Source organism: Bradyrhizobium sacchari (assembly GCF_002068095.1).
In the GTDB taxonomy this organism is placed as follows: Bacteria; Pseudomonadota; Alphaproteobacteria; order Rhizobiales; family Xanthobacteraceae; genus Bradyrhizobium; species Bradyrhizobium sacchari.
This window is the reverse complement of sequence record NZ_LWIG01000013.1, coordinates 109,089-166,759: the sequence shown is the minus strand read 5'-3', so window position 1 is coordinate 166,759 and position 57,671 is coordinate 109,089. Positions and strand designations below refer to the sequence as shown.

47 protein-coding genes (2 of these 47 cut by a window edge) are annotated in these 57,671 nt (G+C 64.9%); 20 read left to right on the top strand and 27 right to left on the bottom strand.

The genetic code is table 11. The annotated features are described in order from the left end of the window. From hpaE to A5906_RS17880, 4 genes are all read left to right on the top strand, one after another. Positions 1-807 carry the 3' portion of a 5-carboxymethyl-2-hydroxymuconate semialdehyde dehydrogenase gene (hpaE, locus tag A5906_RS17895; RefSeq protein ID WP_080136705.1) on the top strand. 732 nt of this gene lie to the left of the window's left edge, so the window shows 807 of its 1,539 coding nt (coding positions 733-1,539); its start codon lies beyond the left edge, outside the window; its stop codon occupies positions 805-807. Between the two features lie 100 nt (positions 808-907). Next, positions 908-1,891: a 3,4-dihydroxyphenylacetate 2,3-dioxygenase gene (gene hpaD / locus A5906_RS17890; protein WP_080136704.1), complete on the top strand. Its 984-nt coding sequence runs from the start codon at positions 908-910 to the stop codon at positions 1,889-1,891. 177 nt (positions 1,892-2,068) lie between these two features. Beyond that, complete coding sequence (locus tag A5906_RS17885) at positions 2,069-2,938, top strand: fumarylacetoacetate hydrolase family protein (RefSeq protein WP_080136703.1); 870 nt, start codon at positions 2,069-2,071, stop codon at positions 2,936-2,938. A gap of 25 nt (positions 2,939-2,963) precedes the next feature. After that, a complete protein-coding gene (locus A5906_RS17880; RefSeq protein WP_080136702.1) occupies positions 2,964-4,589 on the top strand; it encodes a thiamine pyrophosphate-dependent enzyme in 1,626 nt (541 codons plus the stop codon). A gap of 90 nt (positions 4,590-4,679) precedes the next feature. Here the strand turns inward: A5906_RS17880 and alkB are convergent, their stop codons facing one another. The 4 genes from alkB to A5906_RS17860 all read right to left on the bottom strand — a co-directional run bounded on the left by alkB (position 4,680) and on the right by A5906_RS17860 (position 8,314). Continuing rightward, positions 4,680-5,333 carry a DNA oxidative demethylase AlkB gene (alkB, locus tag A5906_RS17875; protein WP_080136701.1) on the bottom strand — a complete coding sequence of 218 codons (654 nt, stop codon included), beginning with the start codon at positions 5,331-5,333 and terminating at the stop codon, positions 4,680-4,682. Between the two features lie 9 nt (positions 5,334-5,342). After that, on the bottom strand, positions 5,343-6,089 hold the full coding sequence (locus A5906_RS17870) for a 2OG-Fe(II) oxygenase (RefSeq protein WP_080136700.1): 747 nt from the start codon (positions 6,087-6,089) through the stop codon (positions 5,343-5,345). A 196-nt stretch (positions 6,090-6,285) separates the two neighbouring features. Further along, positions 6,286-6,972 (bottom strand): DUF2848 domain-containing protein, encoded by a 687-nt coding sequence (locus A5906_RS17865; RefSeq protein ID WP_080136699.1) that lies wholly within the window; start codon positions 6,970-6,972, stop codon positions 6,286-6,288. Continuing rightward, positions 6,965-8,314: an amidase gene (locus A5906_RS17860; RefSeq protein WP_080136698.1), complete on the bottom strand. Its 1,350-nt coding sequence runs from the start codon at positions 8,312-8,314 to the stop codon at positions 6,965-6,967. The genes A5906_RS17865 and A5906_RS17860 overlap by 8 nt, the downstream gene beginning before the upstream one ends. A 177-nt stretch (positions 8,315-8,491) precedes the next feature. Here A5906_RS17860 and A5906_RS17855 point away from each other — a divergent pair, with 177 nt between their 5' ends. From A5906_RS17855 to A5906_RS17840, 4 genes are all read left to right on the top strand, one after another. Next, the gene (locus tag A5906_RS17855) at positions 8,492-8,905 is read left to right on the top strand and encodes a Zn-ribbon domain-containing OB-fold protein (RefSeq protein ID WP_080136697.1); all 414 of its coding nucleotides are present in this window, start codon (positions 8,492-8,494) and stop codon (positions 8,903-8,905) included. A gap of 3 nt (positions 8,906-8,908) precedes the next feature. After that, positions 8,909-10,048 (top strand): thiolase C-terminal domain-containing protein, encoded by a 1,140-nt coding sequence (locus A5906_RS17850; protein ID WP_080136696.1) that lies wholly within the window; start codon positions 8,909-8,911, stop codon positions 10,046-10,048. A gap of 140 nt (positions 10,049-10,188) precedes the next feature. Then, positions 10,189-11,103: an SDR family NAD(P)-dependent oxidoreductase gene (locus A5906_RS17845; protein ID WP_080136873.1), complete on the top strand. Its 915-nt coding sequence runs from the start codon at positions 10,189-10,191 to the stop codon at positions 11,101-11,103. Between the two features lie 115 nt (positions 11,104-11,218). Beyond that, complete coding sequence (locus tag A5906_RS17840) at positions 11,219-12,331, top strand: SMP-30/gluconolactonase/LRE family protein (protein ID WP_080136695.1); 1,113 nt, start codon at positions 11,219-11,221, stop codon at positions 12,329-12,331. A 131-nt stretch (positions 12,332-12,462) separates the two neighbouring features. Here the strand turns inward: A5906_RS17840 and ppc are convergent, their stop codons facing one another. Further along, positions 12,463-15,261, bottom strand: a complete 2,799-nt coding sequence (gene ppc, locus A5906_RS17835; RefSeq protein ID WP_080136694.1) for a phosphoenolpyruvate carboxylase — start codon at positions 15,259-15,261, stop codon at positions 12,463-12,465. Positions 15,262-16,338: 1,077 nt separating this feature from the next. Between ppc and A5906_RS17830 the strand changes: the two genes are divergently transcribed. Then, positions 16,339-16,797 carry a hypothetical protein gene (locus A5906_RS17830; protein WP_080136693.1) on the top strand — a complete coding sequence of 153 codons (459 nt, stop codon included), beginning with the start codon at positions 16,339-16,341 and terminating at the stop codon, positions 16,795-16,797. A 33-nt stretch (positions 16,798-16,830) separates the two neighbouring features. On the opposite strand, the gene A5906_RS17825 is transcribed toward A5906_RS17830, so the two are convergent. Further along, positions 16,831-17,235, bottom strand: coding sequence for a YccF domain-containing protein (locus A5906_RS17825; protein WP_080136692.1), 405 nt, complete (start codon positions 17,233-17,235; stop codon positions 16,831-16,833). A 203-nt stretch (positions 17,236-17,438) separates the two neighbouring features. Between A5906_RS17825 and glgX the strand changes: the two genes are divergently transcribed. Then, positions 17,439-19,556, top strand: a complete 2,118-nt coding sequence (gene glgX / locus A5906_RS17820; protein WP_080136691.1) for a glycogen debranching protein GlgX — start codon at positions 17,439-17,441, stop codon at positions 19,554-19,556. A 110-nt stretch (positions 19,557-19,666) separates the two neighbouring features. Here the strand turns inward: glgX and A5906_RS17815 are convergent, their stop codons facing one another. Both A5906_RS17815 and A5906_RS17810 read right to left on the bottom strand, forming a co-directional pair. After that, entirely contained in the window at positions 19,667-21,211 is a 1,545-nt protein-coding gene (locus A5906_RS17815; protein ID WP_080136690.1) for an acyl-CoA synthetase, read from the bottom strand. 110 nt (positions 21,212-21,321) lie between these two features. Next, a complete protein-coding gene (locus tag A5906_RS17810) occupies positions 21,322-22,131 on the bottom strand; it encodes a crotonase/enoyl-CoA hydratase family protein (RefSeq protein WP_080136689.1) in 810 nt (269 codons plus the stop codon). A gap of 105 nt (positions 22,132-22,236) precedes the next feature. Between A5906_RS17810 and A5906_RS17805 the strand changes: the two genes are divergently transcribed. Beyond that, complete coding sequence (locus A5906_RS17805; RefSeq protein ID WP_080136688.1) at positions 22,237-23,109, top strand: SDR family oxidoreductase; 873 nt, start codon at positions 22,237-22,239, stop codon at positions 23,107-23,109. A 281-nt stretch (positions 23,110-23,390) separates the two neighbouring features. Continuing rightward, a complete protein-coding gene (locus A5906_RS17800; protein WP_080136687.1) occupies positions 23,391-24,971 on the top strand; it encodes a fatty acid--CoA ligase in 1,581 nt (526 codons plus the stop codon). A gap of 177 nt (positions 24,972-25,148) precedes the next feature. Here A5906_RS17800 and A5906_RS17795 read toward each other — a convergent pair whose 3' ends face one another. Then, on the bottom strand, positions 25,149-26,423 hold the full coding sequence (locus A5906_RS17795; protein ID WP_080136686.1) for an acyl-CoA dehydrogenase family protein: 1,275 nt from the start codon (positions 26,421-26,423) through the stop codon (positions 25,149-25,151). Between the two features lie 213 nt (positions 26,424-26,636). Here A5906_RS17795 and A5906_RS17790 point away from each other — a divergent pair, with 213 nt between their 5' ends. After that, on the top strand, positions 26,637-27,416 hold the full coding sequence (locus tag A5906_RS17790) for an enoyl-CoA hydratase-related protein (protein WP_080136872.1): 780 nt from the start codon (positions 26,637-26,639) through the stop codon (positions 27,414-27,416). 173 nt (positions 27,417-27,589) lie between these two features. On the opposite strand, the gene A5906_RS17785 is transcribed toward A5906_RS17790, so the two are convergent. The 3 genes from A5906_RS17785 to A5906_RS17775 are packed head-to-tail and all read right to left on the bottom strand — an operon-like array spanning position 27,590 to position 29,742. Next, positions 27,590-27,967, bottom strand: a complete 378-nt coding sequence (locus A5906_RS17785; RefSeq protein WP_080136685.1) for a DUF6285 domain-containing protein — start codon at positions 27,965-27,967, stop codon at positions 27,590-27,592. A gap of 3 nt (positions 27,968-27,970) precedes the next feature. Continuing rightward, positions 27,971-28,957, bottom strand: coding sequence for a phosphotransferase family protein (locus A5906_RS17780; RefSeq protein WP_080136684.1), 987 nt, complete (start codon positions 28,955-28,957; stop codon positions 27,971-27,973). After that, entirely contained in the window at positions 28,954-29,742 is a 789-nt protein-coding gene (locus A5906_RS17775; protein ID WP_080136871.1) for an enoyl-CoA hydratase/isomerase, read from the bottom strand. Before A5906_RS17775 ends, A5906_RS17780 begins: the two co-directional genes overlap by 4 nt. A gap of 166 nt (positions 29,743-29,908) precedes the next feature. Between A5906_RS17775 and A5906_RS17770 the strand changes: the two genes are divergently transcribed. The 3 genes from A5906_RS17770 to A5906_RS17760 all read left to right on the top strand — a co-directional run bounded on the left by A5906_RS17770 (position 29,909) and on the right by A5906_RS17760 (position 32,771). Beyond that, positions 29,909-30,688, top strand: a complete 780-nt coding sequence (locus tag A5906_RS17770; RefSeq protein ID WP_080136683.1) for an SDR family NAD(P)-dependent oxidoreductase — start codon at positions 29,909-29,911, stop codon at positions 30,686-30,688. Between the two features lie 108 nt (positions 30,689-30,796). Further along, the gene (locus tag A5906_RS17765) at positions 30,797-31,177 is read left to right on the top strand and encodes a VOC family protein (protein ID WP_080136682.1); all 381 of its coding nucleotides are present in this window, start codon (positions 30,797-30,799) and stop codon (positions 31,175-31,177) included. A gap of 316 nt (positions 31,178-31,493) precedes the next feature. Continuing rightward, positions 31,494-32,771 (top strand): acyl-CoA dehydrogenase family protein, encoded by a 1,278-nt coding sequence (locus tag A5906_RS17760; RefSeq protein ID WP_035709193.1) that lies wholly within the window; start codon positions 31,494-31,496, stop codon positions 32,769-32,771. Positions 32,772-32,940: 169 nt separating this feature from the next. Here A5906_RS17760 and yghU read toward each other — a convergent pair whose 3' ends face one another. Continuing rightward, on the bottom strand, positions 32,941-33,816 hold the full coding sequence (gene yghU, locus A5906_RS17755; RefSeq protein ID WP_080136681.1) for a glutathione-dependent disulfide-bond oxidoreductase: 876 nt from the start codon (positions 33,814-33,816) through the stop codon (positions 32,941-32,943). Between the two features lie 232 nt (positions 33,817-34,048). Beyond that, positions 34,049-35,704 carry a flavin-containing monooxygenase gene (locus A5906_RS17750; protein ID WP_080136680.1) on the bottom strand — a complete coding sequence of 552 codons (1,656 nt, stop codon included), beginning with the start codon at positions 35,702-35,704 and terminating at the stop codon, positions 34,049-34,051. 255 nt (positions 35,705-35,959) lie between these two features. Here A5906_RS17750 and A5906_RS17745 point away from each other — a divergent pair, with 255 nt between their 5' ends. After that, on the top strand, positions 35,960-37,093 hold the full coding sequence (locus tag A5906_RS17745; RefSeq protein ID WP_080136679.1) for a nitronate monooxygenase: 1,134 nt from the start codon (positions 35,960-35,962) through the stop codon (positions 37,091-37,093). Between the two features lie 115 nt (positions 37,094-37,208). Continuing rightward, positions 37,209-38,720 carry an acetyl-CoA acetyltransferase gene (locus tag A5906_RS17740; RefSeq protein ID WP_080136678.1) on the top strand — a complete coding sequence of 504 codons (1,512 nt, stop codon included), beginning with the start codon at positions 37,209-37,211 and terminating at the stop codon, positions 38,718-38,720. A 147-nt stretch (positions 38,721-38,867) separates the two neighbouring features. Here A5906_RS17740 and A5906_RS17735 read toward each other — a convergent pair whose 3' ends face one another. The 7 genes from A5906_RS17735 to ltnD all read right to left on the bottom strand — a co-directional run bounded on the left by A5906_RS17735 (position 38,868) and on the right by ltnD (position 50,263). After that, positions 38,868-40,070, bottom strand: coding sequence for an efflux RND transporter periplasmic adaptor subunit (locus A5906_RS17735; protein ID WP_080136677.1), 1,203 nt, complete (start codon positions 40,068-40,070; stop codon positions 38,868-38,870). Beyond that, positions 40,057-43,236 (bottom strand): efflux RND transporter permease subunit, encoded by a 3,180-nt coding sequence (locus A5906_RS17730; protein ID WP_080136676.1) that lies wholly within the window; start codon positions 43,234-43,236, stop codon positions 40,057-40,059. Before A5906_RS17730 ends, A5906_RS17735 begins: the two co-directional genes overlap by 14 nt. 236 nt (positions 43,237-43,472) lie before the next feature. Continuing rightward, positions 43,473-45,167 (bottom strand): methyl-accepting chemotaxis protein, encoded by a 1,695-nt coding sequence (locus A5906_RS17725; protein WP_080136675.1) that lies wholly within the window; start codon positions 45,165-45,167, stop codon positions 43,473-43,475. 232 nt (positions 45,168-45,399) lie between these two features. Further along, a complete protein-coding gene (locus A5906_RS17720; RefSeq protein ID WP_080136674.1) occupies positions 45,400-47,091 on the bottom strand; it encodes a methyl-accepting chemotaxis protein in 1,692 nt (563 codons plus the stop codon). 167 nt (positions 47,092-47,258) lie between these two features. After that, complete coding sequence (otnK, locus tag A5906_RS17715) at positions 47,259-48,545, bottom strand: 3-oxo-tetronate kinase (protein ID WP_080136673.1); 1,287 nt, start codon at positions 48,543-48,545, stop codon at positions 47,259-47,261. Continuing rightward, positions 48,542-49,324, bottom strand: a complete 783-nt coding sequence (gene otnI, locus A5906_RS17710) for a 2-oxo-tetronate isomerase (RefSeq protein WP_080136672.1) — start codon at positions 49,322-49,324, stop codon at positions 48,542-48,544. Before otnI ends, otnK begins: the two co-directional genes overlap by 4 nt. 15 nt (positions 49,325-49,339) lie before the next feature. Beyond that, positions 49,340-50,263, bottom strand: a complete 924-nt coding sequence (gene ltnD / locus A5906_RS17705) for an L-threonate dehydrogenase (RefSeq protein ID WP_430642395.1) — start codon at positions 50,261-50,263, stop codon at positions 49,340-49,342. Positions 50,264-50,363: 100 nt separating this feature from the next. Here ltnD and otnC point away from each other — a divergent pair, with 100 nt between their 5' ends. Continuing rightward, the gene (gene otnC / locus A5906_RS17700; RefSeq protein WP_080136671.1) at positions 50,364-51,050 is read left to right on the top strand and encodes a 3-oxo-tetronate 4-phosphate decarboxylase; all 687 of its coding nucleotides are present in this window, start codon (positions 50,364-50,366) and stop codon (positions 51,048-51,050) included. A gap of 198 nt (positions 51,051-51,248) precedes the next feature. On the opposite strand, the gene A5906_RS17695 is transcribed toward otnC, so the two are convergent. From A5906_RS17695 to A5906_RS17670, 6 genes are all read right to left on the bottom strand, one after another. Next, positions 51,249-51,953 carry an ABC transporter ATP-binding protein gene (locus A5906_RS17695; RefSeq protein ID WP_080136670.1) on the bottom strand — a complete coding sequence of 235 codons (705 nt, stop codon included), beginning with the start codon at positions 51,951-51,953 and terminating at the stop codon, positions 51,249-51,251. Continuing rightward, a complete protein-coding gene (locus tag A5906_RS17690) occupies positions 51,937-52,668 on the bottom strand; it encodes an ABC transporter ATP-binding protein (RefSeq protein WP_080136669.1) in 732 nt (243 codons plus the stop codon). Before A5906_RS17690 ends, A5906_RS17695 begins: the two co-directional genes overlap by 17 nt. Beyond that, entirely contained in the window at positions 52,665-53,648 is a 984-nt protein-coding gene (locus A5906_RS17685) for a branched-chain amino acid ABC transporter permease (protein ID WP_080136668.1), read from the bottom strand. Before A5906_RS17685 ends, A5906_RS17690 begins: the two co-directional genes overlap by 4 nt. Then, a complete protein-coding gene (locus A5906_RS17680) occupies positions 53,648-54,526 on the bottom strand; it encodes a branched-chain amino acid ABC transporter permease (protein WP_080136869.1) in 879 nt (292 codons plus the stop codon). The genes A5906_RS17685 and A5906_RS17680 overlap by 1 nt, the downstream gene beginning before the upstream one ends. A gap of 148 nt (positions 54,527-54,674) precedes the next feature. Then, entirely contained in the window at positions 54,675-55,919 is a 1,245-nt protein-coding gene (locus A5906_RS17675) for an ABC transporter substrate-binding protein (RefSeq protein ID WP_080136667.1), read from the bottom strand. 92 nt (positions 55,920-56,011) lie between these two features. Next, complete coding sequence (locus tag A5906_RS17670; protein WP_080136666.1) at positions 56,012-56,827, bottom strand: putative hydro-lyase; 816 nt, start codon at positions 56,825-56,827, stop codon at positions 56,012-56,014. 119 nt (positions 56,828-56,946) lie between these two features. Between A5906_RS17670 and A5906_RS17665 the strand changes: the two genes are divergently transcribed. Beyond that, on the top strand, positions 56,947-57,671 hold the 5' portion of the coding sequence (locus A5906_RS17665) for a LysR family transcriptional regulator (RefSeq protein ID WP_080136665.1). Its footprint extends 193 nt past the window's final position; 725 of the gene's 918 nt are visible here — the first part of the coding sequence; its start codon is at positions 56,947-56,949; its stop codon lies off the right edge, out of view.

Genomic DNA, 57,671 nt, shown 5'->3' with positions numbered 1-57,671 from the left:
AAGGCGATCGGCTTCGTCGGCGAGAGCGCGACGGGATCGGCGATCATGGTTCAGGGCGCGCCGACGCTGAAGCGCGTGCATTTCGAACTCGGCGGCAAGAACCCGGTGATCGTGTTCGACGACGCCGATCTCGACCGCGCGCTCGACGCCGTCGTGTTCATGATCTACTCGCTCAACGGCGAGCGCTGCACGTCGTCGAGCCGCCTGCTGATCCAGCAGAGCATCGCAGAAAAATTCGTCGAGAAGCTGACCGCTCGCGTGAAGGCGCTGAAGGTTGGCCATCCCCTCGATCCCGCCACCGAGATCGGGCCGCTGATCCACGAGCGGCACCTGGCGAAGGTCTGCTCCTATTTCGACGTCGCGCGCGAGGACGGCGCTGTGATCGCGGTCGGCGGCAAAGCCTATGACGGGCCGGGCGGGGGACATTATGTCGAGCCGACGCTGGTCACCGGCGCACACGGCAAGATGCGCGTGGCGCAGGAGGAGGTATTCGGCCCCTTCCTCACCGTGCTGCCCTTCAAGGACGAGAAGGACGCGATCGCGATCGCCAACGACATCCGCTATGGCCTCACTGGCTACGTCTGGACCAACGACGTCGGCCGCGCCTTGCGCGTCGCCGATGCGCTGGAGGCCGGGATGATCTGGCTGAACTCGGAGAACGTCCGCCATCTGCCGACCCCGTTCGGCGGCATGAAGGCCTCAGGGATAGGCCGCGACGGCGGCGACTACTCGTTCGACTTCTACATGGAAACCAAGCACGTCTCGCTGGCGCGGGGCACGCACAAGATTCAGAAGCTGGGAATTTAGAACCGCCGTCGTTCCGGGACGATGCGAAGCATCGGACCCGGAACCTCGAGATTCCGGGCCCGGTCCCCGGAATGACGGGGCCTAACGAGGGGAAACGCCAATGCCCGTACCGCAACACGTCTTCGAGCCGCCGTTCAACATCATCCGCTCCAGCCATGTCGTGCTCGACGTGACTGATTTGAAGCTGAGCCGCGAGTTCTACGAGACCATTGTCGGCCTGCATGTCGAGGATGCCGACGACAAGATCGTGTACCTGCGCGCCGCCGAGGAGCACCAGCATCATTCGCTGGTGCTGCGGAAAGCCGCCGTGCCCGCCTGCAACAGGCTCGGCTTCAAGGTCGGCAACGACAAAGACCTCGACAATGCCGCCGCGTTCGTCTCCGAGAACGGCCTCGCCTACGCCTTCGTCGATCAGCCGTTCCAGGGCCGCACGCTTCAGTTCACCGATCCATTCGGCTTCCAGATCGAGCTCTATGCGTCGATGGACAAACGTCCGCATCTGCTCCGCCGCTACGATCTCTATCGGGGCTGCCACCCGCAGCGGCTCGACCATTTCAACGTCTTCGCCGCCGAGGTGCAGGACACCGTCGATTTCTACGCACGGCTCGGCTTCCGCCTCACCGAATACGCCGAGGAGGACGGGCCGAACGGGCGTATCGCCGCCGCCTGGATGCATCGCAAGGGCAACGTCCACGATTTCGCGATCACCAACGGCAAGGGTCCGCGGCTGCACCATTTCGCCTACTGGACGCCGACGGCGATGAACATCATCCATCTCTGCGACGTCATGGCCTCGCAAGGCCTTGTGAAGAACATCGAGCGCGGTCCCGGACGCCACGGCATCTCGAATGCGTTCTTCCTCTATGTGCGCGATCCTGACGGCCACCGCCTTGAACTCTACACCAGCGACTACTTCACCGGCGATCATGACCACGAGCCGCTGCGCTGGTCGCTGCGCGATCCGCGCCGCCAGACGCTGTGGGGCGCTCCCGCACCGCGCTCCTGGTTCGAGCAGGGCTCGCCGTTCACGGGCCAGGCCGTGCGTGAGCCGAAATTCGTTGCCGATGTGCTGGTGGCGGATTGATGCGGATGAGTTTCAAGACCTGTCTCCACCCGTCGTCCCGGCGCACGCCGGGACCCCTAACCACAGGGAGGAGTTTGACGAAGACACGTTGCTCGAGATTGTCATCGCGCCCTCACGATAGATTCCGCGGTATGGGTCCCGGCCTTCGCCGGGACGACGCATAACAATGGGCAGCCCATGAAACTCCCTCGCCTCGCCACCTATTCCTTCAAGGGCGACGCCCGCTATGGTGCCGTCGTGGACGGCGGCATCGTTGATCTCTCCGCGCGCTACGCCAGGGACTATCCAACGCTGCGCGAAGTCATCGCGGCCGGAAAGCTCGTGAGCTTCGCGGAAGAAGCCGCCGGGCGCGCGCCGGACCATGGGCTCGCCGAGATCACCTGGCTGCCGCCGGTGCCCGCGCCGGAGAAGATCATCTGCATCGGCGTCAACTATCCCGACCGCAATGCCGAGTACAAGGATGGCCAGGACGCGCCGAAATATCCGAGCATGTTCATGCGCAATCCACGCTCCTTCGTCGGCCACGAGACGCCGCTGGTGCGCCCGCGCGCTTCACATCAGCTCGACTATGAAGGCGAGATCGTGCTGGTGATCGGCAAGCAAGGCCGGCACATTTCCGAGAGCGCCGCGCTCGATCACATCGCCGCGCTGACGCTGTGCAATGAAGGCTCGGTGCGCGACTGGCTGCGCCATGCCAAGTTCAACGTCACCCAGGGCAAGAACTTCGATTCCAGCGGCAGCCTCGGTCCGTGGCTGGTGCCCTACACACAGGAATCGCAGGTCGCCGACATCAGGCTCACCACGCATGTCAACGGCGAGCTCAGGCAGGACGACCGTACCAGCCGGTTGATGTTTACGCTCCGCTATCTCATCGGCTATATCTCGACCTTCGCAACGCTGGTCCCCGGTGACGTCATTGTGACGGGCACGCCGACCGGTGCCGGTGCGCGGTTTGATCCGCCGCGCTATCTGAAGCCTGGCGATGTCATCGAGGTCGCAGCCGAAGGCATCGGCACGCTGCGAAACGGCGTGGTCGACGAAGCCTGAACAACAATCGAAATGGAATAGTGCAATGACCACCCTCACCGGCGGCGAAGCGATCGTAAGCGGGCTTGTTGCTCACGGGGTCGACACCGTGTTCGGCCTGCCCGGCGCGCAAATCTACGGGCTGTTCGACGCCTTCCACCAGGCGCGGCTCAAGGTGATCGGCGCGCGGCACGAGCAGGCCTGCGGCTACATGGCGTTCGGCTATGCGCGCGCCAGCGGCAAGCCCGGCGTGTTCAGCGTGGTGCCCGGCCCCGGCGTGCTCAACGCCAGCGCGGCGCTGCTCACGGCCTATGGCTGCAACGAGCCGGTGCTGTGCGTCACCGGCCAGGTGCCGACGCAATTCCTCGGCAAGGGCCGCGGCCATCTGCACGAGATGCCGGACCAGCTCGCGACCTTGCGCACTTATGTGAAATGGGCCGACCGGATCGAAGCGCCCGGCAATGCGCCCACCACCGTGGCACGCGCCTTCCAGGAGATGACCTCGGGGCGGCGCGGACCCGCCTCGGTCGAGATGCCCTGGGACATCTTTACCCAACGGGCGGATACCTGTCCCGCCAAGGTGCTGGAGCCCCTGCCCGCGCCCCTGCCCGACCCTGATCTGATCAAGCAGGCCGCTGCGCTCATCAAGTCCAGCAAGGCGCCGATGATCTTCGTCGGCAGCGGCGCGATCGAGGCGCGCGATGAGATCCTCGAGCTCGCCGAAATGATCGATGCGCCCGTGGTCGCCTTCCGCAGCGGCCGCGGCATCGTCTCCAACGCGCATGAGCTCGGCCTCACCATGGCCGCCGCCTACAAGCTGTGGCCGAACACCGATCTGATGATCGGCATCGGCACACGGCTGGAGCTGCCGACCATGTCGCGCTGGCCGTTCCGTCCCGATGGATTGAAGAGCATCCGGATTGACATCGATCCGGTCGAGATGCGGCGCTTCATCTCTGACACTGCCATCGTCGCCGATGCCAAGACGGCGACTGCCGATCTCGCCGCCGCCGTCAGCAGGGCCGGCTACAGCAAGACCGCCGGCCGCCGCGCCGCGATCCGCGAGGCCAGCGCGACGGCACAGCGGGAGATCCAGCGCATCCAGCCGCAGATGGCGTATCTGAACATCTTGCGCGAGGTGCTGCCGGCGAACGCGATTGTCACCGACGAGCTGTCGCAGTTCGGCTTCGCCTCCTGGTACGGCTTCCCGATCTACGAGCCGCGCACCTTCATCACCTCGGGCTATCAGGGTACGCTCGGCTCCGGATTCCCGACCGCGCTCGGCGCCAAGGTCGCCAATCCCGACAAGCCGGTGGTGGCGATCACCGGCGACGGCGGCTTCATGTTCGGCGTGCAGGAGCTCGCCACCGCCGTGCAGTTCGACATCGGCGTGGTGACGCTGGTGTTCAACAACAACGCCTATGGCAATGTCCGCCGCGACCAGCGCGAGCGCTTCGACGGCCGCGTGGTGGCATCGGATCTCGTCAATCCGGATTTCGTCAAGCTCGCGGAATCCTTTGGCGTTGCATCCGCGCGCGTCACCGCGCCGGACCAGTTCAAGGCGGCGATGGAGAAGGCGCTTAGCCATGGCGGGCCGTATCTGATCTCGATCGAGGTGACCCGGGATTCGGAGGTGAGCCCGTGGGCGGTTATTCATCCGCCGAAGCCGTAGTTTTTGTCATTCCGGGGCGCGCGAAAGCGCGAACCCGGAATCTCGAGGTTCCGGGATCGATGCTTCGCATCGCTCCGGAACGACGCTCTTTCACCGCGTCCTTCTAAACGTCAAATTGATCCGCTTCCGTCCCAGCAGCGCGTGCTCGCCATCGGCGAGCGGCGCGACGCCGTGATAGGCGAGCCGGCTCGGCCCGCCCCAGACCACGACGTCGCCATGGACGAGCCGGAAGCGGCGCGGCTTGTCGCTGCGCGTGAGGCCGCCGAACAGGAAGGTCGCGGGCAGGCCGAGCGAGACCGACACGATTGGCGCCGAGAAATCCAGCTCGTCCTTGTCCTGATGCAGCGACAGCCGCGTGCCGGGCTCGTAGCGATTGACGAGACAGGCGTCGGGCGAAAAGCCGGCAAAGCCGCCCTGCTCGGCTGCGCGGCGGGCGAGATCGCAAAACACCGGCGGCATCGCCGGCCATGGCGCACCGGTTCGGGGATCGATCGGATCGTAGCGATAGCCGGTGTGATCGGTGATCCAGCCGCGCTCGCCGCAGTTGGTCATGGCCACCGACATCTGGTAGCCGCCGGGCGTGGTCATCCGCCGGAACGGCGACTGTGCCACGATGGCGCGCACGGCGTCGATCAGTTCGTTCTCGACCGGCTTGACGAAGCCGCGCAGCAGCACGGCGCCGTCCGCGATCTCCTCGCGCGACGGTTGCGCCTCGGCGACATTGTCGAACAGATCACCCGTCAATCGCAGTGCTCATTTGGCATCATGGAAGATCACACCCAGCGTATGGCGCTGGCCCGAGCGAATCCGGCTGACGCCGTGGCGGAGATTAACGCGATAGGTTCCGCGTGTCCCCTGCACCGGACGGTGATGCACGGCAAAGGCGACCGCGTCGCCCTGCATCAGCGGAACCACCTCGGCACGCGACTGCATGCGCGGGCGCTGCTCGGTCAGCACGAACTCGCCACCGGTGAAATCGCGTCCGGGCTCGGAGAGCAGGATCGCGACCTGGAGCGGGAACACGTGCTCACCATAGAGATCCTGGTGCAGGCAATTGTAGTCGCCGGCCTCGTACTGCAGCAGCAGCGGCGTCGGGCGCGCCTGCCCCGCCTCGTGGCAGCGCTTCAGGAAGGCCGCATGCGCCGTGGGATAGCGGATCTCGATCCCCATCGCCTCGTTCCAGCGATTGGCGACGGCTTGCAGGTGCCCATAGAGCGCCGGGCGGAGCTGCGCGATCAGGTCGGGCAGCGGATAGGAGAAGTACTTGTACTCGCCGCGGCCAAAGCCGTGGCGGCCCATGACGATCCGGCTGCGGAAGTGCGCATCGTCCGGGTAGAGCGCGGCGACGGCGCGGCATTGCTCCGGCGTCAGCAGGTTCTTCAGGACGGCGCAGCCCTGGGAATCGAGCTCGGCGGTGATCTGCGGCCAGTCGAGGGCGTCGACATGGGCGGCAAGGTCAGCGAATGGCTTTTGGAGCGATTTTCGTGCGGTCATTGTCATAGCAATTACCTTCGCTGCCCGACGTTCACCCCGCCACCCGATTTCCGATGGCTATCTCCCCGTCATTGCGAGCCAACGGGTCCGCGCGAAGCGCGGCCCGATGACAGGCTCCGCGAAGCAATCCGGAGTCCCACCGCGGAACCGGCCTGGATTGCTTCGTCGCAAGGGCTCCTCGCAATGACGGTGGGGATCGACTTCAGCCCCGCACCGGCAGCGTCGCCACGTCATAGCCGTGCCTGATCGTCCGCTTCAGCACGGGATCCTCGAGCTCGAAGTCGAAACGCTCTGCGGGGCGGATGCCGCCCTTGGCCGCAAACGTGCCGCCGAACATGGCGCAGCCGTCGGGGAACTTTCCACCCTCAAAGCCGCGCGCGATCAGGTCGCTGACGGGGAGCATCGCATCCAGCGTGCCCTCCTGATAAAGCACGCGCTCCCCCTTGATGGTGGCGTAGGAGCGCAGGATCATCTTGTCCCAGTGCCCGATGACGTCTTCGAGCTCCCACAGCGTGGAGGCGATCGGCTTGTCGCACATCTGCTTGGACACCGTGACGTTGTAGGCCTCGACCTTGCGGTCGGTGTGGTCGGAGCCGCAGCCGACGAAGATGCGGCCCTGCCAGCCGATCAGCACGAACTCGACTTCACCGGAGGAATCATCGCCGGTGCATTCGATGCTGTCTTCCTGGGTCAGCCGCCGCGCGGAAGCGCGATAGTAGATCGGGGTCGAGGCCGGCGGGGCGATGCCCATCTCCTGCAGCTCGGCGATGTGCTTGTCGCGCGCGACGGGATCGCGGCCGGTCCAGCCGGCGATGACCATCTGGTCGATCGCGAGCGTCAGCGGCGTGGTGGTGTCCTGGGCATCGACGGTGAAAGTGAGGTCAAACACGAATGACGGTCTCCATGCCGGCAGCAAGTTCAAAGATACGATGATCCGAGCCGCCCGCGCCCGCCAGCATCAGGCCGACCGGGACGTCGCCCGCGCGGTGCGCGGGCAGCGAGATGGCGCAGCCATCGATCATGTTGATGAGGGTGCAGTTGCGCAGCGCGCGCAGGTTTTGCGTGGTGAACGCCTTGTCATCGGCGAGATCGGCGATCTTCGGCGGCGTGTTGGCGGTGGTCGGCAACACCAGGGCGTCATAGGGCGCCATGCGCGCATTGACGCGGGCGATCAGCGAGCGGCGCTCGTTGATGAGATCGATGTAGTCGGCCGCACTCTGCGCCTCGCCGCGCATGATGCGCACGGCGACCCTGGGATCGTAGACGTCGCCCTTGGACGTGATGAGATAGCGGTGCCAGGCGTAGCTCTCGGACGCCGCAAAGCCGCCCTTGGCATTCATCGGGCCGATGTCGTGGAATTCGGTCATCTCGATCCGCTCGATGATGGCGCCATGGTCAGCCAACGTCTTCAGCGCGCGCTCGAAAGTCTCGGCGACCGCAGCGTCGAGATCGTCGAGCGCGATCGTGGTCGGCACCGCGAGCCGCATGCCTTTCACAGGCCGCGGCTTCAGCACGGTGATCGGCTCGTTCGCCAGCACCGCGTCGAGTATGGCACAGCAGCTGACCGATCGCGCCAGCGGCCCGATGCTGTCGAGCGAGAAGGACAGCGGTACCGAGCCGTCCAGCGGCACGCGGCGCTGCGTCGGCTTGTAGCCGACGATGCCGTTGAAGGCCGCCGGGATGCGGCAGGAGCCGCCGGTGTCGGTGCCCAGCGCGCCATGCGCCATGCCGTCGAGCACGGACACCGCGGCGCCCGAGGAGGAGCCGCCGGGCACATGGCCCACAGCGCGGTTCCAGGCGCCTTTCGGCGTGCCGTAATGCGGATTGATGCCGATGCCGGAATAGGCGAACTCGGTCATGTTGGTGCGCCCGATCAACACGAAGCCGGCCCTGCGCAGCCGCGCGACCGCGGCCGCATCGTGCTCCGCAGGATCGGAATCGTCGAGCGCACGGGAGCCGGCGCGTGTCGTCTGTCCCCTGATGTCGAACAGATCCTTGATCGAGATGGGAATCCCGGCGTAGGGCGACGGCGCCGCCTTGACCTTGCGCAGGGCATCCATGGCGTCGGCGGTCGTCAGCGCCGCGTCCTTGTCGACATGGATGAAGGTGCGCTGCCCCTCGCCGGCGGGATCGGCAATCCTGGCGATGCACGCCTCGACCAGCTTGCGGGAGGTGGTGCGGCCGCTTTCGAGGTCGTCGGCGAGCTTCGCCAGTGTCGGAAAATCGGGCATGTCTGTCTCACGGAATATTGGCGCGCGCAATCTATAGCGCTGACTCAGTCCGACACAAGCATTGTACGCATGATGGCATGCATGCGCATTGCTGGACCGTTGACGCGCGATAGCTGATTGTCGCATCAAGATCGAAACAGGCAGGCGTGAAGCCTGCCCTTGGGAGGGTGTTCCGACATGGCCGAACCGCAGCGGGCGCGACCGAAACCGACGCCGGAGACCCAGCATTTCTGGGACGGCACCAAAGCCGGCGAATTGCGCCTGCAACGCTGCGACGCCTGCGCGCATGTCTATTTCCCGCCGCGCCCGTTCTGCCCGTCCTGCGCCTCGCGCAAGGTCAGCATCTTCAAGGCGAGCGGCAAGGGTTTTCTCTACAGCTACGTGATCAACCACCGTCCCGCCGCGCCCGGCTTCACGCCGCCTTACGCGATCGCGGTGGTCGAGCTCGCCGAAGGGCCGCGGATGATGAGCAACATCATCGACTGCCCGCAGACGCCGGAAGCGCTCGAGCTCGACATGAAGCTCGAGGTCGCCTTCGAGGTGCTGGACGACAAGATCACCCTCCCCGTGTTTCGTCCGGCGAAGGGGTAGAGCATGCGCAGGAACCAGGTTGCCGTCGTCGGCGCGGCCGAGACCACCGAGCTCGGCGTCATCCCCAACGCCTCGCAGCTCCAGCTTCACGCGGATGCGGCGCTCAACGCCATTGCCGATGCCGGGCTGAAGCTGTCCGACATCGACGGCTTTGCTACCGCGGTCGAAACGCCGCAGCAGGTCTGCCACTATCTCGGCATCAAGCCGACCTGGGTGGACGGCACCTCGGTCGGCGGCTGCTCCTTCATGCTGCACGTCCGCCATGCCGCCGCCGCGATCGAGGCCGGCCTGTGCAAGACCGTGCTGATCACCCATGCCGAGAGCGGCAAGTCGATGATCGGCAAGCTGCCGCGCTCCACGCCGGCGGACAGCCTCAACGGCCAGTTCGAGGCGCCCTACGGCGTCTACGGCCCGCCCAGCATGTTCCCGATCCCCGTGCTGCGCTTCATGAAGACCTACGGCATCACGCATGAGCAGCTGGCTTCGGTCGCCGTCGTTCAGCGGGAATGGGCGGCGAAGAATCCCCGGGCGATGATGAAGGACCCGATCACCGTCGCCGACGTCCTCAACTCGCGCATGATCGCCTATCCGTTCCGGCTGCTGCAGTGCTGCCTCGTCACCGATGGCGGTGGCGCGCTGATCCTGACCTCGGCGGACAGGGCCAAGGATTTTCCGCGAAAACCCGTCTACATCATGGGCACGGGCGAGAGCGTGGAGACGCCGATGGTCAGCCAGATGGAGACTTTCAATTCCTCGCGCGCGTTCAAGACCGCCGGCCCCCTCGCCTTCAGGGAGGCCGGCATCGCCCACAAGGATGTCGATCATCTCATGATCTACGATGCCTTTGCGCATTTGCCGCTGTTCGGCCTCGGCGACCTCGGCTTCATGCCCTATGAGGAGACTGGCCCGTTCATCGCCGACGGCAACACGCGGCCTGGAGGGAAACTTCCGCTCAACACCAATGGCGGCGGATTGAGCTACATGCATTCGGGCATGTACGGCATGTACGCGCTGCAGGAAAGCGTGCGCCAGATGCGCGGCATCGCACCGGCGCAAGTGCCGAATGCGAGGATTTCAGTGTGTCACGGCGTCGGCGGCATGTTCGCGGCAAGCGGCACGATCGTGTTTACGAACGAGAGGTGACGCGGCGCGGATGACACATGCTCGTCATTGCTGGGCTTCACCCGGCAATCCATCCTCTTCTGGAGATGGATGCGCGGGTCAAGCCCGCGCATGACGAGCTGGGTCAGCTGCGGCCGCGAAGGCAACATGGAGAGGCTAGCATGACAAAATCACTGCAAGACAAGGTCATCATCGTCACCGGCGCAGGCCGCGGCATCGGGCGCGAGATCGCGCTGCTCTGTGCGGCGGAAGGCGCCAAGGTCGTCGTCAACGATCCCGGCGGGGCCTCCGACGGCGCCGGCTCGAACGCGGCGCCGGCGGAAGAAGTCGTCGAGGAAATCAAGAAGCGCGGCGGCACCGCGGTCGCCAATTTCGAAAGCGTCGCCGAAGCGATCCCCGCCAGCAAGATCGTGAAGACCGCGACCGATCATTTCGGCCGGCTCGACGGTGTCGTCAACAATGCCGGCATTTTGCGCGACATGATCTTCCACAAGATGAGCGTGGAGGCGTTCGAGGCGGTCATCAAGGTCCACCTGATGGGCTCGTTCTACGTCAGCCACGCGGCGGCGCGGATCTTCCGCGAGCAGGAGAGCGGCTCCTTCGTGCACTTCACCTCGACCTCGGGCCTGATCGGCAACTTTGGCCAAGCCAATTACGCCGCCGCCAAGCTCGGCATCGTCGGGCTCTCCAAATCCATCGCGCTCGACATGGGCCGCTTCAACGTCCGCTCCAACTGCGTCTCGCCGTTCGCCTGGACCCGCATGATCGGCACCATTCCCACCGAGACCGACGCGGAGAAGGCGCGCGTCGAGAAGATCAAGCAGATGGGACCGGAGAAGATCGCACCGCTCTGCGGCTACCTGCTCGGCGATTCCGCCAAGGACGTCACCGGCCAGATCTTTGGCGTGCGCATGAACGAGATCTTCCTGTTCAGCCAGAACCGGCCGATCCGCTCGGTGCAGCGGAGCGAAGGCTGGACGCCGCAATCAATCGCGGAACACGGCATGCCGGCACTAAAAGGTTCGTTCTACGAGCTCGATCGTTCGGCGGACATCTTCACCTGGGATCCCGTCTAGCCGTATTTCCGGCATCCCTGCCCTGCGGTCTCTGGTTGACTTAGCCAGAGATCGCCCCGGTTTACGCCTGAATGCAGGCGAATGGTGTCCTCCCAACAAATTTTGGGAGGAAACCATGACAAGAATACTGACCAACTCCGACGACACGACTGCAGGCGGCGGTCTCGGCCGCCGCGATGTCCTCAAAGGCGCAGCGGTCCTCGCCGCCTCGACTGTCCTTGCCTCTCAAGCCGATGCCCGCGACTTCGGCGCCAATGCCGAGCCGCAGCGCTATCCGGACCCCGACATCGTCGTCATCGATCCCAAGCGCTTCAAGGCCAAGGTCGGCAACACCGCGATCAAGCGGCTTTACACCGGCTGCTTGTGGGCGGAAGGGCCGGCGTGGAATGCGCAGGGACAATATCTCGTCTGGAGCGACATCCCCGCGAACCGGCAGCTGCGCTATCTCGACGACGACGGCCACATCTCCGAGCAGTTCCACAAGCCGTCCAACGAGGCCAACGGCAACTCCTTCGACACCGAGGGACGCCAGATCAGCGCCGAGCGCACCCGCCTCGTCCGCTACGAGCACGACGGTTCGGTGACGACGCTGGTCGAGCAGGCGGGCGGCAAGCCGCTCAACGGCCCCAACGACATGGTGGTGCATCCCAACGACAAGGCGATCTGGTTCACCGATCCCGGCTATGGCGCGATCAGCATCTACGAAGGCAAGCTCGCCAATACCGGCTCGCTGCAGCCGCACCAGAAGGAGGCCGTCTATCGTCTCGACACCCAGACCGGACAGGTGGCGAAGGTCGCCGATGAGCCGTTCAAGCCGAACGGCATCGCCTTCTCCCACGACTACAAGAAACTCTATGTCTGCGACACCGGCATCACGCATTATCCGCAGGCGGAGAACGTGGTGTGGTCCTACGACATCGACGGGGCGAAACTGTCGAACCCGAAGCGGCTCATCGACATGAAGCTCGAGGGCAAGTCGGGCTTCCCGGATGGATTGCGCGTCGACACCGAGGGCAATATCTGGGTCGGCGCCGGCTGGGTCGGTCCGGGCTATGACGGCGTGCAGGTGTTCGCACCGAACGACGGCGCGCGCATCGGCCAGATCCTGCTGCCGGAGACCTGCGCCAATGTCTGCTTCGGCGGCAAGAAGCGCAACCGCCTGTTCATGACCGCGAGCCAGTCGCTCTATGCGGTCTATGTGGAGACGCAGGGCGCGCATTTCTGTTGAGAGCCCCGCTCTCACCACCGCGTCATGGCCGGGCTTGACCCGGCCATCCACGCGCAGTCGCGAGCGAGGAACGACGTGGATGCCCGGGTCAAGCCCGGGCATGACGACTATGGGACGGCACGGCTCTTGAGTTACCCCGTATTCCTCAACCCCGCCGAGATGCCGTTGATCGTCAGCTGTATCCCGCGCAGCACCTGCTCGTCGGGGTTCTGCGCGCGGTGCTCCTTCAGGAGCTCGACCTGCACGTGGTTGAGGGGGTCGAGATAGGGGAAGCGGTGGCGCACGGAGCGCTCCAGCAGCGGATTGCCTTGCAGCAGGCGATCCTGCCCCATGATGTCGAGCAGCGTCTCGATGCAGGAATGCCATTCGCGGCGGATGCGGCCGAAGATCTTTTCACGCAGCGCCTCGTCCGGCACCAGCTCGGCGTAGCGCGAGGCGATCGCGATCGAGCTTTTCGCCAGCACCATGTCCATGTTGGACAGGAGCATGCGGAAGAACGGCCACTCCTTGTAGAGTTCCTTCAGGAACGGCATGCCTTTGTCGGGGTGCTCCGCGATCCACTGCTCGACCGCGCTGCCAAAACCGTACCAGCCCGGCAGCATCAGGCGGCATTGCGCCCAGGAGAACACCCAGGGAATCGCGCGCAGATCCTCGATCGCGCGGGTCTTCTTGCGCGAGGCCGGGCGGCTGCCGATGTTCAGCGTCGCGATCTCGTTGATGACCGTGGACGCCCAGAAGTAATCGACGAAGCCCTCGGTCTCGTAGACGAGGCCGCGATAGGCCTTGAAGGCGAGGTTCGAAAGCTCGTCCATCGCCGTCAGATATTCGCGGCGCGGCGCGCTCTGGCGCGGATGCAACAAGCTTGCTTCGAGCGTCGCGGCGGCGAGGATCTCCAGATTGTTGCGGCCGACCTCGGCGTTGGAATATTTCGACGAGATGATCTCACCCTGCTCGGTGATGCGGATCTGGCCGTTCACCGCGCCGCCGGGCTGCGCGATGATGGCGTCGTAGCTCGGCCCGCCGCCGCGGCCGACCGAGCCGCCACGGCCGTGGAACAGGCGCAGGCGCACGTGATGGCGTTCGAACACCTCGACGAGGCCGATCTCGGCCTTGTAGAGTTCCCAGCCCGAGGTGACGAAGCCGCCGTCCTTGTTGCTGTCGGAATAACCGAGCATGACCTCCTGCACGCTGCCCCGGCTGTCGACGAGGCGGCGGTAATCGTGCAGCGACAGCATGCGGTCCATGATGCCGCTTGACGCCTGCAGATCCTCGATGGTCTCGAACAGCGGCACGATGTTGATGGCGCTGCGCCCGGAGGGATGGACGAGGCCGACTTCCTTGAGCAGCACCGCGACCTCGAGCATGTCCGACATGCCCTTGCACATCGAGATGATGCATTGGGGAATGGCGTCCGAGCCGAACTTCGCATGCGCTTCGGCGGCGGCATGGAAGACGTTGAGCTCGCCCATGGTCTCGTCGCTGTACTTGACGAAGGGCGACACCAGCGCGCGCGTCGAGCGCAGCTCGTTGGTGAGCAGCGAGATGCGCGCCTCCTCGCCGAGCGCGAGATAGGACATGCCGGGGTTGGCGGCGTCGATCAGCTCGGCAATGGTGCGCTCGTGCACCGCCGAGTTCTGGCGGATGTCGAGCCGCGCCAGATGGAAGCCGAAGCAGTCCACCGCGCGGCGCAAGAGCCGCAGCCGGCCGCGGGCGATGACGCGGGCGTTGTTGGAGATCAGCGAGCGGTGCAGCACGTCGAGATCGGCCTGCAACTCCTTGACACTCTCGTAAGGCCGCCCCTTGCCGACCGGCCGGCGCGTGATCTCGACCTCGAGTGCTTCCGCCGTCGCGGTGAGGCGCGCATAGATGCCGGAGACCGCGAGGCGATAGGGCTCGCCGCTCCGGTGCGGCGAGGTGTCCGGCGAGCGCTCCGCCAAATTGCGCAGCTCCTCGGAGACGTCGGCGAGATGGGCCGCGATCGACAGTTCCGAGCCGAGCACGTGCAGCTCGTTCAGATAGAACTGCATCACCCGGCTCGACTGCAGCCGCAGCGTGCCGCGCATGACGTCGGCGGTGACGAAGGGATTGCCGTCGCGGTCGCCGCCGATCCAGCTGCCCATGCGCAGGAACGAGGCGAGCTCGTGTGCCGCCTGCCCGTCGCCCTCCTCGAGCCGGTCCTCGAGCACGTTGACCAGCCGCGGCACCTCACGCAGGAAGGTGTAATCGTAGAACGACAGGCCGTTGGCGACCTCGTCGAGCACGGTGAGCTTGGTCCGGCGGAGCAGGTTGGTCTGCCACAGCGTCAGCACCTCGCGACGGAGCTGCTCGTCGCTGGCGGCCGCCTCGTCCGCGGTCAACGCGACGCGCTCGCGGCGGTCGAGCAGGCTTGCGACCTCCATCTCACGGTCCATGGTGCTCTTGCGGCGGACCTCGGTGGGGTGCGCGGTGAGGACCGGACTGACCAGCGCGGTCTTGAAGAAGCTGCGGAGCTGGTCGGGACCGATGCCCGCCGCCTTGGCGTGCGCCAGCGTTTCCGCCAGCACGCCGGAACCACCGTTTTTGGCACCGCTTCGCGCGCGCATCTGGCGGATGTTGTTCTGGTCCTCGGCGATGTTGGCGAGGTGCGAGAAATAGCTGAAGGCGCGGACGATCCGCACCGTCTCCGAGGTCGACATGCTGTCGAGGATCTGCTCGAGCTCGCGCCGGGCGAGCCGGTCCTCGTCGCGGTGGAACCGGATCGAGGTTTGCCTGATACGCTCGACCAGGTCGAACACATCGGCCCCCTCCTGGTCGCGCACCGTGTCGCCCAGGATCCGCCCGAGCAGGCGAATGTCGTCCCGCAGCCGCGCTTCCGCTTCCGTGACCTGAACGTCCTCGGGACGGTTCGGGCGATGCTCGGTGGCGTCGGATGGTACGGTCTGGAGGGACATCGGCTCGCTCCCCTGCTCGCGCCCTTGGCGGCCCGGTTCAGCCGAGTGTGCGATATTTTTCTGCCGCAGTGCAAGATGAACTTGGTGGCGGCGCGGCAGGATGACTGACCGCGGCAGGATGGGTAGAAAAGCGCGCACACGTCCTCGTTCTCGCGGCGGACGCGCCCGAAATTTTGCTCTCCGTTTCGCCCTCGTCGAGAACAGAGGGCGCAGGGAAGGCCGGGCGCCAGCTGGCACCCAGGGTCCGCACGCGAGAGACGCACGCGGGGTGACCACAGGTGATGCCGGACATCCCGGCCTTCCCTGCGCAATGGTGTTACGGCTTATGGCGCGCTCTCCCCGGGGAGCGATGCACTATTGCCCCCGTCGCCTTGCGGATCACCGATGCGCGCGCCCGGTCGGGCCGCTTCACCGCCGCAAGCCTTGACGCACAGACCCCGGGCGTCAGGACCACACGCTTTTGCCGTCCGCGGACGTCCCTCCCCGGGCCATTCGAAAGCTCGCGCGTGCTCGCCCCCGAAGCCGAAAAGAAACGCTGTGACCGCGCCGTGTCGTGCCGCGGATCGTGATGGCTCACAGGCGCAGCCCGCCCTGCCACCCCGTCACGCGCCGGCGCTGCCGCGTCCATCGCATCCCTGCCGACGTATCGTGACGATCGCGAAACGTCCCTTTGACGGGCCGGGATGGAATGCGGTTTACCCGAATACGCAAATTCGGTCAATCAGAATAATGCACTCCGGAGCGCTTGACCTTCATGTGGCGTGTTTCGCGCGTCGGTGACGCCACGAATTGGGCGCGCAACAGCGGCTCGGTACTGACGCGCCGAAGACTGCTTCCCGCTAAACGGGCGACTTCCGAACTTTCCCGACTTCGCGAAAAGTCGTTGCACTGATGCCCACTGACACGATGGGCCATCAACGCGGTTCGGCTAGGGGCCCAGAAGCGGTCATCATCGCACATCAAAGGCGAGGGCTCGCAGTGTCAGGCAGCCAAAGATGAACGTGCTTTCTTCCCGAATTGGATATCCTGAGCTATGCCTGAGAAATTGGCCAATTGCCATCTCTCGGGAGACCACGAATGAAGTGGATAGTCACTGCCACCATTGCGCTTGCTGCTCCGGTCATGTTCGCATCCGCGCAGCCGGCAAAAGAGCCCTACCAACCCGGCCTTGGCGAATTCATGGCAGCTACGCAGCTTCGCCACGCGAAGCTATGGTTTGCTGGCAAACAAAATAACTGGGACCTCGCCGCTTATGAGATCGACGAGATCAAGGAAAGCTTAGAGGACGCCGCACGGCTTTTTCCAACACATGACGGCGTCCCTGTCGCTGAGATGATCAAAACCATCATCGATCCACGGATAGAGGAGCTTGAAAAGGCGGTGAGAGCAAAGAGCCGTACCAAATTTACGGCCGCCTTCGACGAGCTTACCAGCGGCTGCAATAGCTGCCACGCGGGAGCCAGCAAGCCGTTCATACGCATTCAGCGCCCAACCGCGTCTCCACTGACCAACCAGAATTTTGCGCCAGAAAAATAACGGGAGGTGCGCGCGACGTACACGGCACCCGCCTCACGCCGGCACGATCACCTTGCCGATCGGCCAGAGCGCAATGCCTGCGAGCTTCAGATGGGCCCAGGCGAAGGGAATGCCGATGATGGTGACGGCGAGGACCAGCGCGGTCACGAGGTGGCCGAGCGCCAGCCACCAGCCGGCCAGCACGAACCAGATGATGTTGCCGATCACGCCGAGCGGGCCGGTGCCGATATCCTCGACACCGGTGACCTCATAGCGGCTGACCGCCTTTGAGCCGAAGGGCAGCAGCGTGTAGACGGCGATGTTGAACGCCGCCCGCGCCCAGGGCAGCCCGATGATGGTGACAGCCATGATGACCGCGGCCACCAGCCAGCCGAACGCCATCCAGGCGCCGCCGATGAGGATCCAGAGGATGTTGAGCAGGATGGAGACGGGGGTCATGGGAATATCCGCTGTCAATGACCCCGCTTATATAGGTGCGAAAACCGTCGCTGCGAAGGCGGCCGTCGGCCCCCGCCGGATGTGGTTACCCGAAAGGGTCGCTTCATCGAATTGACGCACGCAGCGCCCAGAATGGCACGGCGCTTGAAACATTCAGGACGCAATGGCGTTGCCGTTGCGGCCATTGGGGCTTGGGGATCTACATGTCCGATTTCATCATCGAGGAAGGCCTGCCCTATCCTCTGGGTGCCCATTGGAGCGGCAAGGGCACCAACTTTGCGGTGTTTTCCGCTAACGCCACCAAAGTCGAGGTCTGCCTGTTCGACGGCGATCGCGAGACCCATCGCTTCGAGCTGCCGGAATATACCGACCAGGTCTTCCACGGCTACATCGCCGGTGTCGGGCCCGGCACCTTCTACGGCTATCGCGTCCATGGTCCCTATCAGCCCGACGCCGGCCACCGCTTCAATCCCAACAAGCTCCTGCTCGATCCCTATGCCCGCGCCCATGCCGGCAGCTTGACCTGGAATCCAGCGGTGTTCGGCTACAAGATGGAGACAGGCGACGACCTCACCTTCGACGATCGCGACAGCGCGCCCTTCATGCCCAAATGCGTCGTGGTCGACCCCGATTTCGACTGGCAGGCCGAAGCGGCGCGGCAGAACGTCCATTGGGACGAGACCATCGTCTACGAGACCCACGTCAAGGGATTTACGAAGAAGCACCCCGACGTGCCGGAGAATCTGCGCGGCACCTATGCTGGCTTCGCGGCGCCGCAGCTGATCGCGCATCTGACCTCGCTCGGCGTGACCTCGATCGAGCTGTTGCCGGTGCACTCCTTCATCAACGACGACAACCTGCTGAAGAAGAACCTCGTCAACTACTGGGGCTACAACACCATCGGCTTCTTCGCGCCCGATCCCCGCTACGCGTCAGACGTGCCCAACTCGTTGCGTGAATTCAAGGAGATGGTGTCGAAGCTCCACCGCGCCGGCCTCGAGGTGATCCTCGACGTCGTCTACAACCACACCGCCGAGGGCAACGAGCTCGGGCCGACGCTGTCCTTCAAGGGCATCGACAACGCCAGCTATTACCGCCTGCTGCCCGACCGGCGGCGCTACTACATCAACGACACCGGCACCGGAAATACCGTCAATTTGTCGCATCCCCGCGTGATCCAGATGGTGATGGATTCCTTGCGCTACTGGGCCGGGCACATGCATATCGACGGCTTCCGCTTCGATCTCGGCACCATTCTCGCCCGCGAGGTCTACGGCTTCGACGAGCAGAGCGGATTTTTGAAGGCGATGGACCAGGACCCGCTGCTGTCGACCATCAAGCTGATCGCCGAACCCTGGGACTGCGGACCCGGCGGCTACCAGGTCGGCGGCTTCCCGCCCGGCTGGGCCGAGTGGAACGACAGGTTTCGCGACACCGCGCGCGACTACTGGCGCGGAGAGGCAACGCCAGCTGCGCTCGCGACGCGGCTGCTCGGCTCGGGCGATATCTTCGGTCGCTGGGGCGGCCGGCGCTCGTGGGCCAGCGTCAACTTCATCACCGCCCATGACGGTTTTACGCTGAACGACTGGGCGAGCTACAACGACAAGCACAACGAGGCCAATGGCGAGGCCAACCACGACGGCAATTCCAACAACCGATCCTGGAATTGCGGCGTCGAAGGGCCGACCGACAACCCGGAGGTCATCGCGCTGCGCGAGCGGCAGAAGCGCAACATGCTGGCAACCCTGCTGCTGTCGCAGGGCACGCCGATGCTGCTCGGCGGCGACGAGTTCGGCCGCACCCAGCAGGGCAACAACAACGCCTATTGCCAGGACAGCGACATCTCCTGGTTCGACTGGAGCCTCGGCGACGACGCCCAAAAGCTGCTCGCCTTCACCAGGCGCGTGATCCAGCTTCGCCGCGACTACCCGATCCTGCGCCGCAGCCGCTTCCTCACCGGAGCGCACGACAAGCAGCTCGACATCCGCGACGTGGTCTGGGTCAACGCCACTGGCGGCGAGATGACGAACGGCGACTGGGAGAATGGCTGGCTGAAATGCTTCGGCGTCGTTCTCGACGGCCGTGCGCGCAAAACCGCGATCCCGCGCCACGGCGAGGATGACAGCGTGCTGATCATCCTCAACAGCTATGAGGGCGAGGTCGACTTCAAGCTGCCGCACACCACGGCCGGCCCGTGCTGGTCGCTGCTGCTCGACACCAATGTCGGCGACGGCGCATCCGGCGCCCGGTTCGAGTTCGACAGCACCTACAAGGTGCCGGGCCGCTCATTCCTGCTGTTCGTTGGCGGGGAGCTGGTTTAGGGGGCGGCTCGGCTTCGTTCTTGTTGCCCGGATGGAGCGTCGCGAAATCCAGGGTTTCAATCACAAGCACCACCCCCGATTGCGCTGCGCTCCATCCGGGCTACGAAACATCAAATCTTCCGCCCCGCTTGCTCCCAATAGGGATCGCGCAGGCGGCGCTTGAAGATCTTTCCGGAGTCCTCGCGCGGAAGGCCGGTGCGGATCTCGATATGCTTCGGCACCTTGTAGTCCGCGAGCGAGGTCTTCAGCCTCGCGCGAACATCCGCCGCGTCGAGCTTGACGCCTGGCTGCGGCTCGACCACCGCCATCAGCGCCTCGCCGAATTCGGCATCGGGGATGCCGAACACCGCGCAATCATGCACGCCGGGGACGGCATGCAGCACGGATTCGATCTCGGCCGGATAGATGTTGACGCCCCCCGAGATCACCATGTCGCGCTTGCGGTCGCAGATGAAGACGTAGCCGTCCTCGTCGATATAGCCGACATCACCGGAGGTGATGAAACCGTCGCGGTCGATCTCGGCGCGCTTCTCCGGCTTGTTGTGGTAGGTGAAGTCGGCCATCTCGGCCATACGGGAATAGATTTCGCCGATCTCGCCGACGCCGAGCACGCGTCCGTCGTCCCCGAGGAAGCGCAGCTCGGCGCCGGGCGAGATCCTGCCGACGGTCCCGGGCTTCTTCAGCGCGTCCTCGGAGGTCGCGAAGGTGACGGCGCTGGATTCGGTCGAGCCGTAGAATTCGTAGATCACCGGCCCCCACCATTCGATCATGGCGCGCTTGACGTCGGCCGGGCACGGCGCGGCGGCGTGGATGACGTGACGCAAGGACGAGACGTCGTACCTCCTGCGCACCGCCTCCGGCAGCTTCATCAGGCGGATGAACATCGTCGGCACCATGAAGATGGTGTCGATCTCGTATCGCTCGATCAGCTCCAGGAATTCTTCGGCTTCGAACCGCGGCATCAGCACCAGCGCACCGCCGAGTTTTCCCGCGCGGATGCCGAACGAGTTCGGCGCGGAATGATAAAGCGGCCCCGGCAGCAGCGCGCGGGCGCCGGGCTTCAGCCCGTAGATCATCGCGCGCATGCGTTCGCCGGCCGCCTGCTGCTCCGGCGTCGGGGCATTGCGCCGCACGCCCTTGGGATGGCCGGTCGTGCCCGATGTGTAGATCATGTTCATCGGCTGCGGCACGATTGGGCCGTCATAGGGCTGGAACTGCGCAAGCCAGGATTCGAAATCGATCGCGAAGTCCGGCGTCTTCAACCGATCCGGATCGATCCTGTAGCTGGACAGGATCTCCGGCGGCGTCGGCACGCTGAGCACAGTGACCCCCTTGGGCATCGCATCGCGCAAGCCATGCAGCATGTCGGCATGCCCGATCAGCACGGACGTGCCGGTGTCGTTCAGGATGTAGTTGATCTCCTCCGGCTTGAAGTGCCAGTTGATCGGCACGCCATAGGCGCCGAGCCGCATCGCCGCATAGGCGGCCTCGATGAAGGCGATGTCGTTGCGCATCAGCATGCAGACGCAATCGCCCTGGCGGACCCCGATCTTGGCGAGGCCGGAGGCCACGCGGTCGGCGCGGCTTGCGACCTCGGCATGGGTGCGACGACGGTCGCCGGAGACGATGCCGAGGAATGGGGACGTTTCGCTCATTTTTGTTTTTCTTTGTTGTTACGTTGTCGTTCCGGGGCGGCTCGAAGAGCCGAACCCGGAATCTCGAGGTTCCGGGTTCGATGCTGCGTACCGCCCCGGAACGAGAGTTACTAATCCGCAAATTTCGGCGCGCGCTTCTCCAGATTGGCGCGCACCGCCTCGGTCTGGTTGGCGCTGCCGATCAGCTTTTGCTGCTCGACCGACTCGGCGAGCAGCGCGGGCCCCGGATCGACCGAGAGGTTGTTGAGCAGGCGTTTTGCGGCGCGAATCGCATCGGGGCTCTTGCCGGCGATCTCGCGCGCAACTTCAAGGGCGCTCGCGCGCGGGTCGTCACAGATGCGCGTCGCCAGACCGTAAGCCAGCGCCTCCGGCGCCGAGAAGATGCGCCCCGTGTAGGTGAGATCGCGCAGGATATCATCGCGCACCAGCGATGCCAGGATCGGTGTCCCCGCCATATCAGGCACGAGACCCCATTTGATCTCCATCACCGACATCCGCGCATCCGGCCTGAGGAAGCGCATGTCGGCGCCGAGCGAGAGCTGGAAACCGCCGCCGAAGGCGACGCCGTGCACGGCCGCGATCACCGGAACCGGAAGCTGGCGCCAGCCCCACACCGCCTGTTGCGGAAAGTTCGCCTGGCCATGCGTGCGCTTGGTGAGGTCGCGATTTTCGCCACCCGGAATTCCGTTGCCGCCTTTCTCCTTCATGGCGGCAAATCGCCCCATGTCGAGACCGGCGCAGAAGGCGCGGCCTTCGCCGGAGAGAACGACAGCGCGCACGCTCTTGTCCCTGGAAAGCCGGTCCGTTGCCGCGACAAGGGCCTCGAACATGGCTTGATCGAGCGCGTTCATCTTGTCCGCGCGCACGAGGCGCACGTCGGCGACGCCTTCCGAGATCGTGATCGAGACGCGCTCTTCCATGGATGAATTCTCCCCTGTTCTTGTTCGGTGCCGCTTTACAGAAAGCCGGCGGCCGGATTTAGTCAATCGACCAATTAACTGACAATCCGTACGGGAGAAACAGCGATGTTCAAGGGAAATCTTCTGGCCGGACGGCGCATTCTCGTGACCGGCGGCGGCACGGGCCTCGGCAAGTCGATGGCCGCGCGCTTCCTGCAACTCGGCGCCGAGGTGCATATCTGCGGCCGGCGCAAGATCGTGTGCGACGAGACCGCGACCGAGCTGATGGACCAATATGGCGGCCGCGTCACCAGCCACGGCGTCGACATCCGCAATGCGCTCGCGGTCGAGGAGATGATCGAGACCATTTTTCGCGAGGCGCCCCTCACCGATCTCATCAACAATGCCGCCGGCAATTTCATCTCGCGCAGCGAGGATTTGTCGCCGCGCGGCTTCGACGCCGTCGCCAATATCGTCATGCACGGCACGTTCTACGTGACGCATGCGGTCGGCAAGCGCTGGATCGCCTTGAAGCAGCCCGGCAACGTCGTCTCGATCACCGTGACCTGGGTGCGCAACGGCTCGCCTTACGTGGTGCCGTCGGCGATGAGCAAGTCGGCGATCCACGCCATGACGATGTCGCTGGCGACCGAATGGGGCCGCTACGGCATCCGCCTCAACACCATCGCGCCGGGCGAGATCCCGACGGAAGGCATGAGCAAGCGCATCAAGCCGGGCGACGAGGCCGGCGCGCGCACCAAGGCGATGAACCCGATGGGCCGCGTCGGCACCATGGAGGAGCTGCAGAACCTCGCGGTGTTCCTGATCTCCGGCGGCTGCGACTGGATCAACGGCGAGACCATCGCCATGGACGGCGCCCAGGCACTCGCGATGGGCGGCAATTTCTACCAGCTCCGCGACTGGAGCGACGACGACTGGAAGAGCGCGCGTGAGAGCATCATGGCGCAGAACGAGAAGGACCGGACGAAGCGGGGGTGATTGTTGGCGCGCGAAAGCGAAGAGTTGTAAGGGGCTGACGTCTTCGCCCTACCACAACTGTCGTCCCCGCGAAGGAAGGGACCCATAACCACAGGCAACAGTGTAGTGCGAGAAGGTGACCCTGAGCCTTCGCAAAACCTCTCCCTGTGGTGATGGGTCCCGGATCTGCGCGCGCTTGAGGCGCGCTTGTCCGGGACCACAGTTGGGCCTTCCCCATCTTGTCTTCACCCACGGATGACGCCACACTCCGCGGCATAAGAACAAGACGTCCCGGGAGAAACATGTCCGCATCACCGAAACTGGCTGACCTCGCCGACATGGTGCGCGAGCGTGCCAAGAGCCGCGGCAGCGCCATTGCCTATGAGTTCGAGGGCCGCACCACCAGCTTTGCCGAGTTCGACGTCAAGACCAGCAAAGTCGCCAATGCGCTTCTCGCCATGGGCGTGAACAAGGGCGATCGCATCGCCTATCTCGGCAAGAACAGCGATGTCTATTTCGAGCTCTTGATGGGCGCAATGAAGGCCGGCGCGGTGATGGCGCCGGTGAACTGGCGGCTCGCAGGACCCGAGGTCGCCTTCATCGTTTCGGATTGCAAGGCGCCGGTGCTGTTCGTCGGGCCGGAGTTCATCACCCAGGTGCGCCAGATCAGGGACCAGATCCCGGGCGTACGCACCATCATCACCACCGAGGGCGGCGCGCCGGAATGGCAGGATTTCACGGCCTGGCGTGACGCGCAGAGCGGCGATGATCCGAAGGTGCCGATCGACACGAAGGACATCGCGATCCAGCTCTACACGTCGGGCACGACAGGCAAGCCGAAGGGCGCGATGCTCTCGCACGCGAACTTCCTGAACCTCGTGCAGACCGGCAATGCCGAGGACAAGCCGGAGTGGAATCGGTGGTCGACCGACGACGTCTCGCTGGTGGCGATGCCGATCTTCCATATTGGCGGCTCGGGGTGGGGCGTGATGGGGCTCTATCACGGCGCCCGCGGCGTGATCGCGCGCGAGTTCGATCCGACCAAGGTGCTGGATTTCTTCGAGCAGTCGGGCATCACGAAACTGTTCATGGTGCCGGCGGCAATGCAGTTCGTGGTACGGCAGCCGCGCGCGAAGACGGTCGATTTCTCCAGGCTGAAATACATGCTGTACGGCGCCTCACCTATCCCGGCGGCGCTGTTGAAGGAATGCATCGAGGTCTTCAAATGCGGCTTCGTGCAGATGTACGGGATGACCGAGACGACCGGCACCATCGTCGCGCTGCCGCCCGAGGATCATGTCGAGGGCCTCGAGCGGATGCGCTCGGCCGGCAAGGCGCTGCCGGGCGTCGAGATCGCGATCCTGGATGCGGACGGCAGGCCGCTCCCGCCGCGCGAGGTCGGCGAGATCGCGACGCGCTCGGGCTCGAACATGGCAGGCTACTGGAATTTGCCGGAGGCGACCGCCGCGACATTGCGCGGCGACGGCTGGCTGCGCACGGGCGACGCCGGCTACATGGACGAGGATGGCTATCTCTACATCCACGACCGCATCAAGGACATGATCATCTCCGGCGGCGAGAACATCTACCCCGCCGAGGTCGAGAGCGCGCTGTGCGATCACCCTGACGTCGCCGAGGCCGCCGTGATCGGCGTGCCCGATGACAAATGGGGCGAGGCGGTGAAGGCGGTCGTGGTGATGAAGCCCGGCAAGCAGGCGAGCGCCGCCGACATCATCAACTTCACGCGCGAGCGCATCGCCGGCTACAAGACGCCGAAGAGCGTGGAGTTTCTGCCGGCGCTACCGCGGAATCCGTCGGGCAAGATCCTGCGGCGGCAATTGCGCGAGCCGTACTGGGCGGGGAAGGATCGACGGGTGAATTAGCCCGGCTCTATCCACCGCGTCGTCCCGGGGCGCGCGTAGCGCGAGCCCGGGACCCATAGCCATAGGAAGTGGTTTGGCGAAGACTCGGAATGACCGGCTCGCGCCAAACTACTCCCTGGGGTATGGGTCCCCGCCTTCGCAGGGACGACCGTAGGGAGAGATAAAGCGCTACAACAATTAATGCTTCCCTGGCCCCATATACCCGAACAGGAACCCCGCCACCTTGCGCATCTGGATTTCCTCGCTGCCCTCGGTGATGCGGTAGCGGCGGTGGTGGCGGTAGATGTGCTCGAACGGCTTGTGGCGTGAATAGCCCATGCCGCCATGGACCTGCATGGCGCGGTCGGCGGATTCGCAGCAGAGGCGGTTTGCAAAATAGTTGCACATGGAGACGCGGTCGGAGAGTGTGCGCTCGATCTCCTCCTCGGTGAGCTGGTCCATCTCCCAGGCGGTCTTGCGGATCAGGAGGCGCAGCATTTCGGCTTGCGTCGCAAGCTCGACCAGCGGGAACTGGATCGCCTGATTTTCGGCCAGCGCCTTGCCGAACGGTTTTCGTTCACGCGCGTATTTCACGCTCTCATTGATGCAGTAGACGGCGGCGCCCAGCGAGCTCGCCGCCTGGCGAATGCGGTTCTGGTGGACGAAGCACTGCGCCAGCGACAATCCGCGGCCGACCTCGCCGAACTGCGCGTCCTCCGGCACGAAGACATCGGTAAAGCTGACGCGGGGATGGTCGGTCGGCATGTTGAAGGTCCACATGTACTCCTCGACCTTGACGCCATGGCTCTTGGCCGGCACCAGGAAGCAGGTGATGCCGCGGGCATCGCCGGCATTGCCGCTCGTGCGCGCGAACAGCGCGCAGTGGGTGGCGACGTGCATGCCGGTGGTCCACATCTTCTCGCCGTTAATGATCCAGCCCTTGACGTTGTCGCGCGTCGCCGGCACCGCGCGCGTCTCCATGTGGGTGGCGTCCGAGCCGTGATGCGGCTCGGTGAGGCCAAAGGTGATGCGGTACTTGCCCCTGATCGAGCCGTCGATCATCGCCTTCTGGTCGTCGCGCCCGTAGCGGTCGAGCATGGTGACGACGGGGAAGTTGCCGACGATGGAATGCTCGTTCTGGAGATCGTTGTGCAGCCCGAGACCTTTTGCGGCAAAATGCTCGCGGATCACGGCCATCCAGAGATTGGAGCCGTCCCTGCCGCCATATTGCTTCGGCACCGGAAAGCGCAGGTGCCCGGCGGCATCCGCAAGATCCTTGGCCTTGCGCAGCAGCGCTTCCCATTCGTGGCGCGGCAGGCCGCCATTCTCGAAATCGGTGCGCGCCCATTCACGGCGATGGTCGAAGAAGCGGATATTGTCGTCCGCCTCCTCCAGCGGCTTGATCTCGCGCTCGATGAAACGATCGAGCTCTCCGAGATAGGCGACGAGATCGGCAGGCAATGAGAAATCCACAGGCTCTCTCCCGGATTGATTTTGTCGTTTTGCGTTAAGGCGCTAGGCGCGTCTTCGCTTCGCACGATTAAGGTGAGAAGAGCATCGCCAAGTCAACCAAGCCGAGGCGTGCCGGCCATGCAAGCCGCGCCCGCGCAATTCGATGGTGCCGGGGCGCTGACGCGCGCTAGTATGACACCGATATTCCTTCAGAAGAAAATGCGGGAGCGCGCGATGGAGCTGAAATTTTCCAAGGTCGAACGCAAGGGGCCGATCACCATCGTCACGCTGTCGCGGCCCGAGGTCTACAACGCGCTGCACACCGATGCGCATTTTGAGCTGCAGAAGGTGTTCGACGATTTCTCCGCCGATCCCGAACAGTGGATCGCGGTCGTCACAGGCAGCGGTGACAAGGCGTTCTGCGCCGGCAACGATCTGAAATGGCAGGCGGCCGGCGGCAAGCGCGGCTGGGACAAGGGCGGCTTTGCCGGCCTCACCTCACGCTTCGACTGCGACAAGCCGATCATCGCCGCAGTGAACGGGGTTGCCATGGGCGGCGGCTTCGAGATTGCGCTCGCCTGCGACCTGATCATCGCCGCTGAGAATGCGACCTTCGCCCTGCCCGAGCCGCGCGTTGGACTAGCCGCCCTTGCCGGCGGCCTGCACCGCCTGCCGCGCCAGATCGGGCTGAAGCGCGCGATGGGCATGATCCTCACCGCACGCCATGTCAGCGCCAGGGAAGGTTTCGAGCTCGGCTTCGTCAACGAGGTGGTACCCCAGGGCGAGGCGCTCAACGCTGCGCTACGCTGGGCGGAGACGATCAGCAAGAACTCGCCGATGTCGATCCGCGCGTCCAAGCAGGCGATCCAGCGGGGTCTTGGCGTGTCGCTGGAGCAGGCGATTGCAGAGCAGCGCGACTATCCGGCGGTGCAGGCGATGGCGGCCTCGCAGGATTACATCGAAGGCCCGAAGGCGTTCTCGGAGAAGCGGCCGCCGAAATGGGTGGGGAAGTAGCCACTGTCATTCCGGGTCGCGCCGACAGGCGCGAACCCGGAATCACGAATGGAGAAAGCCGCGCCACTCTCTCGGCACCGTCATTGCGAGCGCAGCGAAGCAATCCAGAATTCCGCCGCGGAGACAGTCCGGATTGCTTCGTCGCAAGGGCTCCTCGCAATGACGGGGCAGGCTTAACCGCCCCGAGATAGCTCCCGCTTGTATGACGCGTAGTTCGGCTGATCCACCGCGAGCTTGTCCATCGTGGTCGCCCACAGATGCTCGGCGAGGCCCGGCGTTGCCAAATCGACCTCACCCTTTGAGATGCGATCGGCGAGAACGCGATTGAGTTCGGTGACCGAACCGTCAACACCGAGCAGCGCACGCAGGCGCTCCACCTCCTTCGCATCGCTCCCCGCCTCCTGCGTCAGCTGCCGCGTGACGAGATCGAGGATGTTGATGGCGACACGCAGCTTGAAGGCGTGGTGGCCGGAGATCAGCGGCGTGATGTCGTTGCGAAGGAAGTCGGCGACTGACTTGGTCAGTTCGACCGGGGTCGGCTCGTCCTGCATGTGTCAACTCCCGCGTGGCGCCAGCAGCCGCAACAGATCGATCTCGGTCTCGGAGGCGCGGCGGCCGATCATGGCGCGCTCCATCGAATGGTCGGGGCCCTCGCGAAAGCGCTGCATCATGCCGCCGCACATGATGCCCCAGCGCAGCGTGCCCATCACTTCCCAGAACTTTACGCGCGCCGCATCGACCTTGCGGCCGGCGGCCTCATAGCCTGCGAACAGCTCCTCGCGCGAGCCAAAACCGCCGACGGGCTTGTCGATCTCCCCGAAGCGCCAGGAGTTGACGCAGACCCAGCCGAGATCCTCCATGGGGTCACCGAGATGGGCGAGCTCCCAGTCGAGCACGGCGCGGACACCGTCGGGGCCGATGATGAGATTGCCGTTGCGGAAATCGCCATGCACCAGCGTGGTCTCGACCGAGGGGCCGGGATCGTGGTCGCGCAGCCAGCGCAGTGCCAGCTCGAACACCGGCTTCGGCCAGTTCAGACTGCGATAGTCGCGCTCGAACTCAGAGATCTCCTGGGTGGCGCCACGGCTGCGCAGCTCGGGCAATCTGTCCAGCGGCAGCCTGTGCAGGCCAGCGAGAATGCCGCCGATCTGTCGCGCAAGCAGCGGCCGCGCTGCCGCGTACTCCTTATCGCGAAGGATCTTGCGGGCGATGGTCTCGCCCTCGACGCGCTGCATGATGAAGCCGGTGCCGAGCTCATCCTCGGCCGTCAGCACATGCATCACGCGCGGCGAAGGCACGCCGGCCTCGAACGCGAGCTGCATCAGCTGCGCCTCGGCGCCAAGGCCAGCTGCGCGTGTCGGCGCTGCGCCGTAACCCTTCGGCGAGCGGCGCAGGATCGCGCCGATCACGCCATCGGGATGCACGATGTCGAAGCGCCAGGTCTCCTGGCTGGCACCGCCGGACAGCTTTGCCGCACCCGTGACGCCGGTCGCGCCCGGGTACCAGCGTGCGACACTGCGCGAAAGCGCGGCCTCGATCATTTGCCCTTGAACTGCGCGGGCCGCTTCTCGAGGAACGCGCCGACGCCCTCGCGGAAGTCTTGCGTGTCGCCGGCGCGGAGCTGGCACTGGAATTCGAGGTTGAGCTGATCCTCGAAGGAATTTTCCGGGCTATCCCAATAGAGCTTGCGGATCAGCGACAGCGCCACCGTCGGACCGGCGGCGAGTTCGCGCGCGAGCTTCATCGCCTCCTCCATCAGCACGGCGTCGTCATAGACGCGGTTGACGAGGCCCCATTCCAGCGCCTTCTCGGCCGGAAGCCGCTCGCCCATCAGCGACAGCTCGATCGAGCGCGCCTTGCCGATCAGGCGCGGCAGCAGCCAGGTCGAGCCGCAATCCGGCACCAGGCCGATGCGGCGGAACGCTTGAAGAAAGTAAGAGGACCGCGCGCACAGGATCATGTCGCCGAGCAGCGCGAAGCTCATGCCTGCGCCCGCCGCGGGGCCATTGACTGCGGTGATGATGGGGCAGTGCAGGTTGCGGATGCGGCGCAGGAACGGGTGAAAGCCGGTCTCCAGCGTCAGGCCCGCCTTCGTCTTCTTCGACTGGTTGTTGCGGCCCTGGAGGTTCGCGCCGGTGCAGAAGGCGCGGCCCGCACCCGTCAGCACGACGCAGCGCACCTCGTCCTTCTTCTCCTCGATCGTATCGAGCGCCTCGGCGAGGCCGCCGAGCATGTCGACGGAGACCGCGTTCATCACCTCCTGATGGTCGAGCCTGAGGATCGCGACCGAACCATCGAAATCGAGCGTGACGTGCTTGAACTGCATTGTTTCCTCGTCAGTTGCGGCCGCGATGTTTCGCAGACCGGAATTTGCCTGTCTCCGGGGCGCATATTTGATTTTTGGCGCGGTCTTGTCCATGGTGATCGGAGCATAGCAAGCAATCTTGCGCGCAGCGGCTGATGCGCCTCACAGCAAGACTAGGAAACGCGCCATGAATCTTTTCGACCTTTCCGGCCGCGTGGCCGTGATCACCGGCGGCAATGGCGGCATCGGGCTCGGCATCGCGCAGGCGCTCGCCGGCCAAGGCTGCAACGTCTCGATCTGGGGCCGCAACCCTGACAAGAACAAGGCTGCTGCCGCGAGCATGGCCGGGCTCTCGGGCAAGGTCGAGACCCGGGTCTGCGACGTCACTGATCCGGCCTCGGTCAATGCAGCCATGAAGGCGACGATCGATACCTTCGGCCGGGTCGACGGCTGCTTTGCCAACGCAGGTATCGGCGGCGGCGGCCGGCGCTCCTTCATCGAGCGCACCGAGGAGGAATGGAGTTCGATGTTCGCGACCAATCTCGACGGTGTATTTCACGCTTTCCAGGCCGCCGCGCGACATATGGTCGATCGCGCCAATGCCGGCGATCCCTTCGGCCGGCTGGTTGCGACCTCGAGCCTCGCCTCAATCTTCGGCACCGCGCGCAACGAGCACTACGCCGCGACCAAGGCTGCCATCAACGCGCTGGTGCGCGCGCTCGGCGTCGAGCTGGCGCGGCACGGCGTCACGGCCAACGCGATCCTGCCTGGCTGGATCAAGAGCGACATGACCGCGGGCCTCATGGGCAATGAAAAATTCGTCGCCAACGTGATGCCGCGGATTCCGCAGCGCCGCTTCGGCGAAGCCTCCGATTTCGGCGGCATCGCCGTCTACCTGATGAGCAAGGCGTCGTCCTATCACACCGCGGACACGTTCGTGATCGACGGCGGCTACACGGCGTTCTGATTTCTTAGCCCGGATGGAGCCAAGCGCAATCCGGGACTTTGAGAAGCAGGCACGACCCGGATTTCGCTACGCTCCATCCGGGCTACAGACTCTGAGGGGAATGGGCAAATGTTCTCACACATCATGATCGGCACCAACGACCTGGACAAGGCCAAGGCGTTCTACGACAGCCTGCTGAGCACACTCGATGTGCGCCCGGCCAAGGTCGACGGCCATCGCATCTTCTACTTCACCAAGACCGGCGTGTTCTCGGTGACCAAACCGATCAACGGCGAGCCGGCGACCTGCGCGAACGGCGGCACCATCGGCTTTGCCGCCAACTCGCCCGAGCAGGTCGACAAGTGGCACGCTGCCGGCGTCGCGGCCGGCGGAACGCCGATCGAGAATCCGCCCGGCATCCGCGAGGGCGCAGGCAACAAGCTCTATCTCGCTTACTTGCGTGATCTCGACGGCAACAAGATCTGCGCGATGCACCGGATGGCGAGCTGATCCGGCCACGCACTCAGTGTCGTCCCGGCGAACGCCGGGACCCATAACCACAGGGAGTGGTTATGGCGCCAGCGGGCAACTCCGAGCGTTCGTAAAACGATTGCTGCGGCGTATGGGTCCCGGATCTACGAGCGCTTGAGGCGCGCTTGTCCGGGACGACGTCGGTGAGAGATCTCGCCCATTCAAACAACATTTCAAACGCTCTCGCGATATTCCATAGCGTGGCATGGTCCCTCGTGAGAATCCGCGCTCGCACTTTGGCATCGCTGCGACTATTCTCGCGGCCAACATGAACTCAGCGTCCCCGGGAGGAACAATGACAAAACACACCTACATTCCCCGCACCACCAACTACACCCTCAATCCGGGCGACGAGCTCAACGATCTGCGCATGTCGGACCAGGTCCGGCCGCTCTACGATCACGTCAAGAAGTTCATCCGCGACACCGTCGAGCCGATGTCGATCGAGTTCGCCAAGGCAGGCGAAGGCAAGGAGGATCGCTGGAGCTTCACGCCGAAGCAGCTCGAGGTGCTGGAGAAGGCCAAGAACAAGGCCAAGCAGGAGGGCCTGTGGAATTTCTTCCTGCCCGATGACGAGACCGGCCAGGGCCTGAAGAATCTCGACTATGCCTATATCGCCGCCGAGCTCGGCAAGAGCCCGCTGGCGTCCGAGACCATGAACTGCTCGGCGCCCGACACCGGCAACATGGAGGTGTTGGAGCGCGTCGGCACCAAGGAGCAGAAGGAGAAATGGCTGAAGCCGCTGCTCAATGGCGAGATCCGCTCCGCCTACGTCATGACCGAGCCGAACGTCGCCTCCTCCGATGCCAAGAACATATCGACGACCGCCAAGCTCGTCGGCGACGAATGGGTCATCAACGGCGAGAAGTACTACATCTCGGGCCTTGGCGATCCCCGCTGCAAGATCCTCATCGTGATGGTGAAGACCAACCCGGACGCGGCGCCGAGCAAGCAGCAGTCGCAGATCCTGGTGCCGCGCGACACGCCCGGCGTCGAGGTGCTCGGCCCCATGTATGTGTTCGGCCAGGACCACGCCCCGCGCGGCCACATGCACATGCGCTTCAACAACGTCCGAGTCCCGAAGGAGAACATGCTGCTCGGCGAGGGCCGCGGCTTCGAGATCTCGCAGCTCCGCCTCGGCCCGGGCCGCATCCATCACTGCATGCGCACCATCGGCAAGGCCGAGAAGGCGCTCGATCTGATGGTGCAGCGTGGCCTCACCCGCGAAGCCTTCGGCAAGAAGATCGCCCATCTCGGCGGCAACATGCAGATCATCGCGCAGGCGCGCTGCGAGATCGAGGCGATGCGGCTGATGGTGCTGAAGGCGGCCAAGGCGATGGACGTGCTCGGCAACAAGGAAGCCCGCGTCTGGGTTTCCATGGTCAAGGCCATGGTGCCCGAGCGCGCCTGCAAGATCATCGACCAGGCGATCCAGATGCACGGCGCCACCGGCATCTCGCACTGGACCCCGCTCGCCGAGATGTACCAGGACGTCCGTCACCTGCGCTTCGCCGACGGTCCAGACGAGGTGCACTGGATGGTGGTCGGACGCCACGAGCTGAGCATGGCGTGAGTGGCTTCTCTCTTTCCCCTCTCCCCGCTTGCGGGGAGAGGGTCAGGGTGAGGGGGAGTCTCCGCACGGACGGTGACAGTCGGAGTCGCGGAGACCCCCCTCACCCGGATTGCACTTCGATGCAATCGGCCTCTCCCCGCAGGCGGGGAGAGGCGAAGAAAGCGCCGCCCTACGTCGCGAGCGCGAGCTTGTCCTGCGTCTTGGTCTCGAAATCGCTGGCGTCGTGGCGCTCGTGGAGCTGGCTGGCGGGATCGCCGGAGACACGATTGACCATGCGGCCGCGCTTCACGGCCGGGCGCTGTGCGATCTGGTCGGTCCAGCGCTGTACGTTCTTGTAGTCCTGCACTGACAAAAATTCGCCGGCGCCGTAGACCAAGCCCTTGGCCAATGCGCCGTACCATGGCCACACCGCGATATCGGCGATGGTGTAGTCCTTGCCCGCGAGATATTCGTTGTCGGCGAGGCGGCGGTCGAGCACGTCGAGCTGACGCTTGGTTTCCATCGCGAAGCGGTCGATGGCGTATTCGATCTTGAACGGCGCATAGGCGTAGAAATGGCCGAAACCGCCGCCGAGATAGGGCGCGCTGCCCATCTGCCAGAATAGCCAGGACATGGCCTCCGTGCGGGCCTTGATGTCCTTGGGCAGGAAGGCGCCGAACTTCTCGGCCAGGTAGAGCAGGATCGAGCCGGACTCGAACACGCGGATCGGCTCCGGACCGGAGCGGTCCATCAACGCGGGGATTTTCGAATTCGGGTTGATGTCGACAAAGCCGCTGCCGAACTGGTCGCCGTTGCCGATCCTGATCAGCCAGGCGTCGTATTCGGCCCCCTTGTGGCCGAGCGCCAGCAGCTCCTCCAGCATCACCGTGACCTTCACCCCGTTCGGCGTCGCCAGCGAATAGAGCTGGAGGGGATGCTTGCCGACCGGCAGCTCCTTGTCGTGAGTGGGGCCGGCGATGGGCCGGTTGATGCTGGCGAACTGCCCGCCATTCTCCTTGTTCCAGGTCCAGACTTTGGGCGGCTCGTAGGCGGGGGCGTCGGTCATGCGGGGGCTCCGGCGGAAAGATGCGCCTGCATTAATTAGCCCTGAGATGGCCAATGACAAGGGTGCCCAAATGCATTGCCGGGCGGGGAAACTCTGCTTTTCGTCATGGCACCCCTCCCCGACGTCATTCCGGGGCGCCCCCAGGGCGAGCCCGGAATCCATCGCAGCGCCAGGAATGCTCTGAGAAATGGATCCCGGGCCCTCGCTGACGCGAGCCCCGGAATGACAGCCTCTATGACGCCGCCGCCTGCGGCTGCTCTATCCGTCCCATCACGAACCCCTCATATCCCTTCGCCGCGACCTCGTCGCAGATCCGCCGGTAAGTGCCGACGCCGCCGATATAGGGCATGAAGATGCGCGGCTTGCCCGGGATGTTGGCGCCCATGTACCAGGAATTGGCTTGCGGATAGAGCGTGCCCTGGGCGACCTCGTTGACGTGGGCGACCCATCTCTCCTCCGCGTCCCTGCCCGCCTCCATGGTTGCAAGCCCATGCCTGCGCATGTGGACGAGGCAATCGGCGATCCAGTCGACATGCTGCTCGATTGACACGATCATGTTCGAGAGCACCGATGGGCTGCCAGGGCCAGTGATGATGAAGAGATTTGGAAAGCCCGCGCTCATCAGGCCGAGATAGGTTTTTGGACCCTCCGCCCATTTCCCGTTGAGCGTCTGCCCGCCGGGACCGCGAATGTCGATCCTGGCGACGGAGCCGGTCATGGCGTCGAAGCCGGTCGCCAACACCAGCGCGTCGACCTCGTGGTCCTTCCCCGCGACGCGAACCGCATGCGCTGTGATCTCTTGAATCGGACTGGTCTTGATGTCGACGAGCGAAACGTTCGGCCGGTTGAAGGTCTTGTAGTAGTCCGTGTCGATGCAGATGCGCTTGGTGCCGATCGGATGGCTTTTGGGCTGGAGCAGCTTCGCGGTCTCGGGGTCCTTCACGATCTCGGCGATCTTGCCGCGAACATAGCTGGCGGCGGTGTCGTTCGCAGCCCGGTCGAGACCGAGATTGTTGTAGACATACATGAAGGTGAGACCGCCACGCTCCCAACGCTTCTCGTATTTGCCGTGCCTCGTCTCGTCGCTGTCGTCGAGCGCGCCGCGATCGGGCTGCTCGGCATAGATGCCGTTGCGTGCGACCTCGCGGGCGAAGCGGCGGATCTGGGGATAGTTCTTGCGAAACGCATCGCGCTCCCCGGCGGTGAGCGCTGCGTTACGAGCGGGGATCGAGAAATTCGCCGTGCGCTGGAATACGGTGAGATGTTTCGCCTGCTTGGCGATGATGGGGGCCGACTGGATGCCTGACGATCCCGTCCCGATCAGGCCGACGCGCAGGCCCGTGAAGTCGACGTCTTCATGCGGCCAATTGCCGGTGTGATAGACGGGACCCTTGAAGTCTTCGAGGCCCTCGATGTCGGGCTTGCGCGCGTTCGAGAGGCAGCCGGTGGCGAGCACGACGAACTGCGCCTGAACCGTCCTGCCGTCCGAGATGGTCACCGACCAGCGCTTTGCTTGCTCGTCGAACACGGCCCGCTCAACCCGGGTATCGAACTGGATGTCGCGGCGCAGATCGAAACGATCGGCGACATGGTTGGCGTATTTCAGAATCTCTGCCTGCGGCGCGTAGCGCTCGCTCCAGTCCCATTCCTGCTGGAGTTCCTCCGAGAAGGAGTAGGAATATTGCATGCTCTCGACATCGCAGCGCGCGCCGGGATAGCGGTTCCAGTACCAGGTGCCGCCGACGCCGCTACCCTGCTCATAGACGCGCGCCGAGAAGCCGAGCCCGCGCAGGCGATGCAGCATGTACATGCCGGCAAAGCCCGCGCCGACGACGACAACATCGTAGGTCTCCGCGGCCTCGGCCGGACTCGACTGCGCTGGCGACATCGGTTGGCGCTCCCTCGTTGTTTTCTGTTGTTGTGCGCCAGCATTCTCCGGGGCATGCCGAAGCGCAAGAGGCAAATCGGCGGGCCCAGACCCGCATATTTTGTGCAGCGGAATGGCTGTCCGGCACATGGCGCCTGCACGCAAGATGCGCGAGCGAATCCGGCATGGCATCGCAGATGCTGATAAGCTAGCGTCGAACGGCCTTCGCAGGGAAAGCAATAACAGCAACGCGAAGGCGGCCGCCGGGAGAGAACCATGAAATCGCCGATTTGCGACATGCTGGGCATCGAGTTCCCGCTCTTCGCCTTCAGCCATTGCCGCGACGTCGTCGCCGCCGTCAGCCGCGCCGGCGGCTTCGGCGTGCTAGGTGCCACGGTGCACACGCCCGATACGCTCGAACGCGAGCTGACATGGATCGACGATCACGTCGACGGCAAGCCCTACGGCATCGACGTGCTGATCCCCGAGAACATCTCCACAGCAGGCGAGAAGGACGTCACCTGGAAGAGCCTGGAGGCGCGCGTGCCGCAAGAGCACCGCAACTACACCCGCGATCTTCTGAAGAAATACGACATCGAGCTGACCACCACCGAAGTGGCCGACAACCAGCCGCAGCCATTCGACGGCAAGACTGCGCTTCAATTGCTCGAGGTGTCCTTCAATCATCCGATCCGGCTGATCGCCAATGCGCTGGGCGTGCCGCCGAAGGCGATGATCGAGATGGGCAAGAAGCACGGCGTGCCGGTCGCGGCGCTCGTCGGCGCCAAGGAGCATGCGCTGCGCCAGGTCGCGGCCGGCGTCGACATCCTCGTGGTGCAGGGCACCGAGGCCGGCGGCCATTGCGGCGAGGTCTCGACCATGGTGCTGGTGCCGGAGGTGATCAAGGCCATCAAGCCCATCCGCGACGTGCCGGTGCTGGCGGCCGGTGGCATCATGACGGGCCGGCAGATGGCGGCCTGCATGGCGATGGGCGCGGCCGGCGCCTGGACCGGCTCGGTATGGCTTGCCACGGTCGAGGCCGAGACCACGGAAATCTTCCGTGAGAAGATGATCGCGGCGTCCTCGCGCGATGCAGTGCGCTCGAAGGGCCGCACCGGCAAGCCGGCGCGGCAGCTCCGCTCGGTCTGGACCGATGCCTGGGATCGCGCGCCGGAGAGCCCCGGCGCACTGCCAATGCCACTGCAAAGCATCGTCAGCCGCGACGCCTTCAACGCGATCGATCGCGCGGCAGCGGCCGGGAACGCCAAGGCGCGCGATCTCGTCAGCTACTTTGTCGGCCAGGGCGTCGGCCTGATCGACAGCGTGAAGTCGGCGGGCGCGGTGGTGCAGGAGTTCAAGGAAGATTTTGCCGAAGCCGTCGAGCACATGAATGCGCTGGTGGCGGAGTAGCATCCACATCGTCATTGCGAGCGCAGCGAAGCAATCCAGACTGCCTCTGCGGAAAGATCCTGGATTGCTTCGCTGCGCTCGCAATGACGAAACAACTGACATCGTGAATTGAAGCATGACAGATAAGACCACTATTCCCGAAGACCGCATCCCCGTCATCGTCGGCATCGGCGAGATCGTCGACCGTCCCAAGGAAATCACCGAGGGCCTCGAGCCGCTCGATCTGCTCGAGCAGGCGCTGCGCCGTGCCGAGGCTGATGCCGGCGCAAAGCTGCTCGGCGAGGTGCAGTCGCTCGACGTCGTCAATTTCCTGAGCTGGCGCTATCGCGATCCGGAGAAGCTTTTGGCACAACGCCTTGGCGTCGCGCCTGCGCATTGCTATTACGGCCCGGTCGGCGGCGAGAGCCCGATCCGCTATATCCACGAGGCGGCCAAGCGCATCGCGCGCGGCGAATGCACCGTCGCCGCGATCTGCGGCGCGGAGGCGCAGTCGACCGCGACCAAGGCGGAGCGCGCCGGGGAAAAATTGCCATGGACGCCGTTCGCCCATGATGTCGAGGAGCCCAAGCGCGGCGCGGCGTTCCAGAAGCCCTTGGCGGTCAAGCTCGGCGTGTTCCGGCCCGTCACGGTCTATCCGTTCTATGAAGCCGCCTCCTCCGCGCATTGGGGCCAGACGCCACGCGAGGCGATGGCGGAATCGGGGACGCTGTGGTCGCGCTATTCGGAAGCCGCCGCGCAAAACCCCAATGCCTGGCTGAAGCGGCGCTATGCGCCGGAGGAGATCACGACGCCGACCGCCGACAACCGGCTGATTGCCTGGCCCTACAACAAGCTCATGGTCGCCAATCCCAGCGTCAACATGGGGGGCGCGCTGCTGCTCACCAGCCTCGCCAAGGCGCGCGCGGCGGGTATCGCGGAAGACAGGCTTGTCTATCCGCTCGGCGGCGCCTCGGCCGAGGAACCGCGCGACTATCTCTTGCGCGACCAGTTCTACGAGAGCCATCCGCAGAATGCAGTGCTGAAAGCGGTGATGGATCTCGCCGGCGGCAAGGCCTTCGACGCGATCGAGCTCTACAGCTGCTTTCCCTGCGTCCCCAAGATGGCGAGACGGACATTGGGCTTGGGTCCCGACGTGCAGCCGACCGTGACCGGCGGTCTCACCTTCTTCGGCGCGCCGCTCAATACCTACATGACGCACGCGGCCTGCGCGATGGTGCGGCGTGTGCGCAATGGCGCAAGGCTGGGCCTGCTCTATGGACAGGGCGGCTTCGTCACCAAGCATCACGCGCTGGTGGTCTCGAGGACGCCGCCGCGCGAGGCGCTGGCGCAGGAGACCAGCGTGCAAGGTGAGGCCGACCGCAACAAGCGCGCGGTGCCTGAGTTCGTGACGGAGGCCTCGGGCAAAGGCAAGGTCGAGAGCTTTACCGTGCTCTATGGCCGTGGCGGTAATGTCGAGCACGGCGTGGTGATGCTGCGGACAGCGGATGACCGGCGCACGCTGGCGCGCATTCCGGCGAGCGATAGCGCGACGCTGCAACATCTACTCAACATGGATCGGACGCCGGTGGGCTCGCTCGGCGAGATCACGATGGCGGCTGATAGCGTCCCGGAGTGGCGGGTGGCGTAGGTCTCGCGTCCCGGACGCGGTGCGGCATGCAATGCCGCTCCGCAGGGCCTTGACCCGGAAAGCTGCACTAGAACACGGGGAGAGATGGGCCCGGCTCAGCAGCGCACCACTTCGTGCTGCGCTGCGTCCGGGGCGCGAGACTGCGCCTCAGCTCTTCGGCGGCTGCTTCTCCGACGCCGTCGCCGGTTTGCCCTTGGCGCCGGCACCGGTCACGCGGACCTGGTCGCCGTCCGCGAGGCCGTCCGGCGGGGCGGTGATGACGCGATCGTCCGGCGCGACACCCGAGGCGAGCTCGATCTCGCGGCCGAGGTCGCGGGCGATCGTCACCGTCTTGAACAGCACCTTGTCGTCCGCCCCGACGGTCGCAACGCGCAGGCCGCTCCCGTTGAAGATCAGGGCGCTGGCGGGGATGCTGAGCGGCGCGGAGTCGCGCTGGAGGTTCAGCTTCACGCTGGCATAGCCGCCGGGCATCAGCTCACCGCTGGAATTGTCGAGCCCGAGCTGCATGCGCGTGGTGCCGGAAGCGACGTCGACGGCTTGCGAAGAGGCCTCCACCGTCGCCTGGAAGGTCCGGTTCGGATACTCCGGCAGCGCGATCGTCGCCTTGGCACCGATCCTGATCGCCGGCACGTAGTTCTGAGGCACGTTGACGTAGACGCGCAGCTTGGTGATGTCGGAGATGACGAACATCGCCGGGCCCGAGCCGCCTCCGGCATTGATCAGCGCGCCGACATCGGTGTCGCGCGCCGTCACCACGCCGTCGAACGGCGCCGTGATCTTCTTGTAGCCGGCTAGCGCTTCCAGCCGCTCGACATTGGCCTTGCCCGAATTGACGGCGGCGTTCTTGTTGGAGAGATCGGCGGTACGCTCGTCGATCTCCTGCGCGGAGACGAAGTTGGAGGCGATCAGCGTCTTGCGGCGGCTCAGCGTTGCTTCCGACAACCTGGCGCTGGCCTGCTGGCTGGCGAGGTCGGCACGGGCCTGAAGCAGCTGCTGGTCGAGATCCGGCGCCTCGATTTCTGCGATCACCTGCCCTGCCTTGACGCGGGCGCCGATATCGGCGTTCCAGCTTTTGAGATAGCCGCTCACGCGGGCGAAGATCGGCGCCCGATAATAGGCCTCGAGCCGTCCTGGCAGATCGATGGTCGCGTTGAGAGCCTTGGCATTCGGCAGGGTGATTGCAACGCTGGGAACCGCCTGATCATCGGTCCATTCCTTCAGCCTGCTGCCCTGCTCCTCGCGGGCGCGGATGCCGGTGCCGACGACAAGGCCCGCAGCAATCAGCGCCGCCACGCCGAAAATGCCGAGTTTCCGGTGCGACACCACAGGGCGGGATTCAGTGGGCGACATGCGGGGTCTCCAATGAGGCGGCGGCTTTGGCGCCTTGTTTCTTGTGGACCATGCTGAACACCACGGGAACGAACATCAGCGTGGCGAAGGTTGCAAAGATCAGGCCACCGATCACGGCACGGCCGAGCGGCGCATTCTGCTCGCCGCCCTCGCCCAGCCCGAGCGCCATCGGCGCCATGCCGATGATCATGGCGAGCGCGGTCATCAGGACGGGGCGGAACCGGACGAAGCCGGCTTCGAGTGCCGCGGCGACGGGATCGCCGAGCTCCTCGTAACGCTCGCGCGCGAAGGAGATCACGAGCACGCTGTTGGCGGTGGCAACGCCCATGCACATGATCGCGCCGGTGAGCGCCGGGACCGACAGCGTGGTCTCCGTCGCGAACAGCATCCAGACGATGCCTGCGAGCGCGGCCGGCAGCGCCGTGATGATCACGAAAGGATCGGACCAGGACTGGAAGTTCACGACGATCAGGAAGTAGATCAATACGACGGCCCCGAGCAGGCCGAACAGGAGGCCGGTGAAGGCGCTGTTCATGGTCTGCACCTGGCCGAGCAGCACCACGGATGAGCCCTTCGGCACCTCCTTCGCGGTGTCGGCAATCAATTTCCGGATGTCGGCGGCGACCGCGCCGAGATCGCGCCCGGAGGTCGTCGCAAAGATCTGCACCATCGACTGGATGTCGTATTGCGACACCACCGCGCTGGAGGTCGAGCGCTTGATGTCGGCGATGCCGCCGAGGATCGGCGACTGCGCGTTGCCGGCAGCCGTGATCGGCAGTGTCTGCAGCGCGCTGAGCGAGTCGATCTGGTATTGCGGCGTCTGCATCACGATCGAGTAGGACACGCCGTTTTCGGGATTGAGGTAATAGGTCGGCGCGACCTGCGAGGAGCCGGCTAGATTGACCACGAGGCTGTTGGTGACGTCGCGCTCGGTCAGGCCGACATATTGGGCGCGGGTGCGGTCGACGTCGATGTTGAAGGTCGGGTTGCTCGGCGATTGCTGTATGCGCGCATCGGCAACGCCCGGAATGCGTCGGACCTTCGCCAGCAGGCTGTTGGCGTAAGCGAAGTTGGCGGCAAGATTAGCGCCGCGGATCTGCAGGTCGATCGGCGCCGGTGCGCCGAAATTCAGGATCTGGCTGACGATGTCGGCCGGCAGGAAGGCGAAGCTGACGCCGGGAAAGAGCCTCGGGAGCTGCTCACGCAGCACCTTCACATGCTCCTCGGTCGGCTTGTGGCCTTCCTTCAGCTTGATCTGGATGTCGCCGTCCTGCGGGCCGATCACGCCGGTGTTGTTGTAGGTCATGTTGATGCCGGAGATCGGCATGCCGATGTTGTCGGTCATGGTCTCGATCTCGCCCGGGATCAGCTTGCGCACCGCCTTCTGCACGTCGGCGAGCTGGTTGGCGGTCTCCTCGACGCGGGTGCCGACTTGCGTGCGGACATGCATCAGGATGTTGCCTGCATCGACAGCGGGGAAGAAGTTGCGGCCGAGGAACGGCACCAGCGCGAAGGACGCGCCGACCACGCAGAGGAAACCGATCACGAATACGGCGCGGTGCGCCAGCGCGAGGCCGAGCAAGCCGCGATAGCCGCTCCGGATGCGCTCGAACCGTGCCTCGAAGCCGCGCTGGAACCAGACAAACGGATTGCGCGACTTCGGCGGGGCGCCTTCGTGATGAACATGGGCCTTGAGCAGATAGTTCGCCATTGTCGGCACCAGGGTGCGCGACAGGATGAACGACCAGATCATCGCGAACATCACGGCTTCCGCCATCGGCACGAACAGGAACCGTGCGACGCCGGTGAGGAAGAACATCGGCACGAACACGATGCAGATACAGAGCAGCGAGACGAAGGCCGGCGTCACGATCTGGTTGGCGCCGTCGAGGATCGACTGCTCGACCGGCTTGCCCTGCTCCAGATGGTAGTTGATGTTCTCGATCGTGACCGTGGCGTCGTCGACGAGGATGCCGACCGCGAGCGCGAGGCCGCCGAGCGTCATGATGTTCAGCGTCTCGCCGATCGCCGACAGCATGATGATGGCACCCAGCACCGAGAGCGGGATCGAGACCGCGATGATGATGGTCGAGCGCCAGCTGCCGAGGAACAAGAGGATCATGACGCTGGTCAGCAGCGCCGCGATCACGCCCTCGAAGGCAACGCCTTCAATCGCGCCGCGGACGAACACGGACTGGTCGCCGATGAAGCCGATCTTCAGGGCGTCGGGCAACTGGTCCCTGACCTCGATCACCTTCTGCTTGATGCCGGCGATGATATCGAGCGTCGAGGTCGCGCCCGCCTTCAGCACCATCATCAGCACCGAACGGTTGCCGTCGACATGGACGATGTTGGTCTGCGGCGGATTGCCGTCGCGCGCGGTCGCGACGTCGCGCACATAGACCATGGCACCGTTGATGGTCTTGATCGGCAGATTGCCGAGCTCGTCGATCCGGAGCGGCGAATTGTTGAGCTGGATGTTGTATTCGAACTGGCCGATCTTCTGGGTGCCGACCGGCGTGATCAGGTTCTGGGCCGCCAGCGCATTGGCGACGTCCTGGCCTGACAGGCCGCGGGCCTGGAGCGCGGTCGGATCGAGGTCAATCTGGACCTGGCGCTGCTTGCCGCCGAACGGATACGGGATCGCCGCCCCCGGCACGGTGACCAGCGGCGTGCGGAGCTGATTGATGCCGATGTCGGCAAGGTTCTGCTCGGTGAGGCCGTCGCCCGACAGCGCCACCTGGATGATCGGCACGGTCGAGGCGGAGTAGTTCAGGATCAAGGGCGGCGTTGCGCCCGGCGGCATCTGCTTGAGCAGCGTCTGCGAGATCGCGGTGACCTGGGCATTGGCGGTGCGGATGTCGACGTTCGGCTGGAAGAAGATCTTGATGATGCCAAAGCCGTTATAGGAAGTGGCCGTGATGTGCTCGATGTCGTTCACCGTCGTCGTCAGCGCGCGCTGGAACGGCGTGGTGATGCGGCCGGACATCTGGTCCGGCGGCAGGCCGGTGTACTGCCAGACCACGCCGATCACGGGGATGCGGATGTCCGGGAAGATGTCGGTCGGCGTCCGCATCGCCGCGAGCGGTCCGATGATCAGGAGCAGGAGCGCGAGCACGACAAACGTATAGGGCCGGCTCAGGGCAATACGGACCAGAGCAATCATGCGCCAGGCTATTCCAGGTCAGGCAGGGATACGGAATCCGCCCCCATGGGGATCCTCTGTCCCCTTTACCCGAGCACCGCCGGAAACGCTAATGACCAGAACTATCCTGCATTCACTTCCCTGCTACCGCACTGCGGAATCAACATCGCAGCTATGCGATGGGAGGCACATCCGGCCTCGTCCCGGCGAGGGCCGCGACGACATAGGGCAGGCAGCTGGAGCCCGACGTCGACAGCTTACGCAGCGCGGACGGAGTTGAGGAACTTACCGACCTCGAGCTTGAGCCGGTTGCTGTCGCGCGACAGCATCTGCGCTGCCGACAGCACCTGCGAGGAGGCCGAGCCGGTCTCGGACGCGCCGCGCTGCACGTCGCCGACATTCGCCGAAACCTGCTGGGTGCCGTGGGCGGCCTGCTGGACATTGCGGGCGATCTCCCGGGTTGCCGCGCCCTGCTGCTCTACGGCCGCGGCGATCGCGGAAGCGATTTCCGACAGACGCGCGATGGTGCCGCTGATCTCGCCGATCGCGCTGACCGAATCCTGCGTCGCCGCCTGGATGCCGCCGACTTGCTGTCCGATTTCGCCGGTGGCCTTTGCCGTCTGCTCGGCCAGTGCCTTGACCTCGGAAGCGACCACCGCGAAGCCGCGACCGGCCTCGCCTGCGCGCGCCGCCTCGATCGTGGCGTTGAGTGCCAGGAGGTTGGTCTGGCCCGCGATGGCATTGATGAGCTCGACGACATCCCCGATCCGCGCCGCGGCCCGCGACAGCTCGCTGACGCGTTCCGTCGTGGCATGAGCCTGGCTGACCGCCTCGGCCGCGATCCGGGTGGAATCCTGCACCTGGCGGCCGATCTCGCGCACCGAGGATGACATCTCCTCGGCGGCCGACGCCACCGAATGGACATTGCTGGAGGCGGCCTCCGAGCCCGATGCGACCACCGTGGCCAATTCCTGTGCCCGGCCCGCAGTCGTGGACAGCGTCGAGGCCGACGCCTCGAGCTCGGTCGCCGCCGACGACACGGTCTCGACGATCTCGCCGATCGCGGCCTCGAAGCCGTCGGCGAGCCTGGTCATCCCGGCCTTGCGCTCTTGCTCGGCGCGGCGCTGCACCGCCTGCACCTCGTCGCGGCTGAAGCGGATGATGGTCTGCACGGTCTGGAGGTTGCGCAGCGCCTCGCCGATCTCGTCGTCGCGGTCGATGACGATGCGGTTGTCGAGCTTGTCCTGCACGAGGTTGACCATGGTGTCGTTGAGATGCTGTATCGGCCCCTGAATCGCGCGCATGGTCGCAAGACCGGCAAAGCCGACGATGGCGGCGCCGACGACCGCCAGCAGCGCCAGGACCAGGCTGGTCGAGCCGCCGGTGGAGAGCGCGCCGCCGATGCCGAGCGCGAGCATGAACAGCACCTGAAGCGCCATCGTCGTGACGAGGCGCGCCTTCAGCGTCCTGGTGAAGATGCTGAAGCGATCGAGCAGCGAGCGGCGGCGGATGATGCCGGCATCGATGCGATAGCCATGCGGCTTCTTCTCACGGATCGCAGCGTAGACCTCTTCGGCGAGCTTGCGCTGGTCGGCCGGCAGCCTGGTGCGGATGGAGGTATAGCCCTTGACCTGGCCGTTCTCACGGATCGGCGAGGCCGTCGCCAGCACCCAGTAGAAGTCGCCGTTCTTGCGCCGGTTCTTCACCGCGCCGAGCCAGGGCTTGCCAGCCTTCAGCGTGTCCCAGAGATTGTCGAACGCCTCCGGCGGCATGTCGGGGTGACGGACGATGTTGTGCGGCTGCCCCATCAGCTCGGCCGACGTGAAGCCGGCAGCGGCGAGAAAGTCCTCGTTGAAGTAGGAGAGCTTGCCCTTGAGATCGGTGCGGGAGACGATCAGCGTCTCGTCACTGACGGGATATTCGACATCGGTAACGGGAAAATTTTTGCGCATCGGGGCCCCCACTGAATTGATTATCTGTTCATTCCAATTCGGACGGCCGCTGTTCGAGTCGTCTTGCGCGATTCTCATAAAGCGAATTTAACTATCCATGAAACGCGCTTCCCGTAGGTTTACGGTCCGCCCCCATGATACTACCTGTGAGCGACATCGGGTTACCGGTGCTGCAAAGAAAGAGCGGCGCTGTAGGGCGCCGCTCTTTTTACCGTGACGGATGTTGAAGCTTTTACGCCGCGCGGACGTTGCTCAGGAACTTGCTGACTTCCGTCTTCAGCCGGTTCGAGTCGTTCGACAGCATCTGCGCCGCCGACAGCACCTGCGAGGAGGCGGTGCCGGTCTCGGTCGCGCCACGCTGCACATCGGTGATGTTGGAGGAGACCTGCTGGGTGCCCTGCGCCGCCTGCTGCACGTTGCGGGCGATCTCCTGGGTCGCGGCGCCCTGCTCTTCCACCGCAGCCGCGATCGCCGAGGAGATTTCCGACAGGCGCTCGATGGTCGAGGAGATCTCCTTGATCGCGCCGACCGAATCGTTGGTTGCCGCCTGGATGCCGGAAATCTGCTGGCCGATCTCGCCGGTCGCTTTCGCGGTCTGCTCGGCAAGTGCCTTCACCTCGGAAGCAACCACTGCGAAACCGCGGCCGGCCTCGCCCGCGCGCGCCGCCTCGATCGTGGCGTTCAGCGCCAAAAGGTTGGTCTGGCCGGCGATGGTATTGATCAGCTCGACGACGTCGCCGATACGTGAAGCCGCCTTGGAGAGCTCGCTGACGCGCTCGGTGGTGGAGCGGGCCTGGCCGACGGCATCGCCCGCCATCCGCGCCGATTCCTGCACCTGACGGCTGATCTCGCCAACAGACGAGGCCATCTCCTCGGTGGCCGAGGCCACCGACTGCACGTTGGTCGATGCTTCTTCCGACGCGCCGGCCACCGTGGTCGCCAGCCGCTGGGAGCGGTCGGCGGTCGAGGTCAGCGTCGATGCGGAGGCCTCTAACTGGGTCGAGGCCGAGGACACCGTTTGGACGATCTCGCCGATCATGGTCTCGAATTCGCGGGTGATGTTGTCGACGCGGCGACCGCGCTCGATCTTGGCTTCGGCGTCGGCCGCGGCGGCCTCGTCTGCCGCCTTCTTGGCGATCAGCGCCTCCTTGAAGACCTGGAGCACATCGGCCATGGCGCCGATCTCGGTCTTCTCGCCCTGATGCGGGACTTCGGCGGAGAGGTCGCCGTTGCCCAGCGCCTGCATCGGCTCGATGATCGAGTTGATACCCTTCGATACGTCCCGAACGAGATAGAAGCTGATACCGATGCCGGCGACGATGGCGGCGCCGAGGATGATCGAGACCAGCATGAAGGCGAAGGAATAGCTGTCCGCAGCATCCTGCGCGGCCTGGTCGCCGCCCTTGGTGTTCAGCTCGATATCCTTCGTCAGCACCTCATCCGAGGCAAGGCCGATCTTGTTGACCGTCTTGGTATTCAGCTCCTGCGCCTCGTGCGGGACCTTGCCGGCCTCCTTGCGCGACAGCGCCATCACCTCTTCGGTGCCCTTCTTGTAGTCGTCCCAGAGCTTGGCCCAATCGTTGTACAGCTTCCTCTCCTCGGGAGAGGTGATCATGGGCTCGTAGGCCTTGCGGGCCTTCGCGAGCGCCTCGCTGACGGTCGCCGCCGTCTTTTCGTTCGCGAGCTTATCCTCGAGGGTCTCCGACAGCATGTGCTGGCGGACCACGTTGCGGTAGGTGATGACGGAGGCCCGGAGCTCGCCCAGCACCCGCACGCTCGGCATCCAGCTCGTGGTGATCTCGACCGTGTTGGCGTTCATCGACCGCATCTTCATGACGGCGAGCAGGCCCATGCCGGCCATCGCGACCAGCAGGAACGCCACGACAGTGATGATCTTGGCGCGGATGGAAATGGTGGCGAGCATAATCGGGTCTCTTTGTGCTGGCGCGGCGGCGCGTCCGGGAATTACATCTCTACTAAAAGTTGCAGCGTCGCCATCCAACAACAAAACGACCAAGCAGTTGTGAACTCCGACTCCGCACAGGCACGAAAGCCGAAAGAAATGAACGCGCGCCTAAGAATGCTCTGCACTCAGCGCATGAGCGTAAGCGCATCGGAGAAAAACTCGGCGCCGCCGAAATTTCCGGACTTCAGCGCGAGCAGCATGTCGCCTCCAGCACCGACCGCGCGCAGCACCGGAACGCCCGCCGCGATCTCCACTCCTACGAGAAACCCGGGGATCTTCAACCGATCGACCACCGCGCCGGATGTCTCGCCACCGGCGACGACCAGACGCCGCACACCTGATTTTACAAGGCTTTCAGCGATGTCGGCCATCGTCTGCTCGATGGCGTGGCCGGCCGCGTCGCGGCCGTGACGCGCCTGAAGCGCGGCGACCTGATTAGGTGTCGCGCTCGACGCAATCAGCACCGGACCTTCGGCCAGTCGCGGCCTTGCCCAGTCCAATGCACGTTGCGCTTCGCTTGCTCCCGTAAGAATACGGTCCGGGTCGAGATGTAACACCGGCATGACACGCTCTGCATTCGCGATCTGCTGAAGCGTCGCCTGCGAGCAGCTTCCGGCAAGGCATGCCGCCGGTCCGCCGACGGCCGCACCCGTCTCGCCGCCCGCCGCAGCCGACTTGACCTTGCCGGTCGACACCAGCGCCCTTGCCAGCCCGAGGCCGATGCCGGAGGCGCCGACCGACAGCCGATGGCCGGCGGCCACGAGCCCGATGGTTTCGAGGTCGCGGTCGAACACGGCGTCGATGATCGCCGCGCCGATGCCCTTGGCGGCAAGCTCGGCGAGCCGCGCCCGCACGGCATCCGCGCCGCGCGTGACGGTGGCGAGATCGACGAGGCCGACCTGCGTCTTGCTCTGGCGCGCCAGCACGCGCACCAGGTTGGAATCGTGCATCGGGTTGAGCGGATGGTCCTTCAGGGGGCTCTCGTTCAGCGGCACCGCGCCGACGAACAGATTGCCCTGATAGACGGTGCGGCCGGTCTCCGGGAAGGCCGGCGTCACCAGCACGGCTCCCTCGCCGCAATCGGCGCGCAGCGCGTCCATCACGGGGCCGATATTGCCGGCGTCGGTGGAATCGAAGGTCGAGCAGATCTTGAACAGCACATGGCTCGCGCCGCGGCTGCGCAGCCATTTGTCCGCCGCGCGTGAACGCGATACGGCGAGGCCGGCCTCGATCGAACGGCTCTTCAAGGACACCACGACGGCATCGACCTCGGGCAGCGCCAGGTCATCAGACGGCACGCCGATGGTCTGCACGGTGCGCAGGCCCGCGCGCGTCAGCGTGTTGGCGAGATCGGAGGCGCCGGTGTAGTCGTCGGCGATGCAGCCAAGAGAAATTTTCGCCGCAAGTGTCACGGCTTCACTCCTGCGTAGGGCTTGAACCAGGCAAGGCCATCGGTGGTCTTGCCGCGCGGATTGTATTCGCAGCCGACGAAGCCGGCATAGCCGAGCCGGTCGAGCTCATCGAACAGGAACGGATAGTTCAGCTCCTCGCCGTCGGGCTCGTTGCGCGAGGGGATGCTGGCGATCTGGATATGGCCGATGATCGGCATCATCTCGCGCAGCCGCATGGTGACGTCGCCGTGGATGATCTGGCAGTGATAGATGTCGAACTGGAGCTTCAGGTTCGGCAGCCGCAGCTCCTGGATCAGGTCGCGCGCGAAGCCGAAATCGTTGAGGAAGTAACCGGGCACGTTGCGGGCATTGATCGGCTCGAGCACGATGTCGATGCCGTGGGGGGCGAAGAATTCCGCGGCCCACGCCACCGACTTGTAGAAGGCCTCGATCGCGACGCGTTCGCCGCGATTGGCGATGCCGGCCATCAAATGCAGCCGCTTGACGCCGGTCGCCTTGGCGTAGGGCAGCGCGGTCTCCAGGCTCGCCTTGAGATCGTTGAAGCGCGCAGGCAGCGCCGCAAATCCCTTCTCGCCCGCATTCCAGTCGCCCGGCGGCAGGTTGAACAGCGCCTGGGTCAGGCCGTTGCGCTTGAGACGCTCGCCGACGGCCTCCACCGGATGCTCGTAGGGAAAGAGAAACTCGACGGCGGTGAAGCCCGCTTGCGCGGCGGCATCGAAGCGGTCGAGGAACGGCACCTCGTTGAACATCATCGAGAGGTTGGCGGCGAAACGGGGCATTGCAAATCCTCTGGTTTACTTGTCGCCCGGCAGCTTCACGCCGGTGACCTGCGCATACATGCGCGCGACGGAGGCATCATCGTCGCGGCCCATGCCGGCGGCCGCCGTCATCAGGAACATCTGGAGGGCGGCGGCCGAGACCGGCACCGGGAATCTGGCGCTCCGCGCCATGTCCTGGATGATGCCGAGGTCCTTGACGAAGATCTCGACGGCACTGCGCGGCGTGTAATCGCCGTCGAGCACGTGCGGCATGCGGTTCTCGAACATCCAGGAATTGCCGGCGGACGCCGTGATCACCTCATAGACCTTGCGGATGTCGAGCCCCTGCTTGGCCGCAAACGCCATCGCTTCGCTCGCGGCGGCGATGTGCACGCCTGCGAGCAATTGGTTGATCATCTTGAACGCCGCACCCTGCCCGGCAGCATCGCCAAGCTCATAGAGCTTTGCCGCCATGGCATCGAGCGCCGGCCGTGCCTTTGCAAAGGCAGCCGGGCTGCCCGAGGCGAGGATCGTCAGTTCGCCCTGCGCGGCGCGTTGCGCGCCGCCGGAGATCGGCGCATCCAGATAATGCCGGCCGGTCGCCTCCAGCTGTTTGGCGAGGCGCCGCGCCACCTCCGGATCCATGGTGGCGGAGGACACAAACACACTGTCCTTCGGCATGGTTTCGGCCGCGCCGTCCTTGCCGAACAGAATCGCCTCGGTCTGGGCGGCATTGACCACGACGCTGACGACGATGTCGGCGCTCTTGGCTGCCTCCGCCGGCGTCTTGGCGCCGGCGCCGCCGTCCTTCACGAAGCGCGCCACCGCGTCAGCCGAGACGTCGCAGCCGGTGACGGCATGGCCGGCGCGCTGCAGCGAGGTCGCCATGCCAAACCCCATCGAGCCTAGCCCGACGACGGCGATACGCTGACTTTGTGACGTGGAGGCGGACATATGCAACTGATCCTTGCGAGCGTTTCCCGAATAGCCGCCCTTTGCGGCAGCTTGGCAACCGAATAACACGGCTTGGCCGCGCTGCCAAAGCGTGAGACAAGCGAGCATGACGGCCATGAGAACCGAAACGAGCAACGAGACACGGCTGCGTGAGGAGATCTGCCGCTTCGGACGGTCCCTGTTCGAACGCGGGCTGACGCCGGGCTCCTCCGGCAATATCAGCGTCAGGCTGGACGGCGGCGGCTGGCTGGTGACACCGACCAACGCCTCGCTCGGCTTCCTCGATCCCGCAAAGCTGTCGCGGCTGGATGAAACCGGCCGGCTGATGTCGGGCGATGCGCCAACCAAGGAAGTTCCGCTGCACACCGCGCTCTACGACACGCGCGGCAACGCCCGCGCGATCGTGCATCTGCATTCGACTCATTCGGTGGCGCTCTCGATGCTGCCCGAGATCGACCCGCGCGCCGCGCTGCCGCCGATGACGGCCTATTATCTGATGAAGTGCGGCGCCACCGCACTCGTGCCCTATTACCGCCCGGGCGACCCGGCGGTGGCGGATGCGATCAAGGGCCTGGCGGGGAATTATTCATCCGTGCTGCTCGCCAATCACGGCCCGGTCGTCGCCGGCGACACGCTGGAGGCCGCCGTGTTCGCCACGGAAGAGCTGGAGGAAACGGCGAGGCTGTACCTGCTGCTGCGCGGGATGAACCCGCGCTATCTGTCACCAGAACAAGTGACGGATCTGGTGAAGGTGTTCGGGGTGGCGTTGCCGGAGCACGGGCACGGGCATTAGTGCCCTGCCCTAACGTCGTCATTGCGAGCGCAGCGAAGCAATCCAGAGTCTTTCCGCGGGGGAATTCTGCATTGCTTCGCTGCGCTCGCAATGACGGAGGGTGCGGCAGCGGCTGTAGCCCGCATGAGCGCAGCGACATGCGGGAGCGTCTGTCCCGATTATCGCTTCGCTCATCCAGGTTGGGCGGTGTGCGTGAAGCTACAGCCCCAGATACGCCTTCCTCACGTCCGGATTGCCCCTGATCTCCGCAGACGGGCCCTGCATCAGCACGCGGCCGGTCTGCAGAATGTAGGCGCGGTCGGCGATCTCGAGGCATTCGGCCATGCGCTGCTCGACGATCAGCACGGTCATGCCGGCGTCGCGGATGCGCTTCACCGCCTGGAAGATCTCGTCCACGAGCTTCGGCATAATTCCTTGCGAGGGCTCGTCCAGCATCAACAGCCGTGGACGCGTCATCAGGGCGCGGCCGATCGCGAGCATCTGCTGCTCTCCGCCGGAGAGCGTCTCGGCGCGCTGCTCCAATCGTTCCTGGAGACGCGGGAACAGCGTGAAGACAAGATCGAGCGGCCCCTCGCGGTTCGCATCACCGCGGTAAAGATAGCTGCCGAGACGAAGATTGTCGCGCACCGACAGGCGCGGGAACAGGCGACGGTTCTCCGGCACGTAGGCGATGCCGGTGGCGGTGATGTGGTGCTGCGCCATGCCGTCGAGGCGCTTGCCGTCGAACGTCACCGTGCCCGAGCGCGGACGCTCGGCGCCGGCGATGGATTTCAGCAGCGTCGACTTGCCCGCGCCGTTGGCGCCGGCGACGCAGACGATCTCGCCCTTCTCGACCTCGATCGAGACCGCGGAGATCGCGACCAGGCCCTGATAGGCGGTGGTGACTTCACGCACCGACAGCATGACGATCTCCCAGATACGCGCTGATCACCTTGGGATCGCGGACGACGTCGGCGGGCTTGCCCTCGACCAGCACCTTGCCGAGGTCGAGCACGATGGCACGGTCGACCAACGGCATCACGATCTCCATGACGTGCTCGACCATCAGCACGGTAATGCCGGTCTCGCGCACCTTGCGCACCAGCGCGACGCCGGTCTGCGCCTCGGTCGGAGTGAGCCCGGTGAGGACCTCGTCGAGCAGCAGCAGCTTCGGTTCGGTCGCGAGCGCCCGCGCGACTTCGAGACGGCGCTTCTCGGCCGGCACGAGGTCGCTCGCGAGCACGTCGGCGCGCGCGGCAAGGCCGGTGAATTCCAGCACCTCGTGCGCCTTGCGGCGGGCCTCCCGCATCACGGTGTTGCGCACCAGTGCGCCAACGATGACGTTGTCGATGACCGTCATGGTTTCGAAGCTCTTGACGACCTGGAAGGTCCGCCCCACCCCGCGCTGGCAGCGCGCGGCCGCCGGCAGATTGGTGACGTCCTCGCCGTCGAAGATGATCGAACCTTGCGTCGGCGGCAGCACGCCGGCGATGAGATTGAAAAGCGTCGACTTGCCGGCGCCATTGGGGCCGATGAGGCCGACGATCTCGCCGCGGCCGACCGAGATCGAGACGTCGCTGTTGGCGACGAGGCCGCCGAAGCGCTGCCAGACGCCGCGGGTTTCAAGGAGCGCCGTCATCGTGTGGCTCCCGTCTTCTTCGGGCGTGAAAACAGGCTCATCAGTCCTCGCGGCAAGGCCAGCGAGATCAGGACGATCAGCGTACCGTAGATGATGAGATCGACACCGCTCCCCGAGCCCCCGAACTTGAAGCGCGTGATTTCAGTCAGCGGGATCAGAATGGCGGCGCCGAGCACCGGCCCCCACAGCGTGCCGATGCCGCCCAGCACGGCGGGCAACGCCATCAGCAGCGAAAACTGAAAGCCCATGACGCTTTCGGGATCGATGTAGGAAACGAACTGCGCGTAGAAGCTGCCGCCGACGGCGACCAGGAAGGCGGAGACCGCGGCCGCACCCATCTTGGAATTGAACACGTCGACGCCGAGGCTCTCGGCCGCGTCCGGATTGTCCTTCACCGCACGCCACCAGAAGCCCCATTTGGAATCCTCCAGCCACCAGGTGACGAACCAGGCGACGCAAGCCAGCAGCAGGGCGAAATAGAAGTACGGCACCTTGCTGCGGGCGAACTGGAACTTCAGCCAGCTGTCGCCGCGGATTGGAATGGTGATGCCCATCGCGGCGCCGGCCCATTCCCAATTGTGGAACAGAAGCAACCCGATCTCGGCGATGACGATGGTCGCGATCACGAAGTAATGGCCACGCAGGCGGAAGAAGGGATAGCCGAGCCCCATTGCGATCAGCGCCGACACCACGCCGCCCGCAAGCATGCCGAACCAGGGGAGCACGCCGAATTTGGTGAAGAGCAGCTCGGTGGTGTAGGCGCCGAGGCCAAAATAGAGCGCGTGTCCGAGCGAAATCTGTCCGCAATAGCCGGACAGGATGTTCCAGCTCTGCGACAGTCCCGCATACATCAGCGTCAGGATCAGGATGTTCTGGACGACGACGTCCTTCACGAACAACGGCACGAGCGCGGCAATCGCGGTCAGCACCGCGGCAATGATGAGGTCGCGGCGGCGCCGCGCGGCAAAATTCTTGTCCATCACATCGACCCGAACAGGCCACGCGGCCGGATGAAGACGACGAGCAGGTACACGGCGTAGATGCCGACCGATTTCAGCGACGGCGGCAGCACCAGGGCGGTGACCGCTTCGACGAGGCCGACGATGATGCCGCCGGCGAAGGCGCCGAACACGCTGCCGAAACCGCCGAGCGCCACCGTGACATAGGCGATCAGGGCAAATGACGCGCCGACATCGGGATAGATGTAGAAGAAGATCGCCATGATGGCGCCGGCGAGACCGACCAGCGCGGCGCCGAGGCCCCAGCCGAACGCGAACACGCGGTTCTTGTCGATGCCGACGAGCGCGACCGCGCCGGGATCCTCGCGGGTGGCTTCCAGCGCGCGCCCGAAGTCGGTGCGGTGGATGAAGAGGTAGAGTCCGGCGAAGGCCGCGATCGAGACCAGCGCACCGACCAGCTGCGGCTCCGGCAGGAAGATGCCGGCAATCGAGACGGTCTTACCGCCGAGCCAGGACTGGGGAATGCTGCGATAGTCCGGCGTGAAGAAGTACTGCGCGAAACCGCGCATCACGATGGCGAGACCAAAGGTGGTGAAGATCTGCACCATACCCGCATTGGCCTTGGCCCGCATGGCGAAGCGTACAAGCAGCAGATAGACCACCGCTCCGAACACGAAGAGCGCGGCGGCGACCAATGGCGCCGACAGCAAGGGGTCGATGGCGAAGAACGCGAACAGGAAGAAGGACAGGTACATCGCGATCATCAGGAACTCGCCATGGGCGAAGTTCGTGACGTCCATCAGGCCGAAGATCAGCGCGAGGCCGACGGCGATCAGTCCATAGAGCAGCCCCATCAAGAGACCGCTCGCAAGACTTTGGACAACGGTTTCGACTGTCAGCAACTTGTCCCCCAGAAAAAAGCCCTCGCCCCGAGGGGCGTGATCGAACGCACGTCGCAAGCCAGAAGCCCGCCTTCGTCGTTGCGACGCGGGCTTCGTCCGCTTCTCAGGATCGAGGTCGGGAGCGATCAGGCTCCCGCACGCATCCTCACTTCATCGGCCAGACGGGTTCGGCGACCGCGGCTTGCGCCGGCGAGACGGTGACGAACTTGCCGCCGATATATTGCAGCAGCACCGGGTCGGCGTCGTTGTTCTGGCCCATCTCGTCGAACTTGACGCTCTTCCAGGGCATGATGGTCTGCTCGGCCGGCATTGCGGTTGCGGCAAGCGCGTCGCGGATCTTCTCGCCGTCGGTGGACTTGGCGCGGTTGATGGCATCGGCCATCACGATCAGCGCCATGAATTCGCGCGAGGTGTTGTCGTTGAGGTCCTTGCCGGACTTCTCCTTGAACATGTCGTTGATCTTGCCGACCATCGGCCGCTTGGCGGCGAGGTCGAGCGAGAAGCTGCCGCGCGTGATCACGCCTTCGAGCTTGTCGCCGACGGCGTCATAGAGCGCCTTCTCCGAGAAGCCGGCGGCCTGCGCCACGATCGCCTTCGGCTTGTAGCCGAGCTCGGCCATGGTCTTGACCAACAGGATGCCGTCGGTGGTGTAACTCGAAGGCATCAGCACGTCGGCGTTCGCCGCCTTGAGCTGCTGCACCTCGGCCGACAGCGACGGCGAGTTGGCGCGATACTTGATGTCGGCGACGACCTTGTAGCCGCGGTCGGCCGCCAGCTTCAGCTGGGCGTTGGCGGAGTCGGTGCCGAAGATCGTGTCCTCGTGGAACAGCGCCAGCGTCTCGACCTTGGTGCCCTTCTTCTTCAGCGCATCGAAGAAATCGAACATTGCGGCCGAGAACATTTCGTCATGGGGCGACGGCCGGAAGTAGTATTTCAGGCCGCGGCGATGCAGGCTGGGCGAGGAATTGTCCGCCGAGATGAACGGAATCTGGTAGCGCTCGCAGGTCTGGCTGACCGTAACCGCGACCGCGCTCTGATAAGTGCCGAGGATGGCGCAGACCTTCTCCTGCGTGATCAGGCGCTCGGCTTCGGCGCGGCCCTTCTGCGGATCGCCCTGGTGGTCGGCGAAGACGAGGCGAATCTTGGCGCCGCCGAGACCCGGCAAGCCTTCGCCCTTGGCGAGCGGAAGCTCGAAATCGTAGTTCTTGTTGATGATGTCTGCCGCCGTCTCGTAGGCGCGCTGCGCGTCGACGCCAATCTGGGCGTTCGCGCCGGACATCGGATAGGTCAGGCCGATCACCACTTCTGACGTCTGCGCGCGCGCGGATAGCGGCATCAACGCGGCAGTGGCAGCAGCTCCAAGCAGAACGTCGCGGCGAGTGATCGTCATTGGCAAAGTCCCCTGTTATCCGAATTTTGCGCGTATCGAATGAAGCGATTGGCAGATAGCGTAAAGCCTGAAGAAGCAGCAAACGCTGCCCATTAAATCACGGCCATGGTCCTGTTCTTCAGATCCGTCACCAGCATCAGGCCGGGCGAATGCGTGATCGCGAAGGGTACCTTCGCCGCGTTGATCACCGATTGCGGCGTCACGCCGCAGGCCCAGAATACCGGAATCTCGTCATCGGCGACAGGTACGGGATCACCGTAGTCTGGCTTGGCGATGTCCTTGATGCCGATCAGATGCGGATGGCCGAGATGTACGGGCGCGCCGTGCACTGCGGGATAGCGCGAGGTGATCTGCACCGCGCGGATCGCATCGGCCGGCTTGAACGGACGCATCGACACCACCATGGGGCCCGCGAACGGACCGGCCTCGCCGCAGGCGATATTGGTGCGGTACATCGGCACGCGCACGTTGTGCTCGATGTGGCGGATCGGCAGGCCCTCGTCCAGCAGCGCCTCTTCGAACGAGAACGAGCAGCCGAGCACGAAGGTCACGAGATCGTCGCGCCAGTGGCTCTTCACGTCGGTCGGCTCGTCGACGACTTCGCCGTCGCGCCAGACGCGGTAACGGGGAACGTCGGTGCGGATGTCGAGATCGGCGCCCAGCGCCGGAATATGCGGGCTGCCGACGTCGGACATGCCGATGATCGGGCAAGGTTTCGGATTGAGCTGGCAGAAGCGGTGAAAGGCGCTGGCATATTCGGCGGGCAGGATCGCCAGATTGCCCTGGACGAAGCCGGGGGCGACCCCGGCGGTGGATCCCACCTCGCCGGCGCGATAGGCGAGCCGCGCCTGGCGGCTTGGGAGGATGTCGGTTGTTTCAGTTTGCTGCGCTGCCACCAAAACAGTCATGTGATCGACCTGCCTATAAACTCGACAAAGACAAGCCAACACCAAGCGTGCTATAAAGTCTAATCTTCCTTTCTAATCAATCTCGATAAATCTAATTTATCGATCGGGAAAATCCCTCTATGCTGGACTTCAGGTCGATCGAGACATTCCTCTGGGTTGTGAAGCTCGGCAGCTTTCGCGGCGCCGCGCAAAGGCTCAACACGACCCAGCCCGCGATCTCCCAGCGCATCGCTCAGCTCGAGCGCGAGATGGGCGTGAAGCTGCTGAATCGCGATCATCGCGTGGCATCACCGACGCCGAGTGGCCGGCAGATGATGGTCTATGCGGAGAAGCTGATCGGCCTGCGCGCGCAGATGATGGCGGAGATCGGCGACCGCTCGGCGATGCGCGGCGTGATGCGGCTCGGAGTCGCCGAGACCATCGTGCACACCTGGCTGCCGCGCCTCGTGAAGAGCGTGAACGAGATCTATCCGAACCTGTCGCTCGAGATCGAGGTCGACATCACGCCGAACCTCACCGCGCGCCTGCTCGCGCAGGAGATCGAGCTCGCCTTCGTGGTGGGGCCGCTGTCGGCCTCAGGCGTGCACAACCGCTTGCTCGCCGACTACCCGATTGGGTTCCTCGCAAGTCCCTCGCTCGGGCTCGGCAAGGGCCTGGTCACGCCGGCGGAGCTCGCGCGGTTTCCGATCATCACCTTCCCGCGCAAGACCAAGCCCTATGAGGTCGTGCGTGAGGTGTTCGACCGGCCGGAGCTGCCGCCGATCCGGCTGCACGCGTCCGCTTCGCTGGCGACCGTCATCCACATGGCGGTCGAGGGACTTGGCATCGCCGTGATCCCCGACGC

Bases quoted from the DNA above. Each gene is read 5' to 3' on its own strand.
- A5906_RS17860 (WP_080136698.1), bottom strand. From the start codon at position 8,314: ATGCCCGATTTTCCGACACTGGCGAAGCTCGCCGACGACCTCGAAAGC.
- A5906_RS17800 (WP_080136687.1), top strand. From the start codon at position 23,391: ATGTCCGCATCACCGAAACTGGCTGACCTCGCCGACATGGTGCGCGAG.
- A5906_RS17735 (WP_080136677.1), bottom strand. From the start codon at position 40,070: ATGTCGCCCACTGAATCCCGCCCTGTGGTGTCGCACCGGAAACTCGGC.
- A5906_RS17675 (WP_080136667.1), bottom strand. From the start codon at position 55,919: ATGACGATCACTCGCCGCGACGTTCTGCTTGGAGCTGCTGCCACTGCC.
- ppc (WP_080136694.1), bottom strand. From the start codon at position 15,261: ATGTCCCTCCAGACCGTACCATCCGACGCCACCGAGCATCGCCCGAAC.
- A5906_RS17780 (WP_080136684.1), bottom strand. From the start codon at position 28,957: ATGATCGAGGCCGCGCTTTCGCGCAGTGTCGCACGCTGGTACCCGGGC.
- A5906_RS17750 (WP_080136680.1), bottom strand. From the start codon at position 35,704: ATGTCGCCAGCGCAGTCGAGTCCGGCCGAGGCCGCGGAGACCTACGAT.
- A5906_RS17740 (WP_080136678.1), top strand. From the start codon at position 37,209: ATGACAGATAAGACCACTATTCCCGAAGACCGCATCCCCGTCATCGTC.
- A5906_RS17690 (WP_080136669.1), bottom strand. From the start codon at position 52,668: ATGACGGCGCTCCTTGAAACCCGCGGCGTCTGGCAGCGCTTCGGCGGC.
- glgX (WP_080136691.1), top strand. From the start codon at position 17,439: ATGTCCGATTTCATCATCGAGGAAGGCCTGCCCTATCCTCTGGGTGCC.
- A5906_RS17815 (WP_080136690.1), bottom strand. From the start codon at position 21,211: ATGAGCGAAACGTCCCCATTCCTCGGCATCGTCTCCGGCGACCGTCGT.
- A5906_RS17855 (WP_080136697.1), top strand. From the start codon at position 8,492: ATGGCCGAACCGCAGCGGGCGCGACCGAAACCGACGCCGGAGACCCAG.
- A5906_RS17745 (WP_080136679.1), top strand. From the start codon at position 35,960: ATGAAATCGCCGATTTGCGACATGCTGGGCATCGAGTTCCCGCTCTTC.
- A5906_RS17840 (WP_080136695.1), top strand. From the start codon at position 11,219: ATGACAAGAATACTGACCAACTCCGACGACACGACTGCAGGCGGCGGT.
- A5906_RS17810 (WP_080136689.1), bottom strand. From the start codon at position 22,131: ATGGAAGAGCGCGTCTCGATCACGATCTCGGAAGGCGTCGCCGACGTG.
- A5906_RS17850 (WP_080136696.1), top strand. From the start codon at position 8,909: ATGCGCAGGAACCAGGTTGCCGTCGTCGGCGCGGCCGAGACCACCGAG.
- A5906_RS17880 (WP_080136702.1), top strand. From the start codon at position 2,964: ATGACCACCCTCACCGGCGGCGAAGCGATCGTAAGCGGGCTTGTTGCT.
- A5906_RS17845 (WP_080136873.1), top strand. From the start codon at position 10,189: ATGACAAAATCACTGCAAGACAAGGTCATCATCGTCACCGGCGCAGGC.
- hpaD (WP_080136704.1), top strand. From the start codon at position 908: ATGCCCGTACCGCAACACGTCTTCGAGCCGCCGTTCAACATCATCCGC.
- A5906_RS17785 (WP_080136685.1), bottom strand. From the start codon at position 27,967: ATGCAGGACGAGCCGACCCCGGTCGAACTGACCAAGTCAGTCGCCGAC.
- A5906_RS17725 (WP_080136675.1), bottom strand. From the start codon at position 45,167: ATGCGCAAAAATTTTCCCGTTACCGATGTCGAATATCCCGTCAGTGAC.
- A5906_RS17830 (WP_080136693.1), top strand. From the start codon at position 16,339: ATGAAGTGGATAGTCACTGCCACCATTGCGCTTGCTGCTCCGGTCATG.
- A5906_RS17730 (WP_080136676.1), bottom strand. From the start codon at position 43,236: ATGATTGCTCTGGTCCGTATTGCCCTGAGCCGGCCCTATACGTTTGTC.
- otnI (WP_080136672.1), bottom strand. From the start codon at position 49,324: ATGCCCCGTTTCGCCGCCAACCTCTCGATGATGTTCAACGAGGTGCCG.
- otnC (WP_080136671.1), top strand. From the start codon at position 50,364: ATGACGGCCATGAGAACCGAAACGAGCAACGAGACACGGCTGCGTGAG.
- yghU (WP_080136681.1), bottom strand. From the start codon at position 33,816: ATGACCGACGCCCCCGCCTACGAGCCGCCCAAAGTCTGGACCTGGAAC.
- A5906_RS17670 (WP_080136666.1), bottom strand. From the start codon at position 56,827: ATGACTGTTTTGGTGGCAGCGCAGCAAACTGAAACAACCGACATCCTC.
- A5906_RS17790 (WP_080136872.1), top strand. From the start codon at position 26,637: ATGGAGCTGAAATTTTCCAAGGTCGAACGCAAGGGGCCGATCACCATC.
- A5906_RS17885 (WP_080136703.1), top strand. From the start codon at position 2,069: ATGAAACTCCCTCGCCTCGCCACCTATTCCTTCAAGGGCGACGCCCGC.
- A5906_RS17760 (WP_035709193.1), top strand. From the start codon at position 31,494: ATGACAAAACACACCTACATTCCCCGCACCACCAACTACACCCTCAAT.
- A5906_RS17720 (WP_080136674.1), bottom strand. From the start codon at position 47,091: ATGCTCGCCACCATTTCCATCCGCGCCAAGATCATCACTGTCGTGGCG.
- A5906_RS17870 (WP_080136700.1), bottom strand. From the start codon at position 6,089: ATGACAATGACCGCACGAAAATCGCTCCAAAAGCCATTCGCTGACCTT.
- A5906_RS17825 (WP_080136692.1), bottom strand. From the start codon at position 17,235: ATGACCCCCGTCTCCATCCTGCTCAACATCCTCTGGATCCTCATCGGC.
- A5906_RS17685 (WP_080136668.1), bottom strand. From the start codon at position 53,648: ATGGACAAGAATTTTGCCGCGCGGCGCCGCCGCGACCTCATCATTGCC.
- A5906_RS17770 (WP_080136683.1), top strand. From the start codon at position 29,909: ATGAATCTTTTCGACCTTTCCGGCCGCGTGGCCGTGATCACCGGCGGC.
- A5906_RS17695 (WP_080136670.1), bottom strand. From the start codon at position 51,953: ATGCTGTCGGTGCGTGAAGTCACCACCGCCTATCAGGGCCTGGTCGCG.
- A5906_RS17775 (WP_080136871.1), bottom strand. From the start codon at position 29,742: ATGCAGTTCAAGCACGTCACGCTCGATTTCGATGGTTCGGTCGCGATC.
- A5906_RS17765 (WP_080136682.1), top strand. From the start codon at position 30,797: ATGTTCTCACACATCATGATCGGCACCAACGACCTGGACAAGGCCAAG.
- A5906_RS17805 (WP_080136688.1), top strand. From the start codon at position 22,237: ATGTTCAAGGGAAATCTTCTGGCCGGACGGCGCATTCTCGTGACCGGC.